52 protein-coding genes, 1 tRNA gene and 1 pseudogene are annotated in these 41621 nt (G+C 57.1%); all 54 read right to left on the reverse strand.

Features of this window, described 5'->3' with window-relative positions; genetic code table 11:
* Nucleotides 1-426 (reverse strand): AIR synthase related protein (locus Q7U71_02030; protein MDO9390532.1); only part of this gene is annotated, 426 nt, incomplete at its 3' end.
* 29 nt (nucleotides 427-455) lie between these two features.
* A complete protein-coding gene (locus Q7U71_02035) occupies nucleotides 456-1238 on the reverse strand; it encodes a nitrilase-related carbon-nitrogen hydrolase (protein ID MDO9390533.1) in 783 nt (260 codons plus the stop codon).
* 98 nt (nucleotides 1239-1336) lie between these two features.
* On the reverse strand, nucleotides 1337-2395 hold the full coding sequence (ychF, locus tag Q7U71_02040; GenBank protein MDO9390534.1) for a redox-regulated ATPase YchF: 1059 nt from the start codon (nucleotides 2393-2395) through the stop codon (nucleotides 1337-1339).
* Between the two features lie 154 nt (nucleotides 2396-2549).
* On the reverse strand, nucleotides 2550-3800 hold the full coding sequence (locus tag Q7U71_02045; GenBank protein ID MDO9390535.1) for a GNAT family N-acetyltransferase: 1251 nt from the start codon (nucleotides 3798-3800) through the stop codon (nucleotides 2550-2552).
* A 105-nt stretch (nucleotides 3801-3905) separates the two neighbouring features.
* Nucleotides 3906-4130 carry a DUF4405 domain-containing protein gene (locus Q7U71_02050; protein ID MDO9390536.1) on the reverse strand — a complete coding sequence of 75 codons (225 nt, stop codon included), beginning with the start codon at nucleotides 4128-4130 and terminating at the stop codon, nucleotides 3906-3908.
* 48 nt (nucleotides 4131-4178) lie between these two features.
* Nucleotides 4179-5294 (reverse strand): family 10 glycosylhydrolase, encoded by a 1116-nt coding sequence (locus Q7U71_02055; GenBank protein MDO9390537.1) that lies wholly within the window; start codon nucleotides 5292-5294, stop codon nucleotides 4179-4181.
* Nucleotides 5295-5416: 122 nt separating this feature from the next.
* Entirely contained in the window at nucleotides 5417-5965 is a 549-nt protein-coding gene (gene rplQ, locus Q7U71_02060) for a 50S ribosomal protein L17 (GenBank protein MDO9390538.1), read from the reverse strand.
* Between the two features lie 101 nt (nucleotides 5966-6066).
* Nucleotides 6067-7056, reverse strand: a complete 990-nt coding sequence (locus Q7U71_02065; protein MDO9390539.1) for a DNA-directed RNA polymerase subunit alpha — start codon at nucleotides 7054-7056, stop codon at nucleotides 6067-6069.
* 144 nt (nucleotides 7057-7200) lie between these two features.
* Nucleotides 7201-7830, reverse strand: a complete 630-nt coding sequence (rpsD, locus tag Q7U71_02070) for a 30S ribosomal protein S4 (GenBank protein MDO9390540.1) — start codon at nucleotides 7828-7830, stop codon at nucleotides 7201-7203.
* 67 nt (nucleotides 7831-7897) lie between these two features.
* Nucleotides 7898-8287, reverse strand: coding sequence for a 30S ribosomal protein S11 (gene rpsK / locus Q7U71_02075; GenBank protein MDO9390541.1), 390 nt, complete (start codon nucleotides 8285-8287; stop codon nucleotides 7898-7900).
* A gap of 106 nt (nucleotides 8288-8393) precedes the next feature.
* Nucleotides 8394-8777 (reverse strand): 30S ribosomal protein S13, encoded by a 384-nt coding sequence (rpsM, locus tag Q7U71_02080; GenBank protein MDO9390542.1) that lies wholly within the window; start codon nucleotides 8775-8777, stop codon nucleotides 8394-8396.
* Nucleotides 8778-8829: 52 nt separating this feature from the next.
* Nucleotides 8830-8943: a 50S ribosomal protein L36 gene (gene rpmJ, locus Q7U71_02085; protein ID MDO9390543.1), complete on the reverse strand. Its 114-nt coding sequence runs from the start codon at nucleotides 8941-8943 to the stop codon at nucleotides 8830-8832.
* Between the two features lie 37 nt (nucleotides 8944-8980).
* Complete coding sequence (infA, locus tag Q7U71_02090) at nucleotides 8981-9199, reverse strand: translation initiation factor IF-1 (protein ID MDO9390544.1); 219 nt, start codon at nucleotides 9197-9199, stop codon at nucleotides 8981-8983.
* A 32-nt stretch (nucleotides 9200-9231) separates the two neighbouring features.
* A complete protein-coding gene (gene map / locus Q7U71_02095) occupies nucleotides 9232-9981 on the reverse strand; it encodes a type I methionyl aminopeptidase (GenBank protein ID MDO9390545.1) in 750 nt (249 codons plus the stop codon).
* A complete protein-coding gene (locus Q7U71_02100) occupies nucleotides 9978-10628 on the reverse strand; it encodes an adenylate kinase (protein ID MDO9390546.1) in 651 nt (216 codons plus the stop codon). The genes map and Q7U71_02100 overlap by 4 nt, the downstream gene beginning before the upstream one ends.
* A gap of 36 nt (nucleotides 10629-10664) precedes the next feature.
* A complete protein-coding gene (gene secY, locus Q7U71_02105; GenBank protein MDO9390547.1) occupies nucleotides 10665-11978 on the reverse strand; it encodes a preprotein translocase subunit SecY in 1314 nt (437 codons plus the stop codon).
* Between the two features lie 146 nt (nucleotides 11979-12124).
* Complete coding sequence (gene rplO, locus Q7U71_02110) at nucleotides 12125-12592, reverse strand: 50S ribosomal protein L15 (GenBank protein ID MDO9390548.1); 468 nt, start codon at nucleotides 12590-12592, stop codon at nucleotides 12125-12127.
* The gene (gene rpmD, locus Q7U71_02115) at nucleotides 12589-12795 is read right to left on the reverse strand and encodes a 50S ribosomal protein L30 (protein MDO9390549.1); all 207 of its coding nucleotides are present in this window, start codon (nucleotides 12793-12795) and stop codon (nucleotides 12589-12591) included. Before rpmD ends, rplO begins: the two co-directional genes overlap by 4 nt.
* A gap of 65 nt (nucleotides 12796-12860) precedes the next feature.
* A complete protein-coding gene (gene rpsE / locus Q7U71_02120; protein ID MDO9390550.1) occupies nucleotides 12861-13445 on the reverse strand; it encodes a 30S ribosomal protein S5 in 585 nt (194 codons plus the stop codon).
* A gap of 24 nt (nucleotides 13446-13469) precedes the next feature.
* Nucleotides 13470-13823: a 50S ribosomal protein L18 gene (gene rplR / locus Q7U71_02125; GenBank protein MDO9390551.1), complete on the reverse strand. Its 354-nt coding sequence runs from the start codon at nucleotides 13821-13823 to the stop codon at nucleotides 13470-13472.
* Nucleotides 13824-13882: 59 nt separating this feature from the next.
* On the reverse strand, nucleotides 13883-14467 hold the full coding sequence (gene rplF / locus Q7U71_02130; GenBank protein ID MDO9390552.1) for a 50S ribosomal protein L6: 585 nt from the start codon (nucleotides 14465-14467) through the stop codon (nucleotides 13883-13885).
* A 58-nt stretch (nucleotides 14468-14525) separates the two neighbouring features.
* The gene (gene rpsH, locus Q7U71_02135; protein MDO9390553.1) at nucleotides 14526-14924 is read right to left on the reverse strand and encodes a 30S ribosomal protein S8; all 399 of its coding nucleotides are present in this window, start codon (nucleotides 14922-14924) and stop codon (nucleotides 14526-14528) included.
* A gap of 65 nt (nucleotides 14925-14989) precedes the next feature.
* Nucleotides 14990-15172, reverse strand: coding sequence for a type Z 30S ribosomal protein S14 (locus Q7U71_02140; protein MDO9390554.1), 183 nt, complete (start codon nucleotides 15170-15172; stop codon nucleotides 14990-14992).
* Nucleotides 15173-15216: 44 nt separating this feature from the next.
* Nucleotides 15217-15756 (reverse strand): 50S ribosomal protein L5, encoded by a 540-nt coding sequence (rplE, locus tag Q7U71_02145; protein MDO9390555.1) that lies wholly within the window; start codon nucleotides 15754-15756, stop codon nucleotides 15217-15219.
* 152 nt (nucleotides 15757-15908) lie between these two features.
* Nucleotides 15909-16226 (reverse strand): 50S ribosomal protein L24, encoded by a 318-nt coding sequence (gene rplX / locus Q7U71_02150; GenBank protein ID MDO9390556.1) that lies wholly within the window; start codon nucleotides 16224-16226, stop codon nucleotides 15909-15911.
* A 9-nt stretch (nucleotides 16227-16235) separates the two neighbouring features.
* The gene (gene rplN, locus Q7U71_02155) at nucleotides 16236-16604 is read right to left on the reverse strand and encodes a 50S ribosomal protein L14 (protein MDO9390557.1); all 369 of its coding nucleotides are present in this window, start codon (nucleotides 16602-16604) and stop codon (nucleotides 16236-16238) included.
* A gap of 58 nt (nucleotides 16605-16662) precedes the next feature.
* Entirely contained in the window at nucleotides 16663-16920 is a 258-nt protein-coding gene (gene rpsQ / locus Q7U71_02160; GenBank protein ID MDO9390558.1) for a 30S ribosomal protein S17, read from the reverse strand.
* 23 nt (nucleotides 16921-16943) lie between these two features.
* Nucleotides 16944-17171: a 50S ribosomal protein L29 gene (rpmC, locus tag Q7U71_02165; GenBank protein MDO9390559.1), complete on the reverse strand. Its 228-nt coding sequence runs from the start codon at nucleotides 17169-17171 to the stop codon at nucleotides 16944-16946.
* Between the two features lies 1 nt (nucleotide 17172).
* Complete coding sequence (rplP, locus tag Q7U71_02170; protein MDO9390560.1) at nucleotides 17173-17598, reverse strand: 50S ribosomal protein L16; 426 nt, start codon at nucleotides 17596-17598, stop codon at nucleotides 17173-17175.
* 158 nt (nucleotides 17599-17756) lie between these two features.
* Nucleotides 17757-18407 carry a 30S ribosomal protein S3 gene (gene rpsC / locus Q7U71_02175; protein MDO9390561.1) on the reverse strand — a complete coding sequence of 217 codons (651 nt, stop codon included), beginning with the start codon at nucleotides 18405-18407 and terminating at the stop codon, nucleotides 17757-17759.
* Between the two features lie 3 nt (nucleotides 18408-18410).
* The gene (gene rplV, locus Q7U71_02180) at nucleotides 18411-18776 is read right to left on the reverse strand and encodes a 50S ribosomal protein L22 (protein MDO9390562.1); all 366 of its coding nucleotides are present in this window, start codon (nucleotides 18774-18776) and stop codon (nucleotides 18411-18413) included.
* A gap of 112 nt (nucleotides 18777-18888) precedes the next feature.
* Nucleotides 18889-19155: pseudogene (rpsS, locus tag Q7U71_02185) on the reverse strand (30S ribosomal protein S19).
* On the reverse strand, nucleotides 19155-19979 hold the full coding sequence (gene rplB, locus Q7U71_02190; GenBank protein MDO9390563.1) for a 50S ribosomal protein L2: 825 nt from the start codon (nucleotides 19977-19979) through the stop codon (nucleotides 19155-19157). The pseudogene rpsS and the gene rplB overlap by 1 nt, the downstream one beginning before the upstream one ends.
* 64 nt (nucleotides 19980-20043) lie before the next feature.
* Nucleotides 20044-20334: a 50S ribosomal protein L23 gene (gene rplW / locus Q7U71_02195; GenBank protein ID MDO9390564.1), complete on the reverse strand. Its 291-nt coding sequence runs from the start codon at nucleotides 20332-20334 to the stop codon at nucleotides 20044-20046.
* A complete protein-coding gene (rplD, locus tag Q7U71_02200; GenBank protein MDO9390565.1) occupies nucleotides 20331-20921 on the reverse strand; it encodes a 50S ribosomal protein L4 in 591 nt (196 codons plus the stop codon). The genes rplW and rplD overlap by 4 nt, the downstream gene beginning before the upstream one ends.
* Before the next feature lie 39 nt (nucleotides 20922-20960).
* Nucleotides 20961-21599, reverse strand: coding sequence for a 50S ribosomal protein L3 (gene rplC, locus Q7U71_02205; protein MDO9390566.1), 639 nt, complete (start codon nucleotides 21597-21599; stop codon nucleotides 20961-20963).
* A gap of 62 nt (nucleotides 21600-21661) precedes the next feature.
* Nucleotides 21662-21976, reverse strand: a complete 315-nt coding sequence (rpsJ, locus tag Q7U71_02210; GenBank protein ID MDO9390567.1) for a 30S ribosomal protein S10 — start codon at nucleotides 21974-21976, stop codon at nucleotides 21662-21664.
* A 94-nt stretch (nucleotides 21977-22070) separates the two neighbouring features.
* Nucleotides 22071-23264: an elongation factor Tu gene (gene tuf, locus Q7U71_02215; GenBank protein MDO9390568.1), complete on the reverse strand. Its 1194-nt coding sequence runs from the start codon at nucleotides 23262-23264 to the stop codon at nucleotides 22071-22073.
* A gap of 111 nt (nucleotides 23265-23375) precedes the next feature.
* The gene (fusA, locus tag Q7U71_02220) at nucleotides 23376-25454 is read right to left on the reverse strand and encodes an elongation factor G (GenBank protein MDO9390569.1); all 2079 of its coding nucleotides are present in this window, start codon (nucleotides 25452-25454) and stop codon (nucleotides 23376-23378) included.
* Nucleotides 25455-25675: 221 nt separating this feature from the next.
* A complete protein-coding gene (gene rpsG / locus Q7U71_02225) occupies nucleotides 25676-26146 on the reverse strand; it encodes a 30S ribosomal protein S7 (GenBank protein MDO9390570.1) in 471 nt (156 codons plus the stop codon).
* Between the two features lie 104 nt (nucleotides 26147-26250).
* Nucleotides 26251-26649, reverse strand: coding sequence for a 30S ribosomal protein S12 (rpsL, locus tag Q7U71_02230; protein ID MDO9390571.1), 399 nt, complete (start codon nucleotides 26647-26649; stop codon nucleotides 26251-26253).
* Nucleotides 26650-27106: 457 nt separating this feature from the next.
* Nucleotides 27107-28048, reverse strand: coding sequence for a BsuBI/PstI family type II restriction endonuclease (locus tag Q7U71_02235; protein ID MDO9390572.1), 942 nt, complete (start codon nucleotides 28046-28048; stop codon nucleotides 27107-27109).
* Nucleotides 28045-29514 carry an Eco57I restriction-modification methylase domain-containing protein gene (locus Q7U71_02240; GenBank protein MDO9390573.1) on the reverse strand — a complete coding sequence of 490 codons (1470 nt, stop codon included), beginning with the start codon at nucleotides 29512-29514 and terminating at the stop codon, nucleotides 28045-28047. Before Q7U71_02240 ends, Q7U71_02235 begins: the two co-directional genes overlap by 4 nt.
* A 161-nt stretch (nucleotides 29515-29675) precedes the next feature.
* Nucleotides 29676-33734: a DNA-directed RNA polymerase subunit beta' gene (gene rpoC, locus Q7U71_02245; GenBank protein MDO9390574.1), complete on the reverse strand. Its 4059-nt coding sequence runs from the start codon at nucleotides 33732-33734 to the stop codon at nucleotides 29676-29678.
* A 3-nt stretch (nucleotides 33735-33737) separates the two neighbouring features.
* Nucleotides 33738-37508: a DNA-directed RNA polymerase subunit beta gene (rpoB, locus tag Q7U71_02250; GenBank protein MDO9390575.1), complete on the reverse strand. Its 3771-nt coding sequence runs from the start codon at nucleotides 37506-37508 to the stop codon at nucleotides 33738-33740.
* Nucleotides 37509-37798: 290 nt separating this feature from the next.
* Complete coding sequence (gene rplL, locus Q7U71_02255; protein ID MDO9390576.1) at nucleotides 37799-38173, reverse strand: 50S ribosomal protein L7/L12; 375 nt, start codon at nucleotides 38171-38173, stop codon at nucleotides 37799-37801.
* Nucleotides 38174-38276: 103 nt separating this feature from the next.
* Nucleotides 38277-38801, reverse strand: a complete 525-nt coding sequence (gene rplJ, locus Q7U71_02260; GenBank protein ID MDO9390577.1) for a 50S ribosomal protein L10 — start codon at nucleotides 38799-38801, stop codon at nucleotides 38277-38279.
* A gap of 10 nt (nucleotides 38802-38811) precedes the next feature.
* Nucleotides 38812-39513, reverse strand: a complete 702-nt coding sequence (gene rplA, locus Q7U71_02265) for a 50S ribosomal protein L1 (protein ID MDO9390578.1) — start codon at nucleotides 39511-39513, stop codon at nucleotides 38812-38814.
* Between the two features lie 182 nt (nucleotides 39514-39695).
* Entirely contained in the window at nucleotides 39696-40121 is a 426-nt protein-coding gene (gene rplK, locus Q7U71_02270) for a 50S ribosomal protein L11 (protein ID MDO9390579.1), read from the reverse strand.
* Nucleotides 40122-40204: 83 nt separating this feature from the next.
* Nucleotides 40205-40729, reverse strand: a complete 525-nt coding sequence (gene nusG / locus Q7U71_02275; protein ID MDO9390580.1) for a transcription termination/antitermination protein NusG — start codon at nucleotides 40727-40729, stop codon at nucleotides 40205-40207.
* A 27-nt stretch (nucleotides 40730-40756) separates the two neighbouring features.
* Entirely contained in the window at nucleotides 40757-40942 is a 186-nt protein-coding gene (secE, locus tag Q7U71_02280) for a preprotein translocase subunit SecE (GenBank protein MDO9390581.1), read from the reverse strand.
* Between the two features lie 138 nt (nucleotides 40943-41080).
* Nucleotides 41081-41157, reverse strand: a tRNA-Trp gene (locus tag Q7U71_02285).
* Nucleotides 41158-41178: 21 nt separating this feature from the next.
* Nucleotides 41179-41328, reverse strand: coding sequence for a 50S ribosomal protein L33 (gene rpmG / locus Q7U71_02290; protein ID MDO9390582.1), 150 nt, complete (start codon nucleotides 41326-41328; stop codon nucleotides 41179-41181).
* A 92-nt stretch (nucleotides 41329-41420) separates the two neighbouring features.
* On the reverse strand, nucleotides 41421-41621 hold a 201-nt coding region (gene tuf / locus Q7U71_02295; GenBank protein MDO9390583.1), incomplete at its 5' end, for an elongation factor Tu.

Genomic DNA, 41621 nt, shown 5'->3' on the forward strand with positions numbered 1-41621 from the left:
CAGCGTGATCGAAAGCTCCCGGCTTTTGACGATGTCGCCCCCGGCGATGACGACCCCGGGTTTTTTTGCCAGCGCTTGCATTCCGGCATATAGTTGGTCTATTTGCTTGACGCTGGTTTTTGCAGGAAGCGCCAAGGTGACCAACGCCATCATAGGGTTCCCCCCCATGGCCGCAATGTCGGAAAGGTTGGCCGCCATGGTCCTGTATCCCAGGTCAAAGAAGGAAGTGTAGCTCAGGTCAAAGTGAACCCCTTCCACCATGGTGTCGGTGGTGACGGCGCATATTTTGCCCGGGGACAGTTTTAAAAGAGCGGCATCATCACCTATACCCAATAGGACCCGGCTGTTCCTGGGGACCATGCCTGCGGTCTTTTTTATCCGGTCTATCAGGCCGAACTCGCCTATGTCAGATATCTTTTTTGCCACAGAGCGATGATTTCAACATTTCTAACTTTTCAAACATAATATTCCGGGCATCTATCGAGGAACAGGTGGTTTAGCGGCGTCACCCTCTTATTATCTGCTACTTTGGGGTCGATGTCAACCACCCTCACGGCCTCGTTTTTCACGGGAGCCTTGGCCAAAATGCTTTGATCAGGGCCGGCCATTATGCTCTGTCCTATGAAGTTCAGGTCATGCCGGCCCCGCTTTTCCCGGCCCGTCCGGTTGGCGGTGATGGTGAAGACCTTGTTCTCCAGCGCCCTCACCGGCATGGATCTTGGGCAATAAGGCAGTACCAGGTTGGCCGGATGGCAGATGATCTGGGCGCCATTAAGAGCCAGACTGCGGGCAGCCTCGGGGAAGAACCAGTCGTAGCAGATCATCATCCCGATCTTCACTTGTCCGGCCCGGAAGACCTTGAAACCGGTATCGCCCGGGGCGAACCACTTTTTCTCGTTCCAGAAAAGATGGGTCTTGCGGTAGATGTCGGTCTTGCCCGAAGGACGGATCAGGATGGACGAGTTAAATATCTTGTTCCCGGCCTGCTCGGCGAATCCCGCCACCAGAATGGTCCCCGTTTTCTTTGACAGCAGTTTCAAGGCTTTGATGGAAGGCCCTTCGGAAGTTTCCGATAACTGCCGGACCTCGTCCTTGGAAACGAAATTGTAACCGGACAGGCACAGCTCCGGCAGCACCAGCAGGTCGGCCTTGACTGAGGAGACCAGCCGGTGTATGGTGCTTAGATTTTTAGTTACCTGGCCGAAAGCCGGGTTGAATTGAACGAAGCCTGTCTTCATGGTTTTACATGTCATCCTGAGCGCTGCACTGAGCGGCCCGGCTGAGTAAGCCGAAGCCTTGTCGAAGTGGTTGGCGCCGTGCCTGGCCTATCGAAGGATCAGACATTGAACTTGATGTTGATCACGTCCCCGTCCTTGACTATGTACTCCTTGCCCTCCTGTCTAACATAGCCCTTTTCCCGGGCGGCGGCGTAGGTGCCTACCTCGGTCAGGTGGTCGTAGGAGACCGTCTCGGCCCGGATGAACCCCCGTTCCAGGTCGGAGTGGATGGTCCCGGCCGCCTGGGGGGCCTTGGTGTTTAAGGGAATGGTCCAGGCCCGGCACTCGTCCTCGCCCACGGTGAAAAAGGAGATCTGGCCCAGCAGCCGGTACGAGGTGCGGATCATCTTGTTCAAGGCCGGCTCGGCGATCTTCATTTCGGCCAGAAATTCTTTGGCCTCCTCGTCCGACATCTGGGCGATGTCCATCTCGATGGCCCCGCACAGGGCGGTGGCTTCCTGGCTGCTGGCCGAGGACAAGGCGCTCTGCAAAGCAACAAAATCCACCCCTTCCCCGTAGTTCAGCACCGGCAGCAGCGGCTTCTCGGTCAGAAGCTGGAAACTGCGGAGGGCCTTGGATTCTTCCGGGAAAAGGTCCAGCATGTGAAGCGGCTTTTCGGCCTCCAGGTGGACCCGGCATTTATCCAGGATCGCCAGTTCCTTGTCCAGCTCCGGCCGTTTTACCTTTTTAATGTCTATTTTGACCCGCTCGATCCGCCGCTCCACCATGGACAGGTCGGACAGCAGCAGCTCGGTGGCAATGGTCTGGTAATCATCCACCGGGGATGGGGCGCCGGAGGCGTCGGCGAAGCCGCGCAGCACCAGGATCATGGCGTCCACCTTGTGCATCTGGGTCAGGAACTCGGTGCCCAGGCCCCCGGAATCGGAGACCCCCTTGGCCATGCCGCCGATGTCCACATAGGTGATGGTGGCCGGGACCTTCTTCTTGGGGTTGAACATGGCAGTCAGCTTGTCCAGCCGGGGGTCCGGCACCTTGACCACTCCCATGTGGACATCGCAGCCGGTGGAGTATTCACCCTCTTTGATGCAGGATTTGGTCAGGGCGTTGAAGATCGTTGTCTTGCCCGACTGGGGCAGGCCGATGATTCCTAGTTGCAAAATAGTTCCTTTGTTTGTATTATGAATGTCAAGGATTTAAGCCGGATTTCACTCATTCCGAAATTTTATTTTATCACAATCCAACCCTGCATTCAAGCATAAAACAAGGCCCTGTCAAACTATTTGACGGGGCCTTTTAGCACCGGGTTTACGGTTAAAAATAGGTATAGCAGATGGGCTTGTTTTGGGCCCTAAATATCCGGTCCACCGTGTTCAAATAGGCCGGATCGGAGATCCGGGACAGGCCCAGACGGTGAAGTGTTTTGTAATCCACCGCCCCCATCAGCAGGGAAGAGAATTCAGGGACGTCCAGCCAGACCTCCGCGTCGTATTCCTGCTCGTCTGATATGGTCAGGGAGCCGAACTCCACCTGGGCCACCAGCGCCCCGGCATTGGCCGGCAGGAAACTGTCGGCGATGTTAAGTTTCAGTTTGCAGTTTTGTTCCCCGAAACTATGTCCTTTCATCTCTTCCAGCAGCCTTCTGGTATTGAGCGACCGGTACATCATCCCGTAACCGGCGTTGGCGGTCTGCTGGAACAGCGGCGGGATCAGGTTCTCCGAGCCGTCACGGATGTCCCCGAACAGCCAGTTCAGGTGCTCATCCTGGGTGATGAAGACCACCTGCTTTATCTGGTCGGCCTGGCTGTGCAGGAAGGTCATCAGTTCCATGAGGACCTCCGGATCCTGATAAACTAATTCCCGCACCACCATCTCGGTCTGCAGGAAATTGGCGTCGGCCGGTTTAAAGGAAAAGGTCAGATACCCCAATACCTGGTCGGCCTTCTTATAGCCGTAAACCTTGGAATCCGGGCTTTTCAGCAGGCCCTCGGCCTCGGCCTGGGTCTTCTCCATCATCCCGTGATGCTCCCGGCCGAACTGCCGGGCGCAGGCCAGATATTCCTTGAGATCGCCGGTTTCCAGCCGTTTGACATGGCTCTTGGTGCTTCCCTTGGGCAGCTGATCGGGCCTGGTCCTGAACTGAAAGGCCCGGGTGCCGTAGCCAAATCCCATCTTCTTGTAAAAGTCCGGGCGGAAGGGATACAGCGTGGCCAGATTGTAACCCTTCTGGCGGTAGTGTTCCAGAAAGTAGGCGATCATCTCCCGGCAGATCTTTTCCTTTTTGTGGAGCAGGTCCACCGCCACCATGCCCACCCCGCCGGCCTTGATCTGGGTCTCATACATTTGCAGGTTCAGGTCGTGCAGCCGCATCCCGCCCAGCATTTTCTCGTCGCGGAAAAGCCCCCAGAAACTGACTCCGGGATCATCCTCCTGGTGTTTTACCAAACGTTCCTTGAGTTTTTGCTTGTCCTCGGGCGTGACGATCTTGAACCCGGGATAGGCCTCGGCCACGATGTTGACATAGCGGTCAAGATCCTCTTCAAACAGGCGTCGTATCTGGCTCATACAGCTCCCTGTGTACACAGTTTTTTATTTTAACCACAAAAGGCACAAAATACACAAAACTAATTTATTTAAACCCTATGTGATTTATGTGCTTTCTGTGGCTATTTAACCCCGTTTCTTAAGGAAGTTTAGTTTCACCCAGCCCCAGTTGAGCCACAGATGCGCCAGGACAACAAGGACCATGGCCAGCCCGGCATACTCATGCACCTCCCCGGCGGCCTCGGCGTTCTCCAGCAATCCGGTAAAGGCCAGCGCCCCGGTCACCGCCTGGACGGCAAACAGCGCAAACAGCGCCAGGTTCAGCCATTTAAGTGTTTTCTGCTTGTTCATAAAACTATTCCCCTTTACAATTCACGATTCACAGTTTACCGTTTGCTATCAGAAGCCCCTGTCCTTAAGCTCCTCAAAGCTTATCCCCCGCTGGGCCAGGCCGTCGTAGGAGAACAGCACGATGTCGTTGATGCCCGCCCGCCGCAGTTCCCTGGTCTTCTCCATGATGCCCTCCATGCTGTCGCGCCAGGCCCCCAGCCCCACGTAGACCTGTCCCGCCCCCTTGTAGCGCACCGATTTCTGGGCCAGCCGCAGGACGGTGGGAGTGTCTTTGGAGTAATCCATCAGCACCACAAAGTCCACCCAGCGGTTCAGCAACCAGTTGGGCCAGTCCTGGCCAAAACCGGCCCGGGCCTCGTCGGGGTCGGGCTTGACCGCAGCCGAGAGCTTGACCCAGGGGTTGAACTTGACGATGTCCATCTTCAGCTGGGAGACCAGGTCCGAGATGTTGTACATCCGCCACTGGTACCAGGTATCCCAGTAGGGCTTTAGGCCGGGATCCCCGGTGAAGAAGGCCATGGGGTCAACCTTATACTGGCTGTAAAAGGCGTTGCGGCTGGAGAGGTCGTAGGAATAGTTAAGGTTGCCGTAGCGCACATAGTCCAGGTGGATGCCGTCCACATCGTATTTGAAGAGGATCTCCCTCACCAGCTCCCGAAGATACTCCTTGACCTCGGGGCTGGCCGCTGAAAGATAGACCCCTTCCAGGCCTTTCCGGTCCAGTTCTTTCTGACTGTAATCCTTTAACGAACGTCCCTCTGAATCGGCGGCGAACCACCCCTTGCCCTTGTAATAGACATGCCTCCGGTCCTTGGGGTCCGCCTCGGAGGACCAGATGAAGTAGACGTTGATCCAGGCGTGCATCTTGATGCCGCTGGCCTTGCATTCCTTCAGCATCAGGGCAAGGGGGTCGAAGTCCTTGGAGACGCAGGCGGCGGTGGGCAGGTTTTGGGAATTGTAGTAGGCCTCGCCCTTGGCGAAGAACTGGACGAACAGATCGGTGATGCCGGCCTGCCGGGCCGAGCGGACGATCTTCTTGACGCTGGCCGGGCTGGTCAGGGAGTAGCGCACCACCCACATGCCTTTGACCTGGGCCTGTACCAGGGCAGGGAGGAGTGTCAGAACTAGAGCTAAAATTATTATGTTTTTTATTGGAGTACGCATGAATAAGCTCTGTTTTATATTTACGAGACCGTGAACGATATCGCTATTAATAATACACAAAAAACAAAAATAGCGCAAGGCTTATTTCTAAACCTTGCGCTCTTTAAATCAACTTAAAAAAACTACTTCTTTACTTCGGCCTTTTTCTCTGTTTTCTTCTCTACCTTGTCCACAGAAGTCTTGGCGGAGGCGGGTTTCTTTTCCTCTTTGGGCTTGCCTTCTGTCTTGACCTTCTTGCCAGGCTGTTTCTTGGCCGGCTTGTGGATCTTCTTTTCCTTTTCCTTCTTCTCGCCTTCAACCAGCTTGGCCTTGGCCGGGGCGCCGTAGAGCTCCATCAGGCACAGCAGGGCGGCATCGCCCTTGCGCAGCCATAGCTTGGTGACGGTAATGAAGCCGGAGTTCTTGTCCTTCATCCGGGGCATGATCACCTGGAACAGCTTCTTTAGGACATCCTTGTCCTTGACCACCCGGCCCACCTGGCGGATGGCGGCCAGGTCGTTCTGCTTGGAGACGGAGATCAGGTGCTCGGCCACCCGCTTGGAGGCCTGGGCCTTGGGGAAGGTGGTCTGTATCTTTTCGTATTTGAACAGCGATGTCACCAGATTGGACATCAGGGCCCGGCGGTGGGAATGGCTGCGGCTCAGTTTTAAGGTGTCTTTGCGGTGTCGCATGTATGTTTACCCTATCTCAAAAATTTTAGTTCTATCTTTAACCAGAGAAACCAATGTCTACTAATGTCGATAATGTCCGATGCCTGTCCGTCCGTAGTTTATCAGGCCTTCTTCTTCTTGGCGTCGGTATACTGGTCCACCTTCATCCCGAAGGTCAGGCTCATGTTCTTTAAGATCACCGAGAGCTCGGCCAGCGACTTGCGGCCGAAGTTCCGGTATTTAAGCATTTCGCTTTCGGTCTTCTGCACCAGATCGCCCAGGGTGAAGATATTGTTGGCCCGCAGACAGTTGGCCGAGCGCACCGAGAGCTCCAGCTCCTCCACCGGCTTCATCAGCATGTCCCGCATCTTCACCATGTCGTCGTCCAGGCCCTCGACCTTGCCCTCTTCGCCGTCTTCACCGAAGGAGCGGAACAGGGTCAGGTGGTCGCGCAGCAGCTTGGCGGCCTGGGATACCGCCACATCGGGCTTCACCGAGCCGTTGGTGTGGACCTCCAGGATCAGGCGGTCATAGTCGGTGCGCTCGCCCACCCGGCAGTTCTCCACCAAAAAGTTGACCCGGGAGACCGGCGAGAAGATGGCGTCCACCGGGATCAGCCCGATGGTGTTGAATGATTTGCGGAAGACCTCGGCCGGCACATAGCCCCGGCCGTGATCCACGGTCAGTTCCAGCTTGAACACCCCGTCCTCGGAAAGGGTGGCGATGTGCTGTTCGGGGTTCAGGATCTCCACCTCGGCGTCGGATTCAATCTGGGAGGCCTTGACCTCGCCCTTGCCCGAAGCCTTGAGATACAGGACCTTGGGATGTTCGGAATGCAGGCGGAGCTTAATTTTCTTGATGTTCAGGATTATCTCGGTGACGTCTTCCACCACGCCCGGGATGGTGGAGAACTCGTGGAGCACGCCCTCGATCTTGACCGCCATGATGGCCGCCCCGGGGATGGATGACAGCAGCACCCGGCGCAGGGCGTTGCCTAAGGTCAGGCCGTAACCCCGTTCCAAGGGCTCGGCAATGAATTTACCGTAATTGGGTCCGTAAGTTGCTTCGTCTATCACGATGCTCTTGGGCATCTGCAGGGTATTCCATCTCATAATTGCCTCCAAAAGTTTTGAAATTGAACCCGGCCCAAACCGCTTGAACCGAGCGAGGCTTCCCGAATGAGGACCCTTTTAAAGCCTTGTCAAAGAAAGCTGTATTATGTTAATAACGGCTTTTTAAATAGGATCCTTTCGGCATTACTTGGAGTACAACTCCACGATCAGCTGTTCGTTGATCTGCATCCCGATGCTGTCCCTGGTGGGGATGTTGACCAGCTTGCCCGAGAGTTTCTCCTTGTTGAGCTCCAGCCAGGGCACGGGGGTCCGCCCTTTGGTCGCTTCCAGGGCGCCGGCAATGATCACATTGTCCTTGCTCTTGGTTTTGACCTCGATGGTGTCGCCGGGGCGCAGCAGGATGGATGGAATATTGACGACCTTGTCGTTGACCAGAAAATGCCCGTGATTGACCAGCTGGCGGGCGGCCGAGCGGGATGGGGCCAGCCCCATCCGGAAGACGATGTTGTCCAGCCGGCGTTCCAGCAGTGACAGCAGGTTCTCGCCGGTGACCCCCTTCATGCTGGAGGCCTTCTCGAAATAGTTGCGGAACTGGCGTTCCAGGATGCCGTAGATCCGGCGGACCTTCTGTTTTTCCCTCAGGTGGATGGCGTAACCGGTGGGCTTGCGCATCCGGTCCTTGCCGTGCTCGCCCGGGGCATAGGGCCTCTTGTCAAAGGCGCAGTTCTTGGTGTTGCATCTTTCGCCCTTTAGGAACAACTTGGCTCCCTCGCGGCGGCACAACTTACACCTGGCAGCAGTATATCTTGCCATTTATATTTAAAAACCTCCTAAAAAATTACTTTCCGAATGTCTGTTCCCGTTTGGCATTGGCCCTGGTTTAGACCCGGCGCTTCTTGGGGGCCCGGCAGCCGTTGTGGGGCACCGGGGTCACGTCGCGGATCACGGTCACGGCCAGGCCCGAGGACTGGAGCGACCTGATGGCGGATTCCCGTCCGCCGCCCGGGCCCTTGACCCAGGCCTCCACCCGCTGCATCCCCAGCGAGACCGCGGTCTTGGCGCAGTTCTCGGCCGCCATCTGGGCGGCGAAGGGGGTTGATTTGCGCGAGCCCTTGAATCCGGCCTTCCCCGACGAGGCCCAGGAGATGACGTTGCCGCTCTTGTCGGTGATGGTGACGATGGTGTTGTTGAAGGTGGCCTGGATGTGGGCGATGCCTGAAGATTCGATCTTCTTTTCTTTTTTCTTGACCTGCTTTTTCTCTTCCGCCATTTTCCCTCTTTTCGGTAAAATCTTTTATCTCTGGCCGGCCCCTATTGCGGGGACCGGGAGCATTTCTTTTGACCGGTCCGCTTTAATGCGGCAACCGGGGTTTGGGCTACTTCTTGCCGGGGGCTTTTTTCTTGACGATGGCGCCCTTGCGCGGTCCCTTGCGGGTGCGGGCGTTGGTCTTGGTGCGCTGGCCCCGCACCGGCAGGCCCTTGCGGTGCCTGACCCCCCGGTAGCTGCCGATCTCCACCAAACGCTTGATGGCCAGGCTGACCTCGGTCCGCTTGTTGCCCTCCACCTTGAACTCCTGTTCGATGATGCTGCGCAGGCGGCCCACTTCGTCGTCGCTTAGGTCCTTGACCCGTTTGTTGGGGTCCACCTTGGCCAACATCAGTATCTTTTTGGCCGAACTCCGGCCCAGGCCGAAGATATAGGTCAGGCCTATCTCCACCCTTTTCTCCCGGGGTAAATCCACACCAGCGATTCTGGCCACTTTTTATCCTCTCTTAAAAATAACTGTGTAATTGATTGGCTTGGGAACGGGTTTAACCCTGGCGCTGTTTGTGGCGGGGGTTCTTGCAGACCACCCGCAGCACGCCCTTGCGCTTGATCAGCTTGCAGTGCTCGCAGATCACCTTGACCGATGCCTTGACTTTCATGGGAATATATCCTTAAGTTTTTTATTATCTGGGATTTTTATTTGAAGCGGTATATGATCCGGCCCCGGGTCAGGTCGTAGGGAGACAGTTCCAGGGTCACCTTGTCTCCGGGCAGGATCTTGATGAAGTGCATCCGCATCTTGCCCGAGATATGGGCCAGGATCTTATGGCCGTTGGGAAGCTCCACCCGGAAGGTGGCATTGGGAAGGTTTTCCAGCACGGTTCCTTCGACCTGTATCCCCTCTTGTTTGGCCATTTTTTATCGGATCTTAATTGTTGGAGTTTATATTACCGGGTTACTATCAGCGGTTGGCCGGCGGTGACCACCACCGTGTCCTCGAAATGGGCGGAGAGGCTGGAATCGGCGGTGACCACTGTCCAGCCGTCGGACAGGAACTTTACCTGGTGGCCCCCGGCGTTGATCATCGGCTCTATGGCCAGCACCATTCCCTCTGCCAGCGCCGGGCTGGAACCGGATTTGACGTAATTCGGTATCTCCGGCTCTTCGTGCAGTTTCTGGCCCACCCCGTGGCCGCACAGGTCGCGCACCACGGAAAAACCGGCGGACTCCGCCGCCTGCTGAACGGCCCGGGAGATGTCGCTGACCTTGGATCCGGGACGGGCGCTTTGGATGCCCAGTTCCAGGGCCTGCTTGGTGGTGGCCAATAGTTTTAGGATCTCCGGGGAAGGGGCCCCGCCGACGTAATAACTGCGGGCGGCATCGGCGATGTACCCGTTCTTTGAGGTTCCCACGTCTATTCCCACCAGGTCGCCCTCCCGCAGGATCCGTTCCGGCCTCGGTATGCCGTGCACCACTTCGTGGTTGATGGAAATGCAGAGGGTGGCGGGATAGCCCCGGTAGCCTTTGAAGGCCGGCTCCGCCTGATTGTCGATTATGAAGTCATAGGCCAGTTTGTCCAGTTCGGAAGTGGCTGTCCCCGGTCTGATCCTGGGGGCCAGGACCTTCCACAGACCGGCGATCACCTGTCCGGCCGCCCTGATCCGGTCGATCTCCCAAGCCTCCCGGATGGCGATCATTTATATTCCTGCAGCGCGGCGATGACATCCTGAAATACTTTGCCGGGCTCGGCATTGCCGTCTATTTGCTTGAGCAGTTTGCGGGAGTTGTAGTACTCCAGCAGCGGCTGGGTCTGCTTAAGATACACTTCCAGCCGGTTCTCCGCGGTCTGTCGCTGGTCGTCCACCCTTTGCTCCAGTTTGCCTCCGCACTTGTCGCAGATCCCTTCTTTTACGGGGGACTGGAACAGCAGGTTATAGATGGCCCCGCAGCCGGAGCAGATCCTTCTGGAGGTCAGCCGTTTTATCAGCTCCTCCCGCTCCACATCTAAAGAACAAGCTATATCGATCTTCAGGTTTTGCTGTGTCAGAGAGTCTTCCAAGCCCTGGGCCTGGGCCACCGTCCGGGGAAAACCGTCCAGCAAAAATCCCTGTTGGGCATCCAGAGACTTGAAGCGCTCTTTGATCAGGTCCAGGATCAGGTGGTCGGGAACCAGTTCTCCCCGGTCCATGAACCCCTTGGCTTTCAGGCCCAGCGGGGTTCCGTCCTTGACCGCCTGCCGTAGGATGTCGCCGGTGGAAATGTGGGGCAGGCCGAATTTCTGGCAGATCTGCTTGGCCTGGGTTCCCTTGCCGGAACCGGGGGCGCCTAAAAGGACCAGTCTCATATTAGCATCACAACTTTCGCCGGGTTATTCAAGTGATTACATCCGTCCGGCCCGGCCCGAGATCTTCCCCTTTTTGATGAAGCCCTCGTAATGGCGCATCAGCAAATGGGATTCCACCTGCTGCAGGGTGTCCAGGGCCACGCCCACGATGATCAGCAGGGTGGTGCCGCCGAAGTAGAACGGAATGTGAAAGGCGCTCATCAGGAAGGTGGGCAGGATGGCGATGGCCGCGTAGAACACCGCGCCGGGCAGGGTGATGTGGGTCAGGATCCGCTCGATGTATTCCGCGGTCTTGGAGCCGGGCCTGATCCCGGGAATGAAGCCGCCGTACTTCTTCATGTTGTCGGCCAGGTCGGCCGGATTGATGACGATGGCGGTGTAAAAATAAGCGAAGGCGATGATCAGAAAGGCGTAGAGCAGATTGTAGAGCCAGGAGCCGGTGGCGAACAGTCCGGCCAGGCCCTGGGCCCAGTCGGCCTTGATGTAGGTGACGATGGTCATGGGAAAGGCCAGCACGCTCTGGGCGAAGATGATCGGGATGACCCCGGCGGTGTTGAAGCCCAGCGGGATGTAGGTGCTCTGCCCGCCGTAGACCTTGCGGCCCACTATCCTCTTGGCGTACTGCACCGGGATCTTGCGGGAACCCTGGGTCATCAGCACCACGATGGCGGTGACCCCCACCATCAGCAGGGCGATGAAGGCCAGCACCAGGATGTTAAGCTCGCCGCCCCGGAACGAAGTGTAGGTGCTGATCAGGTCGCCGGGAATGCTGTCCAGACAGCCCACGAAGATGATCATGGAGATGCCGTTGCCTATGCCGAACTCGGTTATCTTTTCCCCCAGCCACATCACGAAGATGGTGCCGGCGGTCATGGTGATCATGGTCAGGATCCGGAACCCGAAGCCGGGGTTGGGCACCACCGCCAGGCCGTTGGGGGCCAGGGATTCCAGGAAAATGGCAATGCCGTATGACTGGAACAGGGCCAGCACCACGGTGGCGTAGCGGGTGTACTGGGTGATCTTCTTGCGGCCCTGCTCGCCTTCCTTCTGCAGTTTTTCCAGGAACGGGATCACCGCGCCCAAAAGCTGCATGATGATGGAGGCCGAAATGTAGGGCATGATCCCCAGGGCAAAGATGGTGGCCCGGGAGAGGTTGCCGCCCACGAACAGGTCGTACATCGAGAACAGGGTGCCCCGCTGGGCCCGGAAGAACTCGGCCAGGGCCTGGGTGTCGATCCCGGCTGTGGGCAGATGCCCCCCGATCCGGTAGACCACCAGGATTCCCAAGGTAAAGAGTATCCTCCGCCTCAGTTCAGGGATCCGGAATATATTCTGGATTTTCTCCCACATCGTCAGCATCCAAATTTAAATTAAGTCTTTTTGTAACTATTCAGCGCCACCAAGACACCAAGGCACCAAACCAAATCGTGAATCGCAAATATTGTGAATAGTTATTTTTGTGTCTTAGTGCCTTTGTGGCTGAATGGTCAAGTCTTTTATTCGGTCCGGTGGCTGCTGAGCACTTTCAGCACTTCGATCTTTCCCCCGGCGGCTTCGATGGACTTCTGGGCCGAGGCCGAAAAGGCGTGGGCTTTTACCGTCAGCGCTTTCTTGAGTTCTCCCTTGCCCAGGATCTTGACCGGCTGGTTCTTCTTCCGGACCAGGCCCAGGGTGAACATGGATTCGGGGGTGACCTCTTTTTCCTGGGTCTCCAGCGCCGTCAGGTTGACCACCTGGAATGTCTTCTTGTCGAAAGCCGTGAAGCCGCGCTTGGGCAGGCGGCGCTGCAACGGCATCTGGCCGCCCTCGAACCAGGAGGGGACCCTGGCCCCGGAACCGGCCCGTGATTTCTGGCCCTTGTGGCCCTTGGTGGAAGTGCCGCCGTGGCCCGACCCGGTGCCGCAGCCTCTACGCTTGGCTTTTTTGACTGCGCCCTTGTTGGGCTTGATCTGATCCAGTTTCATTTGCGGCTGCCTCCTTCTTGAATCTCCTCAACTTTTAGCAAATGCTCCACCTTTTTTACCATCCCCCGGATCTGCGGAGTGTCGGTCTTCTCCACCGTGTGATAAAGCTTGCGGATACCCAAAGCCTTGATGGTCCGGTACTGGACTTCGGTCCGGTCGATGGTGGAGTGCACCTGAGTTATTCGTAATATTTTTTTGGGCACGTTAATTTTCCTTTATGGCGGTATGCGGTATGATGAAAGACTGTTGGCTTAAGACTGCCGCGCGATCAGACTGCGGCCGGTGTTTCTGCTGCCGGGGCTTCCGGTTTCGGCTCTTCGGCCGCCTGCGGTTTGACCTCGGGGGCCGCAGCTGGGACGGCTCCGGCCTTGCCCCGGTTGCGCTCTTCCATGATATCGGCCGGCTGGCGCAGCTGGGACAGCCCGTCTATGGTGGCCTTCAGCAGGTTGTGGGGATTGTTGGAGCCCAGGCTCTTGGTCAGGATGTCGGTGACGCCGCAGACCTCCAGCACCGAGCGCACCACGTTGCCGGCGATCACGCCGGTTCCGGTGGCGGCCGGCCTTAAGACCACTTCGCTGGCGCCGTATTTGCCCATCACCATGTAGGGGATCTTGCCGTCGACCACCGAATATTTCTTAAGGCTTTTCTTGGCGTCCTCATTGGCCTTGCGGATGGCCTCGGAAACTTCGCGGGCCTTTCCCTTGCCGATCCCCACATGACCGTTTCCATCACCCACCGTCACCAACGCGGTAAAACCGAAGCGCTTGCCGCCCTTTACCACCTTGGCCACCCGGTTGATATGGACCACCTGCTCCTTGAGCTCGCCCAAACCATTCAAGTTGATCCTTGCCACTGGTCTTAATCTCCCAAATATTTTTTAGAATTGCAACCCGGCTTCTCTGGCCGACTCGGCCAGCGCCTTGATCCTGCCGTGATAAATATATCCGCCCCGGTCGAACACCACCTGCTTGATGCCCTTGGCCAAAGCCAGCTGGGCGATCTTTTTGCCCACCTGCTTGCTCTGGGCCAGCTTGCCTTTTTCCAGGCCCTCCATCTTGCCGGAGGCCGCCAGCACCGCATGCTTGGTGTCGTCTATCACCTGGGCATAAATGAACTTGTTGCTGCGGAAGACGCAGAGCCGGGGCCGTTCGGGCGTGCCCTGAACCTTGCGCCGGATCCGTACATGCCGCCTGAGGCGGGCGTCTCTTATTTCTTTTGCCTTGTCTGCCATTTGTATAATACCTACTTTTGCTTTTATGAAAATATTTCCCGGGATTAATTTGACCTTTATCAGGACCCGGCTGCTCCGGCCGCGGTCTTGCCGGCCTTGCGCCGGATGTGCTCGCCCTGGTAGCGGATGCCCTTGCCTTGGTACGGCTCCGGCCGGCGGAACCGTCTGATGGTGGCGGCCACTTCGCCCACCAGCTGCTTGTCTATGCCCTTGACCACCAGGCTGCTCTGGTATGTCTTGTCCAGCACCTTAAGGCCCGGCTCATCGGTGATGTCGAACTCGATGCCCTTGGGGGCCTCCAGATTGATGGGGTGGGAAAATCCCAGGTTCAGGGTCAGGCCCTTGGGGTCCTTGATGGCCTTGTACCCGATGCCGTAGATCTGGAGCACCTTGGTGAAACCCAGGCTGACCCCGGTGACCGCGTTGAACACCAGGGCCCGGGTCAGTCCGTGCAGGGACCGGTCGAACTTCTCGTCCGAGGGCCGGATCACCGTCAGGACGCCGTCCTTGAGCTCCAGCTTCATGTTGGGATGGATCTCCAGCTCCAGGGTTCCCTTGGGCCCGGTCACCTTTACCTTCTGGCCGGACACCTCGGTCTTTACCCCCTGGGGGATCTCTATTGGCTTTCTGCCTATCCGCGACACTTTATATATCTCCTTAACTCAATGTAGATGAAACTTATTAAGAAACCAGGTAGGTTACTTACCACAGGTAGCAGACCACCTCGCCGCCCAGCTTGTTCTTGCGGGCCTCCCGGTCGGTCATCAGGCCCTTGGAGGTGGAGATGATGGCCAGCCCCATTCCGCTGCGGACCCGGGGCAGCTTGTCCTTGGGGGCGTAGACCCTTAAGCCCGGGGTGCTGCGGCGCACCAGGCCCTTGATCAGGTGCTTTCCCTCATCATCGTAGCGCAGGTAAGCGCGGATCACGTTCTGCTTGCCGTCGGCGATGTACTTGAAATTGGCGATCAGGCGCTCCCGCAAAAGGATCTTGGTGATCGCCAGCTTCATTTTGGAGGCCGGTATATCCGTCCTCTTCATCTTGGCTTTCCCGGCATTGCGGATCCTGGTCAGCATATCGGCAATGGGATCGGTCATCGACATCTTGTATTATCTCCTAAAAATGCTCTTGTAAATCTTGGTAACGGCTTAAGGACCAATTTTGATCCCTACCAGCTGGCCTTGACCATTCCGGGGATCTCGCCCCTGAGTGTCATTTCCCGCAGGCAAATCCGGCAGATGCCGAAGTCCCGGTAGAACGCCCGTGACCTTCCGCAGCGGCGGCACCGGCTGTGGTGCCGGACTTTGAACTTCGGCCGTTCAGCCTTTTGAATCATCGCCTTTCTGGCCATAGAACTTGAATATCCTTTTTGTTAAAAAATATTGGACTTGATGCTTATTTCTGGAAAGGCATTCCCATCAGGCTCAGCAGTTCCTTGCCCTCTTCGTCGCTTTTGGCGGTGGTCACAAAGGTGATGTCCATGCCCACTATCTTGGATATCTTGTCGTAGTTGATCTCGGGAAAGATGATCTGCTCCTTGATGCCCATGGTGTAGTTCCCCCGGCCGTCGAAGGATTTGGCCGGCATCCCCTTGAAATCGCGGATCCGGGGCATGGCCACATTGACCATCCGGTCAAAGAACTCGTACATGGTGTCGCCCCGCAGGGTGACCATAGCCCCGATGGCCAGGCCGGCCCGCAGCTTGAAGTTGGCGATGGATTTCTTGGATTTGCGGATGGAGGGCTTCTGCCCGGTGATGGTCCCCAGGTCCTTGGCCGCAGCCTCCACTATCTTGGGATCCAGGATGCCCTCGCCCAGGCCCATGTTGACCACGATCTTGGAAAGGGCCGGAGCCTGCATCGGGCTCTTGTAGCCGAATTTCTTGATCAGGGCCGGCTTGACTTCCTTTTGGTATTTTTCTTTTAAACGCGCCATTTCTCACTCAAGCAAAATTTTACTTTTGCGTTTTGTTTTTGATTTTGGGTTTACGATTATGTAATTACTCTGCCACCAAGTCACCAAGACACAAATTTAATGTCCAATTTATTAATATAGTTTGGAGCCTTTGTGGCTTTGTGGCTAAATAATTAGACTTTGTCCAGCATCTCGCCGCAGGACTTGCAGACCCGGGAACGTTTTCCGTCGGCCAGCACCCGGGCGCCCACCCGGACCCCCTTGTTGCACTTGGCGCAGACCACCATCAGGTTGGAGACGGCCACCGGGGCCTCCTTTTCCAGGATCCCGGCCTTCTGTCCCTGCTTGCGGGGTTTGGTGTGCCGCTTGATGAACTGGACGCCCTCCACAATGGCCCGGCTCTTCTCGGGGAAGAGTTTGAGCACCTTGCCCCGTTTGCCCTTGGCCTTTCCGGCTATCACCACTACCGTGTCGTTCTTCTTTATCTTCATATTATTTCCTTATATCACCTCGGGGGCCAAAGATACTATTTTCAGGAACAGCTTCTCCCGGAGCTCGCGGCCCACCGGACCGAAGATGCGGGTGCCCTTGGGTTCGTTCTTGTCGTCGATGATCACCGCGGCATTCTCGTCGAACCGGATGTAGGAGCCGTCCCGGCGCCGAACTTCCTTCCTGGTGCGGACCACCACCGCCCGGGCCACTTCGCCCTTCTTGATGCTGCCGCCGGGGAGCACGTCCTTGATGGCGATCTTGATTATGTCCCCGATGCTGCCGTAGCGCCGGGTGTGTCCGCCCATCACCTGGATGCACATGCATTTGCGGGCTCCGGTATTGTCGGCCACGGTCAGTCTGCTGTATTGCTGTATCATTTCAACCCACCTTGTTGCCTGTTGATTTTATTGATTGCTTTTAAAGACCCTGGGAACCTTACTTGGCTTTGCTGATGACCCCGTCCAAACGCCAGCGCTTGCACTTGGAGAGCGGCCTGGTCTCCACTATCCGGACGGTGTCGCCCTCTTTGGCCTCGCTCTTCTCGTCGTGGGCCATCAGTTTGCTGGTCCGCTTTACCACCTTGCCGTAAAACGGGTCCTTGAACTTGCGCTCCACCGCCACCACGATGGTCTTGGTCATCTTGTTGCTGGTGACCTTGCCGGTCCGTTCCTTGCGTAAATTTCTCTCGGTCATAAAACTCCTAAAATTGCTGGATATTATGCGGTCTTGGCGCCCGAAGCCAGCTTGGCTTTGCCCAGCTTGTCTTCCTGAAGCACGGTCTTGAGGCGGGCCACCTGGCGGCGTGATTTTTTGAGCTCGGTGGGCTTGGGCAGCCCCTGGGTGGAATGGCGGATGGTCAGATGAAAGAGATTCTGCCCCTCATCCTTGAGCTTCTGCTCCACCTCGGCCCGGGTCATTTGGCGAAGTTCTTTTACCTTGGCCATGTTATATTACCTTTATGGTGCGATCGCGCTCGACGATCTTGGTTTTAATGGGCAGTTTGTGGGAAGCCAGGCCCAGGGCCTTCTTGGCTGATTCCGGGGGAATGCCGCCGATCTCGAACATCACCCGGCCCGGCTTGATCACCGCCACCCAGTGGTCCGGGGCGCCCTTGCCCTTTCCCATCCGGGTCTCGGCCGGTTTTTTGGTGGACGGGTGGTCGGGGAATATCCTGATCCATACCCGGCCGCCCTTTTTGGTGAAGCGGGTCAAGGCCACCCGGGCGGATTCTATCTGGCGGTCGGTGATCCAGGCGGATTCGGTGGCCATCAGCCCCTGATCTCCGAATTCCACGAACTGGCCCCGGCTGGCCGTCCCGGTCATGCGCCCCCGGTGCTGTTTACGGTGTTTTACCCTTTTTGGCATCAACATTTGTGTGCTATCTCCAAAGTATCAAAAAGACTTGATGGTGTAGAAATATTTTTCCAGGTTTATTAAGGATTGGCCTTTTATTTGACAGGATTTACCGGATTTTTATTTAAGATCAATTCCGGGAAATCATGTTAATCCTGTCAATTCCGCTCTTGGTGTTACTGTCTGACGGCCTGGCGGGGCGGCAACTGCTCGCCCTTGAATATCCAGACCTTGATCCCGATGCATCCGAAAGTGGTGTGCGAGGTGGCGGTGCCGTAGTCGATGTCGGCCCTTAAGGTGTGCAGGGGAACCCGGCCTTCGCGGTAGGTCTCGGTCCGGGCGATCTCGGCTCCGCCCAGGCGGCCGCCGCAGGAGATCTTGATCCCCTGGGCTCCCATCCTTAATGATCCCTGGACCGCCTTCTTCATGGCCCGGCGGAAGGAGATCCGCTGTTCCAGCTGGCGGGCGATGGAATCGGCCACCAGCATCGAATTGATCTCGGGAACCTTGACCTCGGCGATGTTCAGGTGCACTTCCTTCTGTCCGGTCAGCAGCTGGACCTCGGCCTTGAGCTTTTCGATGTCGGCTCCCTTGCGGCCGATCACGATCCCGGGGCGCGAAGTGTGGACGGTGATGGTGGCCCTTTTGGGGGTGCGCTCTATCTCGATCTTGGCCAGGCCGGCGTTGGCCAGCTTCTGCCGGATGTACTGGCGGATCTTCTGATCTTCTTCCAAAAGATCGGGAAAGTCTTTTTTGGCGAACCAGCGGGAATCCCAGGTCTTGATGATCCCCAGCCTTAACCCGATCGGATTTGTCTTTTGACCCAAGGCTTATTCCTCCGTATCTTGTTTTGGTTGACCGTCGGAAACCCGCACCGTCAGATGGCTGGTCCGCTTCAAACGGCGGTCAGCCCGGCCCCGGGCCCGGGGTCTCATTCTTTTCCAGGTAGCGCCTTCATCCACCCTGATCTCGGAGACCTTGAGGGTGTCGGGATCGAACTTGGCCTTGCCGGCCTGTTCCACCGCCGATGCTACCGCCGACTGGATGGCCTTCAGGATCAGGGGGCTGGCAGCCCGGGGCACGAAGCGCAGGATGGACAGGGCCTGGTTGCAGTTCTTTCCCCGCACCAGGTCGGCCACTATCCGCATCTTGCGCGGGGTGACCCTGACGAATTTTTGTCTGGCTAAAGCTTCCATAATACTCAATAGTGTTTATTTATTTTTTGGCCGGGGCTGCCGCCGGGGCTGCTCCGGGAGCTGCTCCGGGAGCGGTTGTGGTTTCGGTCTTCTTGCCGCCCTTTTTGTCTACTTCCTTGCCGGCCGCGCCGTGCTTGCGGAAGGTGCGGGTGGGGGAGAACTCTCCCAGCTTATGGCCGACCATGTTCTCGCTGACATAGACCGGTATGAACTTGTTGCCGTTGTGGACCGAAATGGTGAACCCCACGAATTCCGGGGGGATCATGGAACGCCGGGCCCAGGTCTTGATCACCTTCTTGTCGCGGGCGGCGTGCATGGCTTCGATCTTGGCAAACAGCTTGGCATCGATGAAGGGTCCTTTTTTTAGGGAGCGGGACATTACTTTCTCCTCTTGACTATAAACTTGCTGGAAAGTTTTTTACGGTTGCGGGTCTTCTTGCCTTTGGATAGGAGTCCGGTGGGTCCGCAGGGGTGGCGTCCGCCCGAGGACTTGCCTTCGCCGCCGCCCATCGGGTGGTCGTGGGGGTTCTTGACCACGCCCCGGCTGTGGGGCTTGACCCCCAGCCAGCGGTTGCGGCCGGCCTTGCCGATGGAGATGTTCTCATGTTCCAGGTTGCCCACCTGTCCTACGGTGGCCAGGCATTCCAGGCTGATCATCCGCACTTCGCCCGAAGGCATCCGCAGCTGGGCGTAGCCGGCTTCCTTGGCCAGCAGCTGGGCCGATCCTCCGGCGGTGCGCACCATCTGGCCGCCCCGGCCCTTGGTGACCTCGATGTTGTGGACCGAGGTTCCCATGGGGATCTCGGACAGGGGCAGGGCGTTGCCGTTCTTGATCTCGGAGCCGGGGCCGGACATCACCTTGTCGCCCAGCTTCAGCCCCAGCGGGGCCATGATGTAGCGCCATTCTCCGTCGGCGTACTTCAGCAGGGCCAGCCTGGCCGAGCGGTTGGGATCGTACTCGATGGCGGCCACCGTGGCGGCGATCCCGAATTTATCGCGCCGGAAATCTATCATCCGGTAGGCCCGTTTGTGCCCTCCTCCGCGGTGGTCGGCGGTCACCCGTCCGTGATTGTTGCGTCCCCCGCTTTTGCGCATGGCCTTCCTCAGGCTTTTGGGAGCCAGAGGCTTGGTCAGCTCTTCAAAGGTGTAGCCGGTGCGGTGCCTTAATCCGGGAGTTACCGGTTTATAAGACTTGATCCCCATTTATGTATCGTCTCCTAGTATTGCTGGTGCTTGAAAAATCATTTTTAACCAAGACCCGGGAAAACTAAACCCCGTCGCCGATATCCAGCTTCTGGTCCTTGGCCAGGGTCACCACGGCCTTCTTCCAGTCGGGCCGTTTGCCCTCGTTGCGGCCCTGCCGTTTGATCTTGCCCCGGACGTTCATGGTGGCCACATCGGTGACCTTGACCTTGAAGACCGACTCGATGGCCCTTTTGACGTCATGCTTGTTGGCGTTCTTGTCGACCTCAAAAGCGTAACGGTTATAAGCCTCTTTCAGGGCGGTGAATTTCTCGGTGATCAGGGGTTTTTTAATGACCTTGTTCAAATCTTTCATTTGTTAAAGACCTCCTTTAAGGCCTCCACGCCGGCCTTGGTGAACAGCACTCTGTCGGCCCGCATGATCTCGTAGGTGTTCAGTTCCCGCACCGGCCGGATGGCCAGCCCTTTGATGTTGCGGCCGGAGAGCAGCAGTTCCGAGGTAGGGGCCACGTCCAGCAGCAGTACTTTCTTGTCGGACAGCTCCATGGTCTTCAGCACCCCGTAGACGTCCTTGGTCTTGCCGCCGGAGGTCACGGCGTCTATCACCGCCAGGCGTCCGGTCTTGAACGAATCGGTCAGGGCCGACTTCAGGGCCTGGCGACGGCTGGTCTTGGGCATCTCCCAGGAATAATCCCGGGGATGGGGGCCGTGGGCCACGTAGCCTCCCACCATCAGCGAGGAGCGGTTGCTGCCCTGGCGGGCCCGGCCGGTGCCTTTCTGCTTGAACGGCTTTTTGCCGCCGCCCCGCACGTCCTCGGCATTCTGGGTGTTGGCGGTTCCCTGCCGCCTGTTATCCAGGTAATTTTTCACTGCCAGGTAAAGCAGGTGCTGATTCACCCTGACCCCGAAGATGTTCTCGGGCAGGTCTATATTCCCTGTCATTTTTCCCTGGGCATCATATAGATTTGCGGACAACATTTTTTATGCCTTCTTCTTTATAATCTTTTGAACGACCAATATCCCGTCGGGGGCACCGGGCACCGGGCCCTTGACCAGGAGCAGGTTCTTTTCGGCGTCCACTTTGACGATCTTTAGGTTGCGGACTGTGATCTGGACATTGCCCATCTGTCCGGGATAACGCCGGCCGGGATAGACCCGGCCCGGGGTGGATCCGGCTCCGGCCGATCCGGGACGGCGCAGGCGGTCGGTCTGACCGTGGGTCTTGGGGCCGCCCTTGAACCCGTGGCGCTTGACCACGCCCTGGGTGCCCCGGCCTTTCATGATCCCGGTGACCTTGACCATGTCGCCCTCGGCGAACAGGTCGGCCTTGATCACCTGGCCGGGTTTGAAATCCTTGGCCTGGGCCGTTCTGATCTCCTTGATGAAGCGCAGGGGAGCCGGGGCTCCAGCCTTGGTGAAATGCCCCTGCATGGCCTTGGTGGTCTTCTGTTTTTTCTTTTCCACAAAGCCCAGCTGAACGGCAGAGTAGCCGTCAAGCTTGCCGTCCTTGACCTGGGTCACTACGCAGGGTCCGGCTTCGATCACCGTCACCGGGATCACCGCGTTGCCCGGCCCGAAGATCTGGGTCATCCCTATTTTTCTGCCTAATATTCCGTTCATTGTGTCTTTTACTCTGCTACTTGTTTACTCTTTGAGAGCTTTAAGCCATCTGCTTACAGCTGTTATAATCCGGTCTTGATCTCGATGTCCACCCCGGCCGGAAGGTCCAGCTTGGTCAGGGCGTCGATGGTCTGAGGAGAGGAGTGCCAGATGTCTATCAAGCGCTTGTGGATCCGCCGCTCGAACTGTTCCCGCGACTTCTTGTCCACGTGGGTGGAGCGGTTGACGGTATAGACGGTGCGGTTGGTGGGCAGCGGGATTGGTCCCGAGATCCTGGCCCCGGTCTGTTTGGCCGTGTTGACTATCTCGGCCACCGATTTGTCCAGCACCGCATGGTCGTATGCCTTTAGTTTTATCCTGATGTTCTGAGCCGCCACTTTTTATATCTCCTCGAGAGTTTTAAATAACCGGTTTGACTGTTGTAGTTCCTATTTCCAATTTATCCGTTTCCCATTTACCCGGGAGGGGTTTTTAGTCGGGGAGGATCTCGGTGACTGTTCCGGCGCCCACGGTCCGGCCGCCCTCGCGGATGGCGAACTTCAGGCCCTTCTCCATGGCTATCGGCGTCAGCAGCTCGCCCTCAATGGTCACGTTGTCGCCCGGCATGATCATCTCCACCCCCTTGGGCAGGGACAGGTTCCCGGTGACGTCGGTGGTCCTAAAGAAGAACTGGGGACGGTACCCGGTGAAGAACGGGGTATGGCGTCCGCCCTCCTCCTTGGTCAGCACGTAGACCTCGCCTTTGAACTTCTGGTGGGGGGTGATGGTCTTGGGGGCCGCCAGCACCATGCCCCGCTCCAGATCCGCCTTCTCGATCCCCCGCAGCAGGACCCCAACGTTGTCTCCGGCCTGGGCGTCGTCCAGCAGCTTCCGGAACATTTCCACTCCGGTCACCACCGTCTCACGGGTCTCGCGGATGCCCACCCGCTCCACCTTGTCGCCCACCTTCACCTTGCCCCGCTCGATACGCCCGGTGCCCACCGTGCCGCGGCCGGTGATCGAGAACACGTCCTCGATGGCCAGCAGGAACGGCTTGTCTATGTCTCTCACCGGATCCGGGATGTAGCTGTCAACCGCGTCCATCAGACGCTGGATGGCCTGGGTCCCGATCTCCGATTTGTCTCCCTCCATGGCCTTCAGCCCCGAGCCCTTGATGATCGGGACGTTGTCCCCGGGGAAACCGTACTTGGTCAATAGATCACGCACTTCCATTTCCACGATCTCGATCAGTTCCGGATCGTCCACCTGGTCCACCTTGTTCAAAAACACCACCAGGGCCGGTACCCCAACCTGACGCGCCAGCAGGATGTGCTCCCGCGTCTGGGGCATCGCGCCTTCCGAGGCCGCCACCACCAGGATCGCCCCGTCCATCTGGGCCGCTCCGGTGATCATGTTCTTGATGTAGTCCGCGTGGCCGGGGCAGTCCATGTGCGCATAGTGCCGCTTCAGCGTCTCGTACTCCGCATGGTGCACGTTGATGGTTACTCCGCGGGCCTTTTCCTCCGGCGCGTTGTCGATATCCTCGTAGCTCTTGGCCTGGGCCAGGCCCAGTTCCGACAGGTACTTCGTGATCGCGCTGGTCAGGGTCGTCTTGCCGTGGTCCACGTGGCCGATCGTCCCGATATTGACGTGCGGCTTCTTACGCTCAAATTTTGCTTTGGCCATGATGGTTTCTCCCAACTAACGATTAAGAAATATTTCTTTTATCATTCCCCGCTGAATACACCTTAGAAGAGGGTTTTAGTGTCTTTAGCGGGAAGGTACTATTGGTTATCTTTATTTTGTTCCGCTTTTGGCCATGATCTCTTCGGATATCGAGCGGGGCACTTCTTCGTAATGGTGGAACTGCATGGTGTAGATGGCCCGGCCCTGGGTCAGGGACCTTAATCTGGTGGCGTATCCGAACATCTCGGACAGGGGGACCATCGAGGCTATCACCTGGGCGTCCTTGCGCTTTACCAGCCCCAGTATCTTGCCCCGGCGGGAGTTGATGTCGCCGATCACCTCGCCCATGTAGAGTTCCGGAACCACCACCTCCACGCTCATCACCGGTTCCATGATCACCGATCCGGCTTTGCGCAGGGCTTCGTTGACCGCTATCGATCCGGCCGCCTTGAAGGCGATGTCCGAGGAGTCCACTTCGTGATAAGAGCCGTCGACCAGAGATACTTTGACGTCCACCACCGGATACCCGGCCAGGATCCCAGCCTCCAGCGCCTCTTTGACGCCCTTCTCCACCGAGTTGATGTATTCCTTGGGAATGGAGCCGCCGACGGTGTCGTTGGTGAATTCAAAACCCAGCCCCTGCTGCTGCGGTTCCAGTATGATCTCCACGTGTCCGTACTGCCCCCGGCCACCGCTCTGGCGGATGAACTTGCCCTCGGCCTTGGCCGCCCTGCGGACCGTCTCCCGGTAGCTGACCTGGGGCTTGCCCACGTTGGCCTGCACCCCGAATTCCCTCATCATCCGGTCCACGATGATCTCCAGGTGGAGTTCGCCCATGCCGGAGATGATGGTCTGTCCAGTTTCCTCGTCGGTCTTCACCTTGAAGGTGGGGTCTTCTTCGGACAATTTTGAAAGAGCGTTGCCCAATTTATCCTCGTCGGCCTTGGACTTTGGCTCCAGGGCCACCGAGATCACCGGGTCGGGGAAGTTCATTGATTCCAGGACGATGGGATTCTTCTTCTCGCACAGGGTGTGGCCGGTCTTGCTGTCCTTGAGGCCCACCACGGCCGCGATGTCCCCGGCCGAAAGCTTCTCCACGTCCTCCCGTTTGTTGGCGTGCATCAAAAGCAGCCGGCTGACCCGTTCGTGCTTGCTGATGTTGCTGTTGTATACTGCCTGCCCGGCCTCGATGGTGCCGGAGTAGATGCGGACATATGATATCTTACCCACGTAGGGGTCGGTGGCGATCTTGAATACCAGCGCCGCCAAAGGCTCGTTGGGGTCGTCGTGGCGGTCTTCGTGCTGGCCGGTGTCGGGATTCAAACCGGAGATCGGGGGCAGGTCGGGGGGGGCCGGCAGGTAATCCACCACCGCGTCCAGCAGCGGCTGCACTCCCTTGTTCTTGAAGGACGATCCGCACAGCACCGGGAAGATCTTGATGTCCAGGGTTCCCCGGCGGATGGCCTTCATCAGGAGATCTTCCGGGATGGGCTGGCCTTCTACGTATAAATTGAGGGCCTCTTCGTCGTACTCGGCCACCTGTTCCACCAGGAAGTTGTGGGCGGCCTGGGCCTGGGCCAGATATTCTTCGGGGATGGGGCTCAGTTTGGGGTCCTCGTTCTCGCCCGCATCGTAGATGATCGCCTGCATCTTGACCAGATCCACCGCTCCGGTGAAAGTCTCCCCGCTGCCGATGGGCATCTGGATGGGCACCGCCTTGGCGGCCAGCCGTTCCCTCATCATCTCCACCGCGTCGTCGAAATCCGATCCCACCCGGTCCATTTTGTTGATGAAGGCGATCCGGGGAATGTGATAGCGATCGGCCTGGCGCCAGACCGTTTCCGATTGCGGCTCCACGCCGCCTACCGCGCAGAACAGGGCCACGGCCCCGTCCAGGATCCTTAATGAGCGTTCCACTTCCACCGTGAAGTCCACGTGGCCCGGGGTGTCGATGATGTTGATCCGGTGCCCGTTCCAGGAGCAGGTGGTGGCGGCCGAGGTGATGGTGATGCCGCGTTCCTTTTCCTGTTCCATCCAGTCCATGGTGGCGGCGCCGTCGTGAACCTCGCCGATCCGGTGAACCTTGCCGGTGAAGAACAGGATCCTCTCGGTGGTGGTGGTCTTGCCGGCATCGATATGGGCCATGATGCCGATGTTTCTGGTCTTATTTAACGAAGAAGCCTGGGTCATTTGAATTCCAACTTTACTTTCTGCATTTTAACCGTCCGCCATCCCTTCGGCCAACGCCCAAAGGAAGGCGGCTGGCTGAAAGTCAATTTCTTTCGTCGGGAACTGCAAATGGCGTCAGGTTTCTCATTTTACAAATCTTAACTTTTTAAAAAGTCAAAAATCTTTTTGTGCTAGTCCGGGCCCGGGGCCTTAAGGACTCAAGAAAAACCAGGGGGTGATTTTTAGAAGCGGAAGTGGCTGAAGGCCTTGTTGGCCTCGGCCATCTTGTGGGTGTCTTCCTTCTTTTTGACGGCCCCGCCCTCGTTCTTGTTGGCCGACATGATCTCTCCGGCCAGGCGGTCGCGCATGGTCTTCTCGGAGCGGGCCTTGGCCGCGATGATCATCCAGCGGATGGCCAGGGCGGTGCGCCGCTCGGGCTTGACCTCGATCGGCACCTGGTAGGTGGCGCCGCCCACCCGGCGGGGTTTGACCTCCAGCACCGGCTTGATGTTGTTCAGGGCCTGCTTGAACACTTCGATCCCCGGAAGCTTCAGCTTCTGTTCCACGATCTCCACCGCCTGGTAGAAGATCTTCTCGGCCACGCTCTTTTTTCCGCTCTTCATGATGTTGTTGATGAAGATGGTGACCATGGGATCGTGGTACTTGGGATCCGGCAGGACCTCGCGCTTGATGACTCTTTTTCTTCTTGGCATTTTATATCAGTTCCCGATTTTCAGATTGTTGGATGTTTGTTGGGGCAATTCATGAATTGCCCTTACCCGTTGTTGTTTTACCGCGCTTCAGTGGCTGGGCCCGTTTATTTTTTCAGGGCTGGCTTGGCGCCGGCCTTGATCCGCTTGGTGCCGTAGAGCGAGCGGCTCTTCTTGCGGCCCTCCACCCCGGAAGTGTCCAGGGTGCCGCGCACGATGTGATAGCGCACGCCGGGCAGGTCCTTGACGCGGCCGCCCCGCACCATGACGATGGAGTGCTCCTGCAGGTTGTGGCCCTCGCCCGGGATGTAGGACAGAATTTCAAATCCGTTGGTCAAACGCACCTTGGCCACCTTGCGCAAAGCGGAGTTGGGCTTCTTGGGGGTGGTGGTGTAGACCCGGAGACACACGCCCTTGCGCTGGGGGCACGAGTTGAGGGCCGGGGCCTTGGTCTTCTTGCGTTTGGAATTTCTTCCGGAGCGGATCAGTTGGCTGATGGTTGGCATTAATTCTCCTTGCCCTAAAGATAATTTTTAAAGACAAAAATAGCCTTATCCGGTTTTCATCGCCGCGACGAAAACGGAAATGTTTTGTCAAAAATTTTTGTAATCGATTGGAATCCCAATTATATAATATTTACAGTATAAAAGTCAAGATGCTTTAACAATTATTTTGATAAATCTTTGGGATGGAAAAATAGTTCTTGTCAAAGTGAAAAAATGGTTGTTTTTTACGGTTTCTTAAAGAAATATTTTGCTTTTATGGCCGAATAGACCGATTAAAATCGTCATACATATAGTGCCCATAGGTAATCGAGATACCAGATATTGAGTAAAATACAAAACGGGGCTTTGCAAGCAAAGTCCCGTTTAATATCACCTTCCTTGGCATTATGTTCCAATATGGAACTATGTGCATTCTTCAACCCTCGGTAGTCCCCGGGAATCAACTATAACCAATAGCTTAATAAGGACCAAGGAATCTCTCACCATTAAAGTGTATTAAATGAGAAGGATTATCGGCAACCCACACCTCTGTTTCCCATGCTATATCTCCAAGATACCTTGCCATTATAGACCGATTAGGGAAGCAGGTAATAAATACAAGTGGTGCTTTTGATTTTGAAAATAAAGCAGCTAACTCTTCATGCCTTTTGCTGTCCACTGGACCATGGCTGGTGACAGATTCAACAAGAATCAACCACTTCTTTTCTTCATGGTATAATACCACATCTGGCATCTTGCCATGTGAATCAATCTTAACACCTAAATTAGCCAAAAATTCCTCATCAAAATAGCCCCATTTATTGCCAGTGTCACCAGCATAGATTAATACACCACTAGGAACAAAACGAGAAGCAAACTCCTCAATAATCGCCTTAATTAATTCGTTATGCTTCCCAGGGCTTAATTTTATGTTCTTGCCCTTCGCCAACCGAACGGGAACAAGTTGATACGCTCGTTCACTAGCATAACGTTGGGCGAGGGATTTGCTTTGCGATAAATATTTACCCAATGCTGTCGGCCATCTCGAAGATCCGTAGGTACGCAGCAACAATAGCATTTTAGGTGCTATTTGATATACCGCTTTGGGACTGTTAACGGATCGGGATGCGTCATCTGGATTATACAAAGCAATGCCAGCAGCAACGAACTGATGGATTGTTTGTCTCCGAAATGTTTCTCGCGTATTGGGTTTATATTTTTTCCCATAATGAGATCGAGCCCAATCCATAATTGGTGTTATGCCAATCAAGGGGTTTTCTGCCTCAACCCATTTCTTACCAGGAGAGAGATTCAACAAGGCCAACAAACAAAGAGCGGAACGTTCATTCTGTTGGGCACGAGGCAATCCCAGAGAAGACAGAACCTTAAGGGAGGCAGAAATATTGCTTATTGGTCTCATAGTATGTCCTTAATTTCATTATCAACTGATTCTTGTGAAAATCGCTGTTGATTCTTTGCCCATCTACCAAGTTTTTCCAAAAGCAACCGACTGGGATATTTAAGCTGCTTAAGGTCGGTAGCATTGACTTGTGTATGCCCGCTAAATTTACGAAAATGCTCATCAATAAGCGTCGAGTTCAAATAAACGGCCAATCCACGAGCGATCAATTCCGTAAGACCTTGCCTGGCATGATGGAACACGTTTAAATGATTTTCAAAACCAATGTATTTTGAGTTAGATATATTCGGGGTTACAACATTAGCAACTATCCTTCGTTTTTCTTCTTTCGATGAAAATCTACGGGTCATAGTGTAATAACCATTGGGATATAGCCATTTCTTTGTTTCCGGGGTTAAATTTATTGCATTAGGTTTTTTACATGTTTTCTTTGGCCATTCTATCGATTTTTCTCCGAAATGACAAGGATAAAGCAAGGGGACCGAATGGGACGTGGGCATATCGGTGATAAATTGATCAACACGAAAATCCACCACAGGACCAGTGGATACTTCTATGTTAAGGTCAGCAAGAGTGTTATCAAACGGCAATGATGATGACGTGTTCAAACCGTTATGTACTGTTGGAATATGTATGAATCTTTCTTGATCGCCCGGATTAACAATGTTTGAAAATTGGTGTTCAGCAATATGATAGTCAATAAACTGATCATCCGTGGATGTAGATACGACTACATTTCCTTGGCGAGCAGAGCATTCAAGCAATATAACAACATTCTCTTGAAGAACCTTGTCATCCTTAAACGCCTGATCCCTAGAAATAAAAAGGTGAATATGTTTTAATGCCGCCTTCTTGAATATTAATTCACGAAAAGGCCGATAGTATGGGCCATTGCAAAAACTACGTGGGATTATCGCAACGATATGACCGCCAGGCCTCATTAATCCTATTGTCAGAGCAACAAACGCAGAATATAAATTAACGGTTTCTATGCCAACTTGTCGAAGTAAGTGACGATGACGCGAATCGCTATTAATTTTCCTGTATGGCGGATTAAGTATGGCATGAGTATAACGAGGCCCATTGCCAAATGCCAGCATATGAGCAGCGTCTTCAATAAAATCATGTTCAAGTATATTAACTTTGCAACAGTGAGGATTTGCAAATATTGATAATGACTTATTTAAATGTTTCCGAAGGGTGCTATCAATTTCATATGCTGTAACCTCAATATGTTTGGCAGAAAACTCTTGCGACTTCCATCGATGTAAAAAAGCAGTTGCTAACGAACCAACCCCCGCACCGGCATCAAGCAGATGCATTGAAGCCTCGTTACCCACAGGAAATAATGAGGCCATATAATTGGCTATCGTACTGGGCGTCAGGAATTGGCCCAAATGGACTTTGGTCATGTGATCAAGCCCATTTGATGCTTCAATGCGTATTTGGTCAATTTGAGTTAACATATTTATTTCGTTTTTCTACTATTGATTATAATTGGTAATCATCACATTGTCAATCTGATAATATACCTTAGGCATGACAATATTTTCCAATGCCATATAAGTCAAAACCAAGCCCCGCCAAACAGGTGTTGGCGGGGCTTTTGATTTGAATATGAAAATAACTATTTCTCTGCCGGCTGTTCCTGGGGTTGCTCCTCCTCGATCTTGAAGTTGCGGTAGCGCCGGATCCCGGTCCCGGCCGGGATCAGCCGGCCCACTATCACATTCTCCTTTAAGCCCAGCAGCGGGTCCGATTTTCCCTGGACCGCGGCTTCGGTCAGGACCCTGGTGGTCTCCTGGAAGGAGGCCGCCGAGACCCAGCTGGAGGTCGACAGCGCGGACTTGGTGATGCCCATCAGCAGCGATTCGAAAGTGGCCGGACGCCCTCCCTCGTGCAGCACCCGCTCGTTCTCCTCGCGCACCGAGGCTTTGTCCACCTGGTCGCCCTCGATGTAGATGGTGTCGCCCGGATCCTGGACCCGCACCTTCTGCAGCATCTGGCGCACTATCACCTCGATGTGCTTGTCGTTGATGGCCACGCCGTTCAGCCGGTAGACCTCCTGGATCTCGTTGACCAGGTAGACCTGGACCGCGGCCGTGCCCCGGATCCGCAGGATGTCGTGGGGATTGATGGAGCCCTCCGTTATCTTTTCCCCGGCCTTGACCTTGTCGCCGTCCCGGACGTAGAGATGCTTGTTCAACGGGATCAGATAGGCCCGCTCCTCGCCGTTCTCGTTGCGGACCAGGACCGTTCGCTGGCCCTTGGCGATCTCGCCCAGCTTGATCCGGCCGTCGATCTCGGAGACCACCGAGGGATCGGCCGGCTTGCGGGCTTCGAACAGCTCGGCCACCCGGGGCAGACCGGCCGTGATGTCTCGGGTCTTGGATATCTCGCGCGAGGTCTTGGCCAGGAACTCTCCGGCCGCTATCACCTGCCCGTTCTGGGCCATGATCCGGGCCCCGATGGGGATGGGGTAGCTGGACAGGCTCTTGCCCCGCTTGTCTATGATGTTGATATGGGGATAAAGGTTCTTGTTCTTGTCCTTGCTCTCGATCACCACCGGACGGCGCATCCCGGTTATTTCGTCGAACTCCTCGGAGATGGTGACGTCGGGGATCATGTCGGCGAACTGGATGGCGCCGGAGTGCTCGGCCAGGATGACGGCGGTGTGGGGATCCCACTCGAACAGGGTGTCGCCGGGGGCCACCTTGGCTTGGTCGGCGGCCTTAAGCACCGAGGCGTAAGGCACGCTGTAGCGGGTCTTGGCCCCGGGTTTCTCGCCGTGGAGGATGATCTCGCCGTCGCGGTTGATGACCACCACCTCGCCGGTTTCCTTGGCGATGGTCTCCAGCGACTTGAACTCCAGGGTTCCCGGGATCTTGGCCGAGACCTTGGACTGGGCCGCGATCCGGGCCGCGGTGCCTCCGATGTGGAAGGTGCGCAGGGTCAGCTGGGTGCCCGGCTCGCCGATGGACTGGGCGGCCATCACTCCGGTGGCCTCTCCCATGTCCACTATCCGGCCGGTGGCCAGGTTGCGCCCGTAGCACTTGCGGCACAGGCCGCGCTTGGCCTCGCAGGTCAGAACCGAACGGATCCGGATCTTCTCGATGCCGGCCTCGGACAATTCCTCGGCCGCGTCCTCGGTGATCTCCTCGCCCGAGGACACTATCATCTCGCCGGTGATGGGGTTGATCACGTCCTCCATGGCCACCCGTCCCAGCACCCGGTCCCTAAGCGACTCGATGATCTCTTCGCCTTCCTTGAGGGCGCCCCGGTCCTCGCCCATGATGGTGCCGCAGTCCTCTTCGGTGATGATGATATCCTGGGCCACATCCACCAGGCGGCGGGTCAGGTACCCGGCCTCGGAGGTCTTGAGGGCGGTGTCGGCCAGTCCCTTGCGGGCTCCGTGGGTGGAGATGAAGTACTCCACAATGGTCAGGCCTTCCCGCAGGTTGTTGATGATGGGGGTCTCGATGATCTCCTGTCCGGTCAGGCGCTTCTGGGGCTTGGACATCAGTCCCCTCATCCCGCCCAGCTGGCGCACCTGCTCCCGGCTGCCCCGGGCCCCGGAATCCAACATCATGAACACCGGATTGAAGCCCTGGCGGTCGTCGGCCAGACGTTTGATCAGGGCCTCGGTCACCTGGTTGTTGACGTGGGTCCAGGTGTCGATCACCTTGTTGTAGCGCTCGGTGTCGGTGATCACGCCCTTGCGGTACTGGCCCAGGATCTTCTCGGTGGCCTCGATCCCCTTCTTGACCAGTCCCTCCTTCTCGGCCGGCACGATTACGTCGGAAAGGCTGATGGTCACCCCGGCCTGGGTGGCATAGGTGAAGCCCATCTTCTTGACCTCGTCCATGAACATGGCGGTCTTGAAGTTGCCCAGCTTGCGGAAGGACTGCATGGCCATCTTGTCGATGGCCTTCTTGTCCAAAGTATCGTTGACGTAGCCCAGCTCCGGGGGAACTATCTGGTTGAAGATCACCCGGCCGGCGGTGGTCTCTATCTTGCGGTCGTTGACCTTGATCTGGATCTTGGCGTGCAGGGCCAGAATTCCGTTCTCGTAGGCCAGCATCACCTCGTTCTGGTCGGTGAAGGCCTTGCCCTCGCCCTTGACCCCGGCCCGGGGCTTGGTCAGGTAATAGCAGCCGATGACGATGTCCTGCCTGGGGGTGATCACCGGGCGGCCCGAGGCCGGCGACAGCACGTTGTTGGTGGAAAGCATCAGGGTGGCGGCCTCGATCTGGGCCTCGTAGGAAAGCGGCACGTGGACCGCCATCTGGTCCCCGTCGAAGTCGGCGTTGAAGGCCTCGCAGACCAGGGGGTGGATCCGGATGGCCTTGCCCTCGATCAGCACCGGCTCAAAGGCCTGGATGCCCAGGCGGTGCAGGGTGGGGGCCCGGTTCAGCAGCACCGGATGCTCCTTGACGATCTCTTCCAGGATCTCCCAGACCCCGGGCTTTTCCTTTTCCACCAGGCGCTTGGCGCTCTTGACGCTCTGGACGTAGCCTTTTTCCTCCAGCTTTTTCAGGATGAAGGGTTTGAACAGTTCCAGGGCCATGCTCTTGGGAAGGCCGCACTGGTAGGGTTTCAGCTCGGGGCCGACCACGATCACCGAGCGGCCGGAATAGTCCACCCGCTTGCCCAGCAGGTTCTGGCGGAACCGTCCCTGCTTGCCGCGCAGGATCTCGGACAGGCTCTTCAGCTCGCGGTTGCCCCGGCCCTTCAGGGCCCGGGAGCGGCGTCCGTTGTCGAACAGGGCGTCCACCGCCTCCTGCAGCATCCGCTTTTCGTTGCGCAGGATGATCTCCGGGGCCCGCATGTCGATGATCTTCTTCAGCCGGTTGTTGCGGGTGATGACCCGGCGGTAGAGGTCGTTCAGGTCGGAGGTGGCGAAGCGCCCTCCCTCCAGCGGCACCAAGGGACGCAGGTCCGGCGGGATCACCGGGATGGCCGAAAGGATCATCCACTCCGGGCGGTTGCCCGACTTGCGGAAGGCCTCCACTATCCGGAGCCGCTTCAAGACGTTCTTCTTGACCTCGGCCGAAACCTCCAGCCTCAAGCGGGAGCGCAGTTCGGCCGACAGGTCGTCGATGTTGATCTCCTTGAGCAGTTCCCGGATGGCCTCGGCTCCCATATGGGCGATGAAGTCCTTGCCGTATTCCTCCTCGGCCTTGATGCACTGGTCCTCGTTGATCAACTCCTTCTTCTTGAATCCCGAGGAACCGGGCTCGATCACGATGTAGCTTTCGTAGTACAGCACCCGTTCCAGGTCCCGGATGGAGACGTCCAAAAGCTGCCCGATCCGCGAGGGCAGGGACTTGAAATACCAGATGTGGGCCACCGGCACCGCCAGGTCTATGTGCCCCATCCGTTCCCGGCGGACCCGGGACAGTGTGACCTCCACCCCGCAGCGGTCGCAGATCACGCCCTTGAAGCGGATCTTTTTGTATTTGCCGCAGTTGCACTCCCAGTCCTTGGTGGGCCCGAATATCTTCTCGCAGAACAGGCCGTCCCGTTCCGGCTTAAAGGTGCGGTAGTTGATGGTCTCGGGCTTGGTCACCTCTCCCAGCGACCAGCCGTGTATGATCTCCGGGGAGGCCAGCTTCAGCTTGATGAAGTCGAAATCGGTGGCCCTGACCTCCATCTCTCCGGTATTGGCAGTTCTTTCGGGGGTCATCGCTTAGTCCTCCTTATACAGTTGAACGTCCAGGCACAGGCCCCTCAGTTCGTTTACCAGCACCTCAAAGCAGGCCGGGGTGCCGGGCTCGGGCAGGTTGTCTCCCTTGACGATGGCCTCGTAGACCCGCTGTCTTCCCTGGACATCGTCGGACTTGACGGTCAGTATCTCCTGCAGGGTGTAGGCCGCCCCGTATGATTCCAGGGCCCAGACCTCCATCTCACCGAAACGCTGGCCGCCGAAATGGGCCTTGCCTCCCAGGGGTTGCTGGGTGATAAGGGAATAGGGCCCGATGGACCGGGCGTGGATCTTGTCGTCCACCAGGTGGGATAGCTTGAGCATGTACATCACGCCCACCGTCACCGGCTCGTCGAACGACTGTCCGTTCCGGCCGTCATAGAGGGTGACCTTGCCGTGTTCGGGCAGGCCGGCCAGTTTCATCTCGGACTGGATCTCGGCGATGTTGGCCCCGTCGAAGATGGGGGTGGCCACCTTGAAGCCCAGGATCTGGGCGGCCCATCCCAGATGGGTCTCCAGCACCTGTCCCAGGTTCATGCGCGAAGGCACGCCCAGCGGGTTCAGGATCATGTCCAGGGGCCGGCCGTCGGCCAGGTAGGGCATGTCCTCCTCGGGCACGATCCTGGCCAGCACGCCCTTGTTGCCGTGCCGTCCGGCCAGCTTGTCGCCCACCATCAGCTTGCGCTTGCGGGAGACGAAGACCTTGACCAGCTTGATGACGTCGGCCGGGAGCTCGTCGCCCCGCTCCACTTTTTCCTTCTCGATCTGCAGCTCATACTGCACGGCTTCGATGGCCTTGCGGGCCGAATCCATCAGCTTGACGGCCTTGGCGCCCAAAGCAGAGTCTTCGCAGATCTGGGCCAGGTCCTCCAGGGGGGTTCTTTCAAATTTTATCTCGTCCAGCACCGCTTCCGACAGGCGCTGCCCCTTGCGGGCCAGCAGTTTTTCCCCGTCCTTCAGGGTCTGGTTGCAGGGCTGGTCCAGCAGCAGTTCCCGGATCCTGCGGTCGCGCTCGTTCTTGATCCGTTCGGAACGCTTCCGGGCCTCCTTCTGCATCTCTTCAATCTTGCGCTTTTCCTCCTGGCTGCTCCTGCGGTCCTGGCTCTTGCGGGAGAAGACCTTGACATCGCAGACTATCCCGTCCATGCCCGGAGGCGCCTTGAGCGAGGTGTCCTTGAAGTCCCCGGCCTTGTCGCCGAAGATGGCCCGGAGCAGTTTTTCCTCGGGGGTCGGCTCGGTCTCGCCCTTGGGGGTCACCTTGCCCACCAGAATGTCGCCGGCCTCCACCCGGGCGCCTATGCGGATGATGCCGTTCTCGTCCAGGTCTTTCACCGCCTCCTCGCCCACGTTGGGTATCTCCCGGGTCACTTCCTCCGGCCCCCGCTTGGTGTCCCGCACAAAGCACTCGAAATTCTCGATGTGGACCGAGGTGAACTTGTCATCCTGGACCATCTTGTCGGAGATGATGATGGCGTCCTCGAAATTGAAGCCCGACCAGGGCAAAAAGCCCACCAGGCAGTTGATGCCCAGAGCCAGCTCGCCCCCCTCGGTGGATGAGCCGTCGGCGATGACCTCGCCCTTCTTGACGACCTCTCCCTCGCGGACTATGGGCTTGTGGTTGAGGCAGGTGTCCTGGTTGGAGCGGCGGAACTTGGTGAGATGATAAACGTCGTACTGGCTGTCCTTCAGGAAATCCACCTCGGCGATGTCGGTCTTGGCCGGCCGGATGAAAACACAGTCGGCGGTGACCTTTTCCACCACCCCGTCCCGCTTGCAGAGCACCATGGTCCCGGAGTCCACCGCCGCCTTGCCCTCCAGCCCGGTGCCCACCACCGGCGACTGGGGCTTAAGCAGGGGGACCGCCTGGCACTGCATGTTGGAGCCCATCAGGGCCCGGTTGGCGTCGTCATGCTCCAGGAAGGGGATCAAGGCGGCCGAAAGGCTCACCAGCTGCTGGGGCGAAACGTCCATGTAGTGGACCTCCTGGGCCTTGGCCCGGGGAAAGGTCTCGCGGTAGCGGCTCAGGGCCTGTTCTCCCAGGATCTTCCCGCCGTCGTCCACCGGGGTGTTGGCCTGGGCGATGGTGAACTGGTCCTCCTCGTTGGCCGAGAGGTAGTCCACCTCTCCGGTCAGCTTGCCGTTCTTAAGCTTGCGGTAGGGCGTTTCCAGAAAGCCCAGCTCGTTCACCCGGGCAAAGCAGGCCAGGGATGCGATCAGCCCGATGTTGGGTCCTTCCGGGGTCTCGATGGGGCACATCCGGCCGTAGTGGGTGTAATGCACGTCGCGGACCTCGAACCCGGCCCGTTCCCGGGTCAGGCCGCCTGGTCCCAGCGCCGAAAGGCGCCGCTTGTGCCGCAGCTCGGCCAGCGGATTGGGCTGGTCCAGGAACTGGGACAACTGGGAGGAGCTGAAAAAGCTGTTGACGGTGGAGGAGATGATGCGGGAGTTGACCAGGTCCTGGGGGGTGATGGAACCCTGTCCGTCCCACATGGCCATCCGCTCCCGGGTCATCCGGGCCATCCGGGAGAGCGCGGCCGAGAACTGGTTGGAGACCAGCTCGCCGACCCTCAAGATCCGGCGGTTGCCCAGATGATCGATGTCGTCCACTTCGCCCTGGTTCATTCTTAAGGACAGCAGGTAGCGGACCACTTCCACAAAATCCTTCGGCCCCAGCACATTGGCGGTGGAGATCTCCTGCCCCAGCCTTTTGTTCAGCTGGTAGCGGCCCACCTTCTTCAGGTCGTAGCGCTTGCGGTCAAAGAACATCTTTTCGATCACCGCCTTGGAGAGCTCGGGGTTGATGGCGTCTCCGGGGTGAAGGATGTTGTAGATCTTGGAGAGGGCGTCCTCCTTGGAGCCCTTGTTGTTGTCGGCCAGCATGGTGCGGGGGATGATGGCCGGGTCCTTGACCGGATCGATGGCCACCACCTCCACCTTTTCCACCTTGGACAGCTTGAGGGTGGCCAGGATCTCGGGGGTTATCTTGTGCCCGGCCTCGGCCAGCACTTCGCCGGTCTTGGGGGCGCTGACGTCGCTGAAAAGATAGCGGTCCAGGGCCTGCTTTTCCCCCGACAGGGAGATGGTCTCCGGCTGGTGGTAAAGGGAAAGCAGGGCCTTGTTGGTGGCAAAGCCCACCGCCCGCAGCAGCAGGGTGGCGTGGAACTTGCGGTGCTTGTCGATGGAGACCCACAGCAGATCGTTGGGGTCCAGGGTCAGCTTAAGCCAGGAACCGCGGTAGGGGATGATCTCGGCGGTGTAGATCCTTTTTCCCGAAGGATGGCTTTTTTCGGCGAAGAAGGCCCCGGGAGATCGGTGCAGCTGGCTGACCACCACCCGCTCGGCCCCGTTGATCACGAAGGTGCCGGTCTCGGTCATCAGCGGCACTTCGCCCAGGAAGACCTCCTTTTCCACCACTTCCTTGGGCTTGCCCTTGGGATCGCTGGGATCCTTAAGGGACAGCCTGAGGATGGACTTCAGCGGGGCGGCGTAGGTCATGTCGCGGTCGTGGCATTCGGAGATGGAATAGCGGGGCTTGCCCAGGCCGTAGGAGATGAAATCCATCGCCATCCGGTTCTGGGCGTCCTCGATGGGGAATATCTCGTTGAACACCGACTGCAGCCCTTCGTTCTTGCGTTTTTCCGGAGCCTGGTGCTCCTGCAAAAAGTCCTTGTAGGAATTGAGCTGCATGTCCAGCATGTTGGGCAGCTGGATCCCCGACTTTATTTTGGAATAATCTTTTCTTTTGACCGGCTTCAAAATAACCTCCTTGATTAAAGGGGTGTCTGGAATAAATAACCGATGTCAGATCTGGATCAGCCCGGACGGCGGGCAAAAAAAGCAGGTGGCCGCTGCATTTGTCTGATGATTAAAGCAATGCACGGCCGCCAAAAAAGCAGCGTTTGACGGAGCCTTAAAATGTTTCCGCAGCACCGCAGCCGCAGATGGCCCCCTCAAACGCCGTTCAAGATATATATCTTTCCTGCGGCAACCACTGCCGCAAAAAGTTTGGCTATGTTTTTACTGGATGTTATTAAGGATGCTGTTTTTTACTTGAGTTCCACCACGGCTCCGGCCGCTTCCAGGGTGGCTTTGATCTTCTGGGCCTCGTCCTTGGTCACGCCCTCTTTGACCGGCTTGGGGGCGCCTTCCACCAGGTCCTTGGCTTCCTTCAGGCCCAGGTTGGTGATCCCGCGGACTTCCTTGATCACCTGGATCTTCTTGTCTCCGCCGGAGACCAGCACCACGTCAAAAGAGGTCTTCTCTTCGGCCGGGGCGGCGGCGGCTCCGCCGGCTGCGGCTGCGGCCACCGGGGCGGCGGCCTTGACGCCGAATTTTTCTTCCAGGGACTTGACCAGCTCAGCCAGCTCCAGCACCGTCATCTGCTCGATGGCTTCCATTACGACTTGTTTCTTGTCCGACATTTCCTTTTGCTCCTTTATTTGCTCTTTAATTAATTTTCGGTTTTGCCGCCGTAGCGGCACCCCGCCATAGGCGGTGGTATTGTTTTTTATAGGAACCGGGTTTTTAGGACTGGGCTTCCTTTTGCTTGGCGATGGCGTCCACCGTGCCCACTATTTTCTGCAGTACTCCGCCCAGGACCCCGACAAACGAGGAGATGGGAGCCTGGAGCCCGGCCAGCACCATGGAGAGAAGCACTTCCCGGGAAGGAAGCAGGGCCAGCTGTTTGACCTCGCTGGGACTGACCACCTTGCCTTCGATCAGGCCGATCTTGACCGTAGGCTTGTTGCCCTCCTTGGCGAACTCGGTCAGGATCTTGGCCGGGATGATGGCGTCTTTCAGTCCGAAGGCCAGTCCGGTGGGGCCGGTCAGGTAGTCGGCCAGCATCTCGTATCCGGCGTTCTTGGCGGCCAGCTTGGCCAGGGTGTTCTTGGCCACCCGGTATTCCACCGAGGCTTCCCGCAGTTTTTTGCGCAGTTCGGTGGCCTGGGGAACGTTCAGACCGGTAAAATCGGTAAGATAGACCGATTTGGCGGTCTTCATTTTCTCGGTCAGTTCCAGGACCTTTTGTTCTTTATCTGTTTTTGGCATTTTAATTATCTCACTTTCCTAAAGCCGACAGTTCGGTAAGGGCGACCCTGACCCCCGGGCTCATGGTGGAGGAAATGGATACGCTTTCTATGTAGGTGCCCTTAAGCGATGAAGGCCTGGCCTTAACTATCTCGGACAGCAGCGTATTGATGTTATCCACCAGTTTGGAATTGTCAAAGGATTTCTTTCCCACCGCCACATGGAGGTTGGAGTTCTTGTCCACCCGGTATTCTATCTTTCCGGCCTTGGCTTCCTTGACCGCCTTGGCCAGATCAAAGGTCACGGTCCCGGTCTTGGGGTTGGGCATCAGCCCCCGCACCCCCAGGATCTTGCCCAGCCGGCCCACCTGGCTCATCATGTCCGGAGTGGCTATGGCCACGTCAAAATCGGTCCAGCCTTCCGAAACCTTCTTGATCAGGTCGTCGCTGCCGGCGAAATCGGCCCCGGCCGCTGTGGCTTCGGCTTCCTTTTCGCCCTTTGCAAACACCAGCACCCTCATTTTCTTGCCGGTGCCGTGGGGCAGGATCACAGTTCCCCGCAGGTTCTGATCGGCCTTCTTGGGGTCCAGTTCCATTTTGATCGAGACCTCAAAAGCCTCGTCAAACTTGGCGTAAGCCATCTGCTTTACCGCCTCCACCGCTTCGGCCACGGTGTAGGTCTTGGTCAGGTCTGTTTTCTGGGCTGCCAGATTGTACTTTTTCCCTCGGTCCATTTTCCTCCTTCCTGGTTCTAAGCGGCGCCCTTAGCTTGGTGCATGAGAATTTGTTATTTGAAAACTTGTGAACCCCGACTATGGCTCCTGAATCCCCCGATTTCCCCTTTTTCAAATTGCCCATCAACCAAGGCGGTGCGCCTCCCAGCGTTATGTTTATATATGCCCTGTTTATAAAGTGTCTATCCGGAAATATCGATGCCCATGCTGCGGGCTGTTCCCTTTACCAGCCTCATGGCGGCTTCCACCGAAGCGGCGTTCAGGTCCACCATTTTCTTCTGGGCGATCTCCTTCACCTGGGCCTCGGTGACCTTGCCCACCTTGTTGCGGTTGGGCACGCCCGAGCCCTTGGCCAGCCCGGCCGCCTTCTTCAGCAGCACCGCGGCCGGCGGGGTCTTTAGGATGAAGCTGAAGCTCCGGTCCTTGTAGATGGTGATCAGGCAGGGAATGATCAGCCCGTCCTGTCCCTGGGTGCGGGCGTTGAACTGTTTGCAGAATTCCGGGATGTTGGCTCCGTGCTGGCCCAAGGCCGGCCCTACCGGGGGTGCAGGATTGGCCTGCCCGGCCGGGATCTGCAGTTTTACCAGGGCGGATACTATTTTTGCCATAAGGGTTTATCTCTCTTTTTAAAAATACTTGGCGTCCGGGCAGAAGCAATTCCTTTAAAAGGGAAAGCCGGGGCGCCTAAAAGTTATATTTCGTTGATCTGTATGAAATCCAGTTCCACCGGGGTGGTCCGGCCGAAGATGGTGACCATCACCTTGACCTTGCCGTGCTGTTTGTCCACTTCGTTGATGATCCCGGTGAAGTTGGCAAAGGGCCCGTCCACTATCTTCACCGAGTCGCCGGCATGGAACGGGATGTCTGCCGGGCCCGCCACCTTGGTTCCGTCTATCCGGGCCAGCAGCCGGGCGGCCTCGGCGCTTCTCATGGCCTGGGGCTTGCGGCGTGAGCCCAGGAAGCTGGTGACCCCGGGGGTGGACGACACCGCGTTCCAGACGTCGTCGGTCAGGTCCATCTCCACCATCAGATAGCTGGGATAAAGCTGCTTGGCGGTGGTCTTGCGCTTGCCGTGCTTGATCTCGGTTATTTCCTCGGTGGGGATAAGCACCCGGCCCAGCTTGTCCTGCAGTCCCAGCCTTTGGGCCGACGACTCCAAGGCCGACTTGACCCGGTTTTCGTGCCCGGAGTATGTATGAATTACGTACCAGCGCATTTTTGGTGCTTATGCCTTAATTTATTATTAACCCAGGATCACTGTGATCAGCCGGGTAAGCCCCTGGTCCACCAGGGCTATGAACACCGTGACCACCAGCGAGACCACTATCACCACCATGGTGGACTGCGTCAGTTCCTCGCGGCTGGGCCAGCTGACCTTGGCAAACTCGGCCTTGGTATCGATGAAAAACTGTAATATTTTTTTGAACATCTCTGCTGCTCCTAAACCCGGTTGGTCCGGGGTTTTTTAAAATGCCTGTGCCCGGCGTATTGAGATATTGATTCCCTTTGTCCGGATCCCGGGTCTGTCATTCTTTCAGTCCCCGGCTCCTGAAATTTTCTGTCAAAGTGGCAGGCCAGGAGGGACTTGAACCCCCAGCATCCGGTTTTGGAGACCGGCGCTCTACCAATTGGAGCTACTGGCCTATACCAAAATCTTTAAGGGAATTACTTGGTCTCCTTGTGGGCAGTATGCTTTTTGCAAAAACGGCAGTATTTCTTGAACTCGGCCCGGTCCGGATGCTTGCGCTTGTTCTTGGTGGTGGTGTAATTCCGGCGCTTGCAGGGCACGCAGGCAATGGTGACTATTTCTCGCATTTTACAACCTATTACATAAAGTATTTTTTATTAGGAACCCATGAACCCACGAATTTTTCCTGTTTTCCTGGTTTCCTTATTGATGCCTGTGATTAGTCGGGGAGGATCTCGGTGACGGTTCCAGCGCCCACGGTCCGGCCGCCCTCGCGGATGGCGAACTTCAGGCCCTTCTCCATGGCGATCGGGGTCAACAGCTCGCCCTCGATGGTCACGTTGTCGCCGGGCTTGATCATCTCCACCCCCTTGGGCAGCGCCAGGTTCCCGGTGACGTCGGTGGTTATAAAAAAGAACTG

This window comes from bacterium (genome assembly GCA_030655055.1).
Taxonomy (GTDB): Bacteria; Edwardsbacteria; AC1; order AC1; family EtOH8; genus UBA5202.

What these genes read in the sequence shown, in the direction of transcription:
- rplQ (MDO9390538.1), bottom strand. Translation starts at nt 5,965, where the DNA reads ATGCGACACCGCAAAGACACCTTAAAACTGAGCCGCAGCCATTCCCAC.
- rpsH (MDO9390553.1), bottom strand. Translation starts at nt 14,924, where the DNA reads ATGTCGATGACCGATCCCATTGCCGATATGCTGACCAGGATCCGCAAT.
- Q7U71_02065 (MDO9390539.1), bottom strand. Translation starts at nt 7,056, where the DNA reads ATGAGATGGAATACCCTGCAGATGCCCAAGAGCATCGTGATAGACGAA.
- infA (MDO9390544.1), bottom strand. Translation starts at nt 9,199, where the DNA reads ATGGCCAAACAAGAGGGGATACAGGTCGAAGGAACCGTGCTGGAAAAC.
- rpmJ (MDO9390543.1), bottom strand. Translation starts at nt 8,943, where the DNA reads ATGAAAGTCAAGGCATCGGTCAAGGTGATCTGCGAGCACTGCAAGCTG.
- rplK (MDO9390579.1), bottom strand. Translation starts at nt 40,121, where the DNA reads ATGGCAAAAATAGTATCCGCCCTGGTAAAACTGCAGATCCCGGCCGGG.
- rplE (MDO9390555.1), bottom strand. Translation starts at nt 15,756, where the DNA reads ATGGCGCGTTTAAAAGAAAAATACCAAAAGGAAGTCAAGCCGGCCCTG.
- Q7U71_02235 (MDO9390572.1), bottom strand. Translation starts at nt 28,048, where the DNA reads ATGAGACCAATAAGCAATATTTCTGCCTCCCTTAAGGTTCTGTCTTCT.
- rpmC (MDO9390559.1), bottom strand. Translation starts at nt 17,171, where the DNA reads ATGGCCAAGGTAAAAGAACTTCGCCAAATGACCCGGGCCGAGGTGGAG.
- Q7U71_02140 (MDO9390554.1), bottom strand. Translation starts at nt 15,172, where the DNA reads ATGGCCAGAAAGGCGATGATTCAAAAGGCTGAACGGCCGAAGTTCAAA.
- Q7U71_02240 (MDO9390573.1), bottom strand. Translation starts at nt 29,514, where the DNA reads ATGTTAACTCAAATTGACCAAATACGCATTGAAGCATCAAATGGGCTT.
- Q7U71_02055 (MDO9390537.1), bottom strand. Translation starts at nt 5,294, where the DNA reads ATGCGTACTCCAATAAAAAACATAATAATTTTAGCTCTAGTTCTGACA.
- rplW (MDO9390564.1), bottom strand. Translation starts at nt 20,334, where the DNA reads ATGAAAGATTTGAACAAGGTCATTAAAAAACCCCTGATCACCGAGAAA.
- rpsK (MDO9390541.1), bottom strand. Translation starts at nt 8,287, where the DNA reads ATGGCGGAAGAGAAAAAGCAGGTCAAGAAAAAAGAAAAGAAGATCGAA.
- rplX (MDO9390556.1), bottom strand. Translation starts at nt 16,226, where the DNA reads ATGAAGATAAAGAAGAACGACACGGTAGTGGTGATAGCCGGAAAGGCC.
- tuf (MDO9390568.1), bottom strand. Translation starts at nt 23,264, where the DNA reads ATGGCCAAAGCAAAATTTGAGCGTAAGAAGCCGCACGTCAATATCGGG.
- rplR (MDO9390551.1), bottom strand. Translation starts at nt 13,823, where the DNA reads ATGGCAGACAAGGCAAAAGAAATAAGAGACGCCCGCCTCAGGCGGCAT.
- rplP (MDO9390560.1), bottom strand. Translation starts at nt 17,598, where the DNA reads ATGTTGATGCCAAAAAGGGTAAAACACCGTAAACAGCACCGGGGGCGC.
- rpsD (MDO9390540.1), bottom strand. Translation starts at nt 7,830, where the DNA reads ATGGCAAGATATACTGCTGCCAGGTGTAAGTTGTGCCGCCGCGAGGGA.
- rplL (MDO9390576.1), bottom strand. Translation starts at nt 38,173, where the DNA reads ATGTCGGACAAGAAACAAGTCGTAATGGAAGCCATCGAGCAGATGACG.
- rplV (MDO9390562.1), bottom strand. Translation starts at nt 18,776, where the DNA reads ATGGAAGCTTTAGCCAGACAAAAATTCGTCAGGGTCACCCCGCGCAAG.
- Q7U71_02035 (MDO9390533.1), bottom strand. Translation starts at nt 1,238, where the DNA reads ATGAAGACAGGCTTCGTTCAATTCAACCCGGCTTTCGGCCAGGTAACT.
- rpsL (MDO9390571.1), bottom strand. Translation starts at nt 26,649, where the DNA reads ATGCCAACCATCAGCCAACTGATCCGCTCCGGAAGAAATTCCAAACGC.
- rpsQ (MDO9390558.1), bottom strand. Translation starts at nt 16,920, where the DNA reads ATGACCGAGAGAAATTTACGCAAGGAACGGACCGGCAAGGTCACCAGC.
- map (MDO9390545.1), bottom strand. Translation starts at nt 9,981, where the DNA reads ATGATCGCCATCCGGGAGGCTTGGGAGATCGACCGGATCAGGGCGGCC.
- Q7U71_02100 (MDO9390546.1), bottom strand. Translation starts at nt 10,628, where the DNA reads ATGAGACTGGTCCTTTTAGGCGCCCCCGGTTCCGGCAAGGGAACCCAG.
- rplB (MDO9390563.1), bottom strand. Translation starts at nt 19,979, where the DNA reads ATGGGGATCAAGTCTTATAAACCGGTAACTCCCGGATTAAGGCACCGC.
- secY (MDO9390547.1), bottom strand. Translation starts at nt 11,978, where the DNA reads ATGTGGGAGAAAATCCAGAATATATTCCGGATCCCTGAACTGAGGCGG.
- rpoC (MDO9390574.1), bottom strand. Translation starts at nt 33,734, where the DNA reads ATGACCCCCGAAAGAACTGCCAATACCGGAGAGATGGAGGTCAGGGCC.
- rplN (MDO9390557.1), bottom strand. Translation starts at nt 16,604, where the DNA reads ATGATACAGCAATACAGCAGACTGACCGTGGCCGACAATACCGGAGCC.
- rplD (MDO9390565.1), bottom strand. Translation starts at nt 20,921, where the DNA reads ATGACAGGGAATATAGACCTGCCCGAGAACATCTTCGGGGTCAGGGTG.
- rpsG (MDO9390570.1), bottom strand. Translation starts at nt 26,146, where the DNA reads ATGCCAAGAAGAAAAAGAGTCATCAAGCGCGAGGTCCTGCCGGATCCC.
- rpmG (MDO9390582.1), bottom strand. Translation starts at nt 41,328, where the DNA reads ATGCGAGAAATAGTCACCATTGCCTGCGTGCCCTGCAAGCGCCGGAAT.
- secE (MDO9390581.1), bottom strand. Translation starts at nt 40,942, where the DNA reads ATGTTCAAAAAAATATTACAGTTTTTCATCGATACCAAGGCCGAGTTT.
- Q7U71_02050 (MDO9390536.1), bottom strand. Translation starts at nt 4,130, where the DNA reads ATGAACAAGCAGAAAACACTTAAATGGCTGAACCTGGCGCTGTTTGCG.
- nusG (MDO9390580.1), bottom strand. Translation starts at nt 40,729, where the DNA reads ATGCGCTGGTACGTAATTCATACATACTCCGGGCACGAAAACCGGGTC.
- Q7U71_02045 (MDO9390535.1), bottom strand. Translation starts at nt 3,800, where the DNA reads ATGAGCCAGATACGACGCCTGTTTGAAGAGGATCTTGACCGCTATGTC.
- rplA (MDO9390578.1), bottom strand. Translation starts at nt 39,513, where the DNA reads ATGGACCGAGGGAAAAAGTACAATCTGGCAGCCCAGAAAACAGACCTG.
- rplJ (MDO9390577.1), bottom strand. Translation starts at nt 38,801, where the DNA reads ATGCCAAAAACAGATAAAGAACAAAAGGTCCTGGAACTGACCGAGAAA.
- fusA (MDO9390569.1), bottom strand. Translation starts at nt 25,454, where the DNA reads ATGACCCAGGCTTCTTCGTTAAATAAGACCAGAAACATCGGCATCATG.
- rplC (MDO9390566.1), bottom strand. Translation starts at nt 21,599, where the DNA reads ATGAACGGAATATTAGGCAGAAAAATAGGGATGACCCAGATCTTCGGG.
- rplO (MDO9390548.1), bottom strand. Translation starts at nt 12,592, where the DNA reads ATGAAACTGGATCAGATCAAGCCCAACAAGGGCGCAGTCAAAAAAGCC.